The organism is Arthrobacter sp. PM3 (assembly GCF_003352915.1).
In the GTDB taxonomy this organism is placed as follows: Bacteria; Actinomycetota; Actinomycetes; order Actinomycetales; family Micrococcaceae; genus Arthrobacter.
Genome location: NZ_CP022314.1, coordinates 3,881,886 through 3,939,556 on the forward strand (window position 1 = coordinate 3,881,886; position 57,671 = coordinate 3,939,556).

Here is a 57,671-nt window from a genome sequence, read left to right on the forward strand (position 1 = left end):
CGGGACCCCGCGGAACCGCCCGGCGAGGAACTCAAGGACTATGAGGAATACGCCCACCTGTACTACCTGGCCTGGTCCGACCCCGCGAACAGGTGGCTGCTGTCCACCCTGCCCAGCGCCATGATTTTCGATGACCACGACATCCGCGACGACTGGAACACCTCGCTGAGCTGGAAGAAGAAGATGGAAGCCACCTCGTGGTGGCACGGGCGGATTGTCGCCGGGCTGGCCGCGTACTGGGTGTACCAGCATCTGGGCAACCTCTCGCCCGCGGAACGGGCAGATGATGCCCTCTGGCAGCAGATCGTCCGGCACACCGGCGACGACGAAATCGACGTCAGCCCGGCGCTGGACGCTTTCGTGGACCGGGCAGACCAGGAACCGGAAACGTACCGGTGGAGCTACTGCCGGGATTTCGGGGACACGCGGCTGATTGTGGTGGACTCCCGCGCAGCCCGGGAGCTGACGCCGGATAAGCGTGCCCTGGTGGATCAGGACGAAATGGCGTGGCTCAACGACCGCCTGCGGGGCGGATTCCGGCACGTGCTCATCGCGACGTCGCTGCCGTTCCTGCTGCCGATGGGCCTGCACTACGTCGAGTCCTGGGATGAGGCCATTTCCGAAGGTGCGTGGGGGAAGCTTGCCGCCGGGGCCGGCGAAAAGCTGCGCCAGGCGCTCGACCTTGAACACTGGGGCGCCTTTCAGAACAGCTTCCGGGACATGGCGGCCCTGGTGACCGAAGTCGCCGACGGCCGGCGCGGCCCCGCCCCGGACACCGTCACATTTCTCTCCGGGGACGTCCACTACTCCTTCGTCTCGGAAGTGGAGCGCTCCTCCGGCAGCAGGATCGTGCAGGCTGTCTCCTCCCCCATCCGCAACCCGCTTCCCCGGCTGATGCGGTCCTTCGCGGCGGTCATGTCCTATGGCCTGGCAGCGCCCGTCGGCGTCCTGGTGGCGCGCTCGGCCAAGGTGCCGGACCCGCCCTTTCGCTGGACCGGGATCAAGGGCCCCTGGTTCGACAACAACCTGGCGTTCCTGGAAGCGGCGCCGGAGGGGCTGAAACTGTGGTGGCAGACTGGCGTCGTGGACGGCGGCGACCACCTGCACCCCCGGCTGGAGCGGGTCGCCGACATCACGGTTGGTCCGCGGAGCACGGTCGCTCCGTAGTCCCCTGCGTCAGTCCCCCGCCTCCACACCGGGCTCGGCGAACCAGAGCCGGGTTTCCCCGTATTTCTTCTCGGCGAACCGTTCGATGCCGTCAGGCCAGTCCGGTTCCGGGGCACGGGATGAGCGTTCCACCACCACGACGGCGCCCTCGGCCAGGTGGGGCGTGAGCTTGGCCAGCACGGCGGCCAGCGACGGCTCGTCCAGGGGGTACGGCGGGTCCAGGAACGCCAGGTCCCACAGCACGGCCGCGGCGGTCCGGTCCAGAAACGATTCGACCTTGGAGCGGTGCACCGTGACCACCTTGCGGCCTGTCACCGTGTTAATAAGGTCCGCGTTGCGCTGGCAGACGGCGCTGGCCTTGGCGTCGGATTCGACAAGGTCCACGGAGCCGGCGCCGCGGCTGCCGCTCTCCACGCCCAGCGAGCCCGATCCCGCGTAGAGATCCAGTACCCGGGCCCCGGCGATGACGTCGAAGGCGTCCAGCCGGGAGAACAGGGCCTCCTTGACGCGGTCCGTGGTGGGCCGGGTCATGGTCCCGGGCACGCCGGCCAGCGGGGTGCCGCCGGCGGCACCGGCAATGATACGGCTCATGGGCGGTGCCCGTGCCGTGTGGTCCTAGCCGCGTTCAAGGAACGCCTCCTTCTCGGGGTTCAGGTAATCGTCAATGGCGGCGGCGAGCCCGGCATGGCAGCCCAGGTCCGGGTCCGCGCCGATGATCGCCTGGGCGTCCTGCCGGGCCCGGGCGATCACGTCCTCGTGCTCCAGCACGCGCAGCAGCCTCAGGGTGGACCGGCCGCCGGACTGCGAGGCGCCCAGGATGTCGCCCTCGCGCCGCAGCTTGAGGTCCTCCTGGGAGAGTTCGAACCCGTCGGTGGTGGCGGCGACGGCGTCGAGGCGCCGCCGGCTCGGATGCCCCGGTTCCAGGGTGGTGACCAGCAGGCAGGTCCCGGGGAGCCCGCCGCGGCCCACCCGGCCGCGGAGCTGGTGGAGCTGGGAAATGCCGAACCGGTCCGCGTCGAGGATCACCATGAGCGTGGCGTTGTGGACGTCGACGCCGACCTCGATCACCGTGGTGGAGACCAGCAGTTTCGTCTGGTTAGCCGTGAAGGACGCCATCGTCTCGGATTTCAGGACGGGGTCCTGCCGGCCGTGCAGGGGCGCCACCGGCACGCCGGACAGTGCGGGTTCGTCCCGGAGGTGGTCGACGACGCCGGTGACCGAAGCGAGTTCCCGCGCGCCGTTCTCGCCCTCCAGGTCCGCGGCGGATGGTTCGGCTTCGCCGGGGCTGAAGTCGCCGTCGTCGTCCGTGCCGATCTTGGGACAGACCACGTAAACCTGATGGCCGGCGTCGATCTCCTCCCGGGCGCGGGACCAGATCCGGCTGGCCCAGGCGGGGTGCTCGGCGAGCCCCACCACGTGGGTGGAGATCGGGGCGCGGCCGGCGGGGAGTTCGTCCAGCACAGAGGTTTCGAGGTCGCCGAACACGGTCATGGCCACGGTCCGGGGAATCGGGGTGGCGGTCATGACCAGCAGGTGCGGGGGCCGGCTGGCCTTGGCCCGGAGGGCATCGCGCTGTTCGACGCCGAAGCGGTGCTGTTCGTCCACCACGATCAGTCCGAGATCATAGAAGGTGACGTTTTCGCTCAGGAGCGCGTGGGTGCCGATCACGATACCGGCGGTCCCCGAGGCTGCGTCCAGCATGGCCTGCCTGCGGGCGGCGGTCGGCAGCGAACCGGTGAGGAGCGTGACCTGGACGGCGTCCGGGCCCAGCCCGCCGAGGAGCCCGTCCCGGGACAGCGGGCCCAGCGTGCGGCGGATCGATTCGTAGTGCTGGGCGGCGAGTACCTCGGTCGGGGCCAGCAGCGCAGCCTGTCCCCCGGCATCGACCACCTGAAGCATGGCGCGCAGGGCCACGATGGTCTTGCCGGAGCCCACCTCGCCCTGCAGGAGCCGGTTCATGGGCGAGTCCTGCGCGAGTTCCCCGGCGAGGGTCTTGCCGACGGCGGCCTGCCCGGCGGTCAGGGTGAACGGCAGCTGGCGGTCGAAGGCCGGCAGCAGCCCGTCGGCAACGGGGCGGCGCGCCGTGGCTTCCTCCGCGGCCAGCTGGGCGCGGCGCCGGGCCAGGGCCGACTGCAGCACCAGGGCCTCCTGGTAGCGAAAGCGGTCGCGGGCGCGCTGCCAGTCCGCCGGGGTCTGCGGGGCGTGGATGAGACGGTAGGCGTCCGCCACGGGCAGGAATTTCTCCCGCGCGGCGATCCCGGCCGGCAGGGGGTCGTCGATGTCCTCGAACTCCGCGGTGTCCAGCAGGGTGGAGACGACCTTCTGGATGGACCAGCTGGTGAGTTTGGCCGTGGCCGGGTAAATCGGGATGGGCATGGCGGCGAGCTGCTCCGGGTCCATGCCCGGGGTGTCCGGGTCCTCGTCGAGGAGCTGGAAGTCCGGGTTGGTCAGGCCCAGGGAGCCGGCGTAGCGGGTGACCTTGCCGGAGAACAGGGCGCGCCGGCCCGGCTGGAGCTCGGCCCTGGCCCGGTAGGCGTTGAAGAAGCTGATCTTCAGGGTCCCCGGCAGGGCCCCGCCGCGAGGCCCCGGGCCGGTGCCGGCGTCGTCGGAAATGACGACGTCGGTGATCGAACCGCGGCGGGCGCGCATTTGCCGGGTGGTGCTGGAGACCACCCGGGCGATCAGGGTCACGTCCTCGTCCAGCGGCACCTCGCTGATGGGCGTCAGCTCCCCGCGGTTGAGATAACGGCGCGGGAAGTAGTTCAGGAGCCCGCCGACAGTAGTGATGCCGAGGTGTTTTTCGATGACGGCAGCGGAGCGTTTTCCGATCCGCCGTTCCAGGCCCAGTTCAAGTTCAGCGTGCATGTCCGTCGGGGTTTCGGGGATCGGCGGCAGGGTCGCGCGGCACGGCGAGTTCGCTCACGGAGAGGTCGTCGGGCTCGCCGAGCGAACGGATGAGGACGACGGCGGCATCCGCGGCCGGGACGTGGACGTGGACACGCCACCGGTAGGCACCATTGGCGTCGGCGTCGCCGCCGACCTGGCTCATGATCACGGAGTCGCCCATTTCGTCGAGCCGCTGCCGCAGCATGGCGGCGTCCAGCGGGGACAGGGAGATGGTGCACATGACTTCCACGCCGTCGTCGCGCGGCATGTCGGCGTGGATGTGCGGGTCCTGGACGTCGTAGCCGTGCAGGCCGTCGAGGAGTTCGCTTTGGAGTTCCTCGCCGAGCACGGCCGAACGCAGGCAGTCCAGGATCAGGAGCATTCCCACGCCGCCGGCGTCCACCACGTGGGCGGTATGCAGGGCTGCGAGCTGGTCCTCGGTGCGGACGACGGCGGCCAAGGCGGCTTCGACGGCGGCGTCCAAGGCCAGGCCGAGGGTGTGGTTGCTGTCGTCGCCGCCGTGTTCGGCGTCCACGGCGGCTGCGGCCCGGGCGGCGGCTTCCATGACCGAGAGCATGGTGCCCGGTACGGGTTCGCTGAGCGCGGACCAGGCCCGGAGCTGGGCACGGTCCAGGGCGGTGGCCAGCAGCGGGGAGCTGAGCCGGGCATGGCCGGCCAGCGGCTCGGCGGCGGCGCAGAGGAACACGGCAAAGAGCGTGCCGGAGTTGCCGCGGGCCTGTTCCATAGCGGCCTGCCCGGCCCTCGAGAGGACGGCGCCGACGTCGTTGTGCGCGGGGTCGGGCGGCCCGACCACGTGCACCGCCGGGTCGGCGCTGAGGAGCTCGGCGGTGATCTGGGGCATGGCCGCCGTGTCCGGCACCGTTTCGCGCAGCGCGTGGGCCGCCGCACGGACAGTCAGGTAGAGGTTGGTGCCGGTATCGCCGTCGGCCACGGGAAAGATGTTGATGGCGTTCAGGCGGTCGCTGTGGTTCCCGAGCGTTGTTTCCGCCTTGCTCAACCACCGCTTCATCGCTTGCGCGTTCGCGGCAATTTTAGTCTGCAAAGTGATCCCATCCCACAGTGTCAGCGGGCCGGCCCGCGATCTTCACGCCCGTGCTGTCCGTTGGTGCAGGGGCCTCTACCGAGCCTATCGCAGTGAACCCGGGAGGCAGCTGAACGTCCTGCGGAAATGTGGCCAGCAGCCCGTGGTCCTCGCCGCCGCCGAGCACCCAAAGCATCGGGTCCGTTCCCAGCAGGTCCGACGCCGGCAGGAGCGGGCCGGTGAGTTCCCTCAGGGCGGCGGGGTTCAGGTTGAGGACGGCGTGGCTGGCCGCGGCGAGGCGGTTGCCGTCCCGGACCAGGCCGTCCGAGATATCCATCATGGCGGAGGCTCCGGCGTCCCGTGCGGCGGGGCCTGCCGCGAGCGGCGGCCGCGGCCGGCACTGGGTGTCCATGAGGTCCCGCTGCCCCGCGCTGAGGTCACGGAAGCCGGTGTCCGACTCCAGCAGCGCCAGCCCGGCGGCGGCGCGGCCCACCGTGCCGGCCAGGGCCACGGTGTCCCCCGGCCGGGCGCCGGAGCGGAGGACAGGCTCCTTGCCGTCCAGGGTGCCCAGGATCGCGACGCTGACCGCGAGCTCACGGCCGCGGCCGAGGTCGCCGCCGGCCACCGCGCAGCCCGTGGCGCCCAGGTCCCGGATGCCGGCCGTGATGCCGTCCGCGAAGTCCTCCACCCACGCCACCGGGGTCTCCGGCGGCATGGTCAGGCTGACCACCAGGGAGGTGGAACGGGCGCCCATGGCGTTGATGTCGCTGAGGTTCTGCGCGGCGGCCTTCCAGCCGACGTCGTACCCGGTGGTCCGGTAGCCGTTGTTCCACTGGTGCCGGAAGTCCTGGTCCGCCACCTGGGTATCGATGCTCAGCACGGTCCGCCCGTCCGGGGACGCGACGATGGCGGCGTCGTCGCCCGGCCCCAGGATCAGAGATTCCGCGGCGGCCGGGCCCGCGTCAAGCCGCGGGAAGATGCGCTCCAGCAGCTGGGACTCGGAGAGCCCTGCCACGGTCAGCTCAATGTCCGCCGGGAGGGCGTCGGAAACGGGGACTTCGGGCGCGGGAGTTTCAGGCACAGCCCTACGCTACCGCCAGACCCAACAGACTGACGGAACCAGGCCCGTCAACGCTCGTGCCTGAGAAGCCCAGCTACCGTGTCTCCAACGCCGTTAGTGACGGCCGCAGCGTCGTCAACGGTAATCGCGAAGTTGCCGGTTACGTAATGGCCGCCTGCAAAACGACGTCTTCACCAATGACAAGTCGGCAACTATCGCCTCGAAAGTCCCCGTGAGCCGAGGGGCCCATAGACTTCGGGGAAGCAACTGTTCTATTACAAATAAACTAGTCATAAGGACCAATTTCAGAAATTCCAGTCGTTAAGCCAGTCCACTTTCAGGCAAAGGAGAGCCAAAAGAAACCGCTACTCATTGCGAAGAACTGCAGAACGGAAATCTTATCTATTAAACTCCACCAAAAGTTCACGGAATACATTTGCATCGACCGAGAAATCCGAACCAATGTCCAGATCGGAACCGACGGCAGTTCCCTGCAGGGCCCAGTATTCGCCATTCTTGTGACAAACAAGGTCATAAAAGTAATCATGCAACATGAACTCAGTGGCTAACACGAAAACCTTCACGCAGGAAGGACTGAAAGCAAGGCTAGAAAACGCAGCACCCATATTGCCAATGACATGGCTTGCCGAAGCAAACAACGCAATCTGCTCCTCAAGTGACAACTCTTCAGGTGCGATTACTTCATAGCCCGCACGCAGAACGTCCGGTAAAATGTCTTCCTCGTTAACGAGATTTCTTCGAGGATATTTGTTTCGAGTCAGATAAATCCTGCGAGTTCCAGAGAACTTAGATCTAACCTCGGGCGAACATCTAGAAACCAGCCCTTCGAGTATAGAGATCGCGTGAGGAGACTTAGTAAACGGAGGTATCGTCATGGGCGTTGCATAAACGGCATGCTCCACGAAAATCGGACGCCAGTCTGCGAATTCGACCTGATCGGCATTAATTCCGAATAGCCCAAGGCCTTCTGTGTGCAGATCTCGAATGCGCGGCTGGGCGGCGCCATTTAGCACGAATTTTAGAGACGCCAACGGAAACCGTTCCCCCAAATTTGCTACACGCGGGAGGGTGTCAACTAGCCAGTGACCAAAGTTTGAGTCCCAGGTCTGCTTTACAATTGCATACGTATCGCCGACAAGCGTCTGCTGTGCCGATATCGAACGCTCAGACACGTATATTTCGCTAACACCCACGCGAAAAAGCGAACCCCGTCGAGACAAATGACGAGCGTTAATAAACGACTCCTCAATGACATGACCGTCGCTCGTTATGACTATCCCTCCGTCCAACACGGTAACGCCGCTGATTACGCCAACCTGGCCTTCCGGGGCGGGGCGGGCTCCAAGTGTTCGGATCAAATCCCGTGTACGCTGGTCCATGACTGTCGACCCGAAAATCCTTGGAGTCACCCGACTGTATGTACTCGGTTCATCAACCGTCCACGTTTCCTCGGCTAGCGCGCTCAAGGGCCTTGCCGTGAATTTATGTTGTTCGAATATTCGTTTGCGGATTACGACACCACACTCAATGTATTCGATTGCCGCAATATTTCGGGCACAGTAGCCCAGGAAGTCGTCTCGTTTTGCCAGCAATGATGAGCTGTCAAAATCAGAGTCCACGATTTTGTAAAGCAAGGCGTGCAATACATTTTCGTCATCCGCCGAACTCTTCCCACTACGGCCTCGGTGCTCGAAAACCAGGACACCCCCCGGCTCCGCAACCGGAAAAAGGTAGGTAAACAGCTCTAGCTGTTGGCAGTGGCTTAAGCGACCATCACTAATGATGAGGTGGGGTGATCGCTGAAGTGCCATGTCCGCCCAGAATTCCGCCCCAAATCGCTGGGACACATCTGTGTTTTCCGGAACATCGCAATGGATGGAGTCAGCGTTTTTCGAGTAGATTCCGTGTACGTCCGCATTCGGAAAGAACTCCTCCCAAACTCGTAACTCCTGGTGCGGCTCGGCACATATATCGAGTACTTCAATCCGCTCGCCGAAGTGCAGGGCCAAGGCGTGGTGTTCGATGGCTTCCATCAACCGAGCACTGCGTCGCACCCTCGCGGACCCCATTCTTTCGGCGACAGCAGTGAGCCGCTCCGTACATGCCGAGGGTACATCCCTCGGAGAAACGGAGCCTTCCGTCAGGCCTAATTTGAGATTTGGCAGTCTCATTGTCTATTCTCAGATCCTATAGCTTATTGCAGTTGGCAGCACTGCCCTAGGTTCAGTTATTTGATTTTGACACTCGTGCGCCGCCTTTGATTTTTTTATATGCGGGCACTTTAGGAGCTCTTCCGTATGCTCGCGATCGTCCGTTCAGCGAGCATCTCTGTTTTCTGCACTAGGGGGTCTGCATCGTCACCCGATGCATCGGCATCTGTCTATTCGACGAATCGAAGCCCAACGGGTATTGGCCCTATTTGACGCCTGTCAACGTCGCAGGCCATCATTGGTCCTTTCCGAGTTGAGTGCGGTCGCCGGCGATTGATTCATGGCGAATCGTCGAAATTACCTCGGAGGCAAGAACGAACCGTGGAATCGGAATATCCTGCGTTCACGCTAACTCTTGCCGGCTCCGGGCGTCCACCACCCCATCGAATTGGCATAGGGCGACCCGTCCGCCTAGCTGCCAGGTCAGACGCCAACGGCCGGTCCTCTCGACTCGGCAGGACAGCGCGTCGGTCGGTGTCCTAGGATGTCGTGCAGTACGCGTCGGGCGCCCTGCACGTCGCCACGGGCACTGGAGAGGTCAGCGGGGAACCGCGACAGCGGGCTGTCGGGCTCCGCGATTGCCCAAATCTTCGGTCGGGCCCCCCGATAGTCGCTCAGTTTTGAAGGCAGATATGGATTTCGTATGTGATGCTCCGCCGTAGCCGCATCGTTCACAATCAGGACGTCGAATGTGTCCAATGTGGCAAGGAAGTCCAGGAAGGAGACGCGGGGCCCTGTGCGCAGAACGTGGCTGAGGTCCCCTCCGCTCGATTCGTCGAGGTCCTTCGGTGCCTTGCTGGTGAAAACTGAAAGACACAAATTCTCCTGCTGAGCACGGTCCAGGGAGCGTAAGGCCTGCAACACCTCCTGGAGGCCCCGGGTGGAGTAGAAATCACCGAAATACCCGATATTGATTTTCCCTGCTGGGGGGGCGTCCGCGTTGCCCATAGCGTAGAACTCTCTAGGCAAAGTGGGATGAACCGCAATCACTGCCTTTGACCGCACGAGGTCATGGATCTCTGGCGGGGCATAGTCAGTCATAGTCTCAAGCTGGTGATCATTGGTGAATACCAGGCGATCCGCCATCAGATACGGCAGTAGCTCCGCCCACTTGAAAAGATCCGGGTCCTCGAGCAGAAGCTCAAAGCCTTCTCTGTCGGCGAGATCGCGAAACGATTCGAATAACTTTGTTCCAGCCAAATCGCCACTCCGAAAGGTACCCATGGTCGTCAGGCGGACTGGGTCAGAAAATTCGGCCGTCCAGACAATCGTAGGATCGGCTGCTTTGATCCTCGCAGCCAAGAAATGTGAGGCTGGCCACATACTCCGGCTGTACATGCGCTCATAGCTGCGACCGGCACGGCTCAAGTTCTCATACACTCGCATTCCGTGATCGACGAAGCTTTTCACACCCTTTGGGTGGCCGAATGTGGTCGGGGCTGAAAGCTGATGGTGCTGCGCGATGTAGGGTGCGGCCAGCAGCAAGTTTTCGTCTCGCGACTCTCTGGCCTTTCCCATTTGATTGCTGATGACGTCGACAGGGCGTCCCGCTTCACGAATTCGCTTAGACACAATCGTCGCTCCGGTATCCGTGTACGGAGCAAAATTGTACGCGATCACTAGATCGTGAGGGACGCCGACCGTAACCCTCCACGGGAACCGTCGGATCTTCCGGGCCGTAATCTCATCCATCACCGACCGGCGTTCTTCCGGGTGGGATTCGAGGAAGCGACGGATAAATGAAGCCTGCGAATTCATGAAACCCAGGACCACCGACTCGTTGGCAGCACTAACGGACGAGTCCAGGGCCCGCGACAGTAGCTCGATGACGTCACAGCGCTGGCGGACCATGAAATCGCGACTCGGTTCGCGGCGCGATACGGACCCGGGCACCTTCCTGCGGTAGTACACCGCGCCCGAGACACCCGGCCAGAGGGAGAGGCTGAAGTCATGCCTCAAGACGAGTGACCCATAAAAGGCAACGTCTTCTCCGCTTTCTAACGCCTCCGAGAGAGGAGACTCTGTCACCCATTCCAACGGGAGCACTTTACCGACCATGTAGGTTAGCAACCGCGGGACGTCTGCAGGTGTGCACCGGGGATCTTGCTGCGACAAAAAGTCCTGAGCGATTGGCCCGTCTGCGTGGACGGTACCGTCCGCGTCCAAGTCCACCAGGAGGGCCGCGGGTACCACACCCGGGGCGATCTCTCTGTAGAGAAGTTCCAAGTAGTCGGGTGAGAGCACATCGTCGACGTCCACCCACGTAATGTGAGTGGCTTCGATGCCAACAAGCCCGTGGTTCCTGGCAGCGGCGGCACCCTGCCTGTCGGAGTGAAGGATGCGAAAGTCCAGTCCAGGACTCTCCTCAAGTAGCGACACGAGCAGACCGCGCGCACCGTCATCCGCGCCATTGAAAACGAACGTCACGCGGAAATTGAATCGGTCAAGCGTCTGGGCATTCAAAGACTTGAAGCACGATGCGACCCACGCCCTGCCTTGGAAGACAGGAACGATAACTTCAAGGACCGGCACCACATTGTCTTTCATTCGTCGACGGCCGTTCCGCGAGCTTTCAGTACTTCAAACTCCATACGCCGTTGCGACCGCGCGACATTAAAGGCAGATCGTTCGAGGGCCTGAGCTTGTTGGTCAAGCCGCTGGCTCAGGTCCAGTGACTGGAGCGTGGCATCCAACTTTGTGACGTTTCGGCTAGTGGTCTTGAGGCTGCGTGTAAGTCGGCCATCTAGGTCGCTCAGGGCAGAGCTGTGATCTCGAACGGTTTTCTGCACATTTTCAACCGTTTCCATCGCCGCCGACGATACCCCCCGTAGGTCCTTGAGTTGTACGGAGAGATCCTTGACGGTCGCCGATAACTCGCGCCGGGATGCGTTGATTCCTAGTATGACGCAGCGCGCCGCGGCGGTCCCTGCCATCCCGAAAAGTAGAGCCGAAACGCTCATCGTACCGAGGCTCCACCGCCAAGAGCTCCCGAAAAGCAGGGCCGCCATCGAAGCCAAGGCCACCACCCCTCCAAGCAAGGCCAACACTCCAAATATCCTCGACAGCAGCCGCTGCTGAGACCACCACTTCGTCATCATGCTCCCCAAATTTATTGTGAATCACACCTGTGCACGCTGGCATGGGCGGTTGCGGTCAGCCTTTATTGTATAGCGATATCTCGATTCGACCTCGCGAACCTGAACTGCGCGCGTAAGCCCTTGCGAGTCTGAATTCTGAGCCACGGGCGCATTCACGAGCTCGTTACGCTCCCTGTCGCGCTAAGCGAAGATCGCGACCAAATTGTGTCCGGAAGAAGCGGACAGACTGCAGTGAATCGGGTGCGCCGGCGCCAGCAGTCCCCCATCGCGGTCCAACCATTCTCGTCGTCGTCGAGGCGCTTCGGAAGGGGCCCGGCCCCGAGCAGGCCGTCATGGCGGATGACTCCTGTAGACCTTACCTTCGCCTTCACCTATCCAGAACCCGCCTCCTCGGGCCACCGGCAACTTGCCGACGGCGTCCACTGAGAAAGTTGATTATCGCGACGCCCGAGCTCGGACTTCTGTCTGGGACGCGGTAGCGGCTTTTTAGGCCGGCCCCGTCGGCAGATGCCTTCGCCGCTCCCCGTTGAGAGGGGCGGATCTTCCCGACTCAACGGCGCCCTGGCCGCCGTCAGCGAGGCGCTGAAGCCCTACGAGGTCTATCTGCCTTCGCGGGTATTCCTCGCCCTAAACGGGACCATCGTGACGGCAGCGGCGCTCACCGCCCTCCTCACGCGGGTCCTCGCCGTCCCGGACGTCAACGAGTGGCTGCGCCGATACCAGATCCTTCGCTGGTTCACTCCGCTGGACGGAGACTAGGTGCGAAAAGCGCCCCACCCTTCACCGGGTGGGGCGCTCTTTGCATTGGAGCCGACGGTGTTCGGTGCGTGCTGCCGGCGATACTAGAGGGAGAGGGATGCCTCACGCGGGCTGGCGGGCTGCAAGTCACCGGAGGCGCATTCGTCGAGGATCTCGAGCAGGTATTCCTTCGGCGGCACAGTATGCCCGTCTGAGTCTTCACGCAGCCGAAAATGTGCGCCGGCTCTGCCCTCGGTCAATTCCCGGAAGGGCTCGTAGTGTCGGCGCATGTGGTGGGTGTCGCCGGTATTTTGCGCGTACAGGAACGTTGTATCCGGAGCAGCGTTGGCGTATCTAGCCAACAGCGACACCCTGCTCCCGTAGGTGGCCTCGACGTCTGCGTAGTCTCTGCACTCCGGGAAGACGTCTTCCGCGAACATGTCAGAGAACTGTTCGTAATAGCTACCGATGGAAGTCTGGGGAGAAAATGCAATGCCTATAGAGCCGGGCATGACGGCGGCCAGCGAGAGCGCAGCGAAACCGCCGCCAGAGAACCCGAAGAAGAGTACCCGGGTGGCGCCGCACTGCACGGCGGCTGTACGAATCAGCTGCGCGTACCGCTCCGGAATGTTGTCGGACGCATTGCCGACGTACCAAGCCAGTCGGAGTCGTTCCGACAGGGTAATCGTCGGGTCCGAGAGAAATAGAACGCTCTCTTTGCGTCCCGCCAGTGTCCCCATCCACTCAAAGCGTGGAGGCGTGTAAACGTCTCGATTCAGTGCCCCATGCAGGGCCACGATCAACGTGTCGGAGTCTCGTGGCTCCAGTAGAACGTCCAGGGTAAGCCGGTGTTCGTCTTCAGGTTTGACTATGTGGCGTTGCCGGCCGTCGACCCGGAGATCGGCCACTGAAGTCCAGACCACGATCGGTGCCTTGTGTCTGTCATCCCAGCCGCTCATGGGAAGTCACTCTACCAGCCTGGCATGGTGGCTCTCGCGCCCGGATACCATGACGGCATGCCACAGTTCGCCCTCGAAGGCGTCACCCACGAATATCTGATGCCAGATCCCGACCATTCGCCGGAGGTCTCCCGTTCGTGGGAGTACGGGAACTACCCGAAGGTCATGAAATCCCAGTACCCCGTACTGCCCTGAACGCCGTGAGAAACGAAGCGTGTGCCCCGACGCGAAAGGTTGGGGCACACGCAACCATGGCGACACTGCCTATGCGGATGCTCGAGTTTGCGAGAAGACGTCAACGGAGTGCAGAACAATCGTCGTTTCAGGGTTCATCCAATGCTGGAAGATGAAGCCTCGACAGAGGACGCCTTCCGGGAGAGCGAACTCGTAAGAGTTCGTGCTGCGCCCGGGGGACGTCTTGAGATAACGATAAAACCCGACATTACGGTTGCCTGATAAGCCGATCCCCGTTTCCAACAAAGCCTTGATCAGGACCTCATCGGTAATGTCGGCGCCTTTTGTATCCATCAGCAGGAGGCTAACCAGTGCGCTGTTTGTCACGGCGGCCTCGCCGAAGTAGGCATCCAGGCGCAAAGAGAACAGGCTGGACGGGCGGTCCAGGTAGAGAATCGGCACTTCTGAGAGGTTCGCCGCCGTATCCAGCAGTTGCTCGTTGACTGGGAGGATCATGCGGTCCGCGATGGCGGGAAAAATCGACCCAAGGTCAACGTCTTCCGAAACGGACGGGTAGCGCTGCAGGTTCTCGGCGAGCTTCGCCCGCCCCGTGCCGAGCCTGTCACGAATGGACGTGTCCTGGGTGAGGTGTCGAACCCAGAAGTATCCGGGCTTCCTTGCATCAACGATCACGGGGTTGGTGCGGTCTGAAAGGTTGTGCTGGGCATCGTCCGGGCCGATCAGGAACCCGTCATTGTCCCGCCGCCATATGCTGAGCAACCCCATCGAGTGCATGGGCCAGTACGAGGACCGGAAGTTACTGTAATTGCCGTCAAAGCCCAGGGCAGTGATACCGGTTGCGAGAGAAACTTGCATTCCGGCGTTTGCGCCGGTCACGTACTGGCTCATCTGCTCGAAGTAATCGAGGCTAACCACCCCATCATCATCTAGCTGGTAAACGCCGTACGCCGCATCGCTTCCGTCAAGAACCTGGGCGGCAATGTCGTGCGGGTCAACCGTAGGCTTTGAATATTGGCGATCAAGCACCAGGAACTGGTATCGCTCCGCGGCGTCCTCCAAAAGACGCTGAAATTTGGTCGGCAGCTCAGCCGAGTAGGAGACCACATGGAACAGATCGAAGCCTTTGGAGGCGAGAGCGAGCTGTGGCAGCGACTGGTTGATGAAGATGTCCGTGCGCAACCCGATCCGCTCATCTGAGTAGAGGTAGACCTCGTAATCTTCCGGCGTCAGGAATCCGCTGCCAGCCCCCACCGACGATGAGGACCGTGGGTGGAACAGGCTAAAGCGCGTCTGGCCTATGAACAGCAAATCTACTCCCAAAGATATCTGCACGGGCCATCAGCCGCGACTGCTCATGAATCTTAACACGGGTGCAGCCCCGTGCCCTGCGTCAAAATGATCGGTTCTGGGGCACCTAGGCGTCGCTCATTTGACGAATGATCCGGGCAGGAACGCCACCCACGATGGTGTTGTCAGGCACGTCCTTCGTCACGACGGCACCGGCTGCGATCACACAACCGGTGCCAATCGTGACGTCACCCAGGATTGTGACGCCAGAACCGATCCACGTTCCATCCCCCACGACAATGGGTGGCCAGATCGGCTTCATTGCACGTTTTGTGGGGCCGCCAAGCTCGTGCGTGTCCGACATGAATCTCGTGAAGGGCCCAACCAGAACACTGTCCCCTATGGTCACATTCGCGCGAACGAACCCTCCGATGTTGATAAGGCACCCCGCACCAATGGTGACTGGCCCGATCATCTCTGTCTGGCGGGCAATCCGCGTGCGCGCACCAATGGTGATCGGCTTATCTTCGGCCGCCATCAAGTTCACGGACGGGTCGAGCACTGCGGTGGGATCCACAAATACGAACGGCGGTATGTACGCAACCTTGCGCGGGCCAAGGCCAGCGACCTTCTGGCTTAGCGTTGCAATGGTTTCCCGGAGTTCCGCGTTGTCCCGCTCCAGCTCAGAGACGCGGGCGCGGACTGACTTCTCGCGGGAGGCGAAAAGGCGCACTAGACCGCCTTCTCGGAGGCGAGACTTTCCTGATTTTCATGTGATTGCATTCCGCCAAATTTACCCCACCCAGCAACCCGGTCCCGCCCACGTCCATTCTTCCGCGACCACGCCAAGGAGGCGCAATGAAAGCTCACCATAACTGGAGCCCGACCAGATGATCGAAGGGATCAGTGCCGCAGGAGCCAACAGCCTCGGCGCAACAGGCCCAAACCGCTTGACGAAATGCATAGGGACACCCCCTACGTTGACTCCGTAGCATCGTCTACCCTCGATCGGTAAACCTACGAGTACCTCCGCCCGGATCACGGGCACCCTTCGGAGGTCACCCGGTCGTGGGAGTACAGGGACTACCCGAAGGTTATCGCGAGTGTCCCGCTGGCCGGCGGCGCCACGGTGGACGTCTACGCTGTCGCGGAGCGCTGGAACCGCTCGAACGTCGCGGTCTCGTGGCATTTCGACGCCAGGCACGCTCACTGGGCGTTGATCCCCGCCGGGAACGCCCGCAGCAGCGTCACGGACTTGGAACGGGACGTCGAGGAGTACCGTCACTGTCCCGAGGAGCTCCGGCCCATCAGATGGGGGTCCGGCCGCCCGGGGTCGCAGACTCAGCCTCCAGGGGCAAATGCCTTCGCCACTCCCCTTTGAGAGCGTGCGGCAGTTTCAGCGGTAGGGACTGTGGGTGTTGCCGGATACGCGCGGGGTGGTAGACGAAACTATCAGCACTGCTTGGCCCCCGCCGTAGATACTGTTGTTCACAATTATTGGGGAGTTGGCCCATTTCACGTAGATGTGTGTGACGGCCTTATTGTTTTTCTGCCGCAGAACGTTATCGCGTATTTCGATACCGCGAAGCAGTGCTGTGGAAAATCCAGTCACAGCAACATCTACGCCGATCAGGTTGGGGTTGATTCTGTTGCCGATGACCTTGACGTATTGTGACCGGATTACGTTGATTGCCGGGCCGGGGTAAGCCGGTGGCGTTGTCAGGTCGAAGTTGAGCGTGTTGCGCTCGACGTTGACGTTCGATGCTTGAATCTTGATGAAGCGGCGGGAAACGTTTCTGATCACGTTGTCGCTGACGGTCACTTTGCCCGCGTTGAACGGGTTGGCCTTGCCGTCAAAGAAGATCACGTGGATTGCATCGCCCTCCTCGCCGGTGATGTTCTCGATGCGGTTTCCGCTGATGACCGAACTCGCGGTTGCTGCGGCCCCAGCGCTGAGTGCAATGCCACGGGAGGAACCGTTGCCGTTACCTAGCGTCTTGTCACCGACGCTGACGACGCTGCGGATGACGTTGTTGCGGACGATGATGCCGCCGGTGGTGGTCGCTTCGATTCCGCGAGCAAATTGGGTTGCTGACCGGAAGTTCTCATACAGACCATTTTCGATAACCGCCCCGGCGCCGGTAACTCTAAGGCCCAAAGCAGCCCTGCGATTACCGTCGATGTACGCACGGATGTTGGCGTTGTTCCCTGTCACGGTGAGCGCCGTGATGTTCGCGCCGTCGGCTAGGATTTTCGCGTGATCGGTGTAGAGCTCCCGGTTGTTGCCCGCCAACGTGAGGCCTCTCACGATGCGGTATGTGCCGTCGGTGAGCTGGGCGCCGCCTGCCGTGAGCCACGCCTGGAGGGCTGCTGTGTCGTCGGTTACGCCGTCGCCTTTGGCGTTATAGGGTGGCAGCTTCGGGTTCAGGGCGACGGCTCTCGGGGCGAGCGCAAGCTTTGTGGCCAAATTGTTGGCCGAGTCAGCGCTCAACACCGTCTGAGCCCAGTCAATTCGGGAGTCCGGCGTCGCAGCGTCTGAGCTGCCGGGCGGCTGATACCCGGCCAAGAGCAGGCCCAGGCACGCGGAAAGGACCGCAGCTGCCCTCCGCACCCTCCGTGTCGATGGTGTGACGGCCATGGCAACTCCAATCCGCAAGTGATTTCACGAATACGCGCCCAGCCCGTGCCATAAGTATCGTCAGAATGGCCCCTTAAGAAAACCCCAAGAATATTGTTTGATGTTGGTCCCCGTCTAAGCGGTAGCAAGCGCCTATCAGGGTCAATGTGAGAGGCCGAGTCGACCGGCCCCAGGCTCGCGTCCGTGGTGGCCACGTCGACAGGTCAGCGAAAACTCACGTTGACACTTGACGAGGCCGACGACGTTCTATGAGAACCGGAGGAACTAATCGATCGGCCCTGCCAGACTCTTGCGCTCGTAGGTCTGCGTGACGGGCGAGAAGGCAAGCCGACCTGTCTTCGCGCCGCTGCAGTTCTTGCGTCTCCGATGTGCACATGCGGCATAATGCACTGGACGGGGCCCGAGACTCCTCGAACCGAGAGCCGAAAGAATCGCGTCACGGGTTGGCAGCGCTTGCTCCATGTGGCCTTACACCGAGGATTCAACTCGGCGCTGCAGATACTCGCCGACGTTTGCTTCCCCGCTCAAACCCGCCCTAGGCTCTGCGGTTCGTTGCCGTCCCGCGATGAGGTGGTTCTCTTTCTGTGCCGGCGGCGCCAGTCGTTCTGCTAAGTACTTCCCAAACCGCGAGGCCAACAACACACGAAGTCTTTGCTCTGCCCATGTCGGACTCCTCCGCCGCGGCCAAGACTCTTCGAGCAGGGCAAAACCTCCTCTTGAACTTTTGGGTGTACGCAACCGATTTCAGCAGCCAGTCACGCTTGCTGCGGGCAGCGTCAGGCTTGCCCCTTAGGAAGTCATGCCCGGCCAAGACTGATGCGTGAAGTGTCGGATCAATCCAATCACAGGAAGGCAACGCCTCTTTTCGTCGGTAGACCTCTAGCAGCCGGCTTGCAGATACCTGCTTGTTGGCTTCATGGCAATAACTGCCCTTCTACTCCCCCGGCGTATCTACGTCACGTCAACTTCCGCTCGGTTCGGGTGGCCGGCCGCCTGTACCTACCCCATGAACGTCTCCTGGGTGTGCTTGGCCAGGACGTTGGTTACACGTTGAAAGGGTGAAGACCTCTTGGGTTGGTGGTTACCACACACACCGAACGACTAAGAGGTCTTCATGGTCCACCGTAACGCCTGTCTGACTTCTGCCGGTAGAAGCATCCTTGTCCAGCGTGTTCTGGACGGCCGTCCAGTGGCCCATGTGGCGAAGGAAACGGGGGTCTCCCGTACCTGCGCGCATCGGTGGTTCCGGCGCTACCTGGCGCGCGGCTGGGAGGAGATGGAGAATCGTTCGTCCCGTCCGCTGTCGTGCCCGCACGCCACCGCCGAAGCGAAGATCGACGAGGTGCTCGCGGCGCGGGTGAAGCATCGCGAGGGCCCGGTCGAGCTGGCCGAACGCTGCCAAGTCCCGGCCCGCACGGTATCCCGGATCATCGCCCGTGCCGGGCTGCCCCGGTTGTGGGAACTGGACCCGATCAGCGGCGAACGCATCCGCGCCGGCCGCGCCACCGGCCACCGCTATGAACGCGACACCCCGGGGAGCTGCTGCACATTGATGTGAAGAAGCTCGGGAAGATCCCGAAGGGAGGCGGCTGGCGGGTCCATGGCCGCAGCGAAGCCGTGAAAGGCCGCGGGCTGCGCTACGACTACGTCCACGTCGCCGCCGATGACCACTCCCGACTGGCCTATGTCGAGGTCTTGCCGGACGAGAAGGGCCCGACCTGCGCACGGTTCCTGGCCGCCGCGGCGGCGTTCATGGCCGCGAACGGGGCACCCGTGCAAAAAGTCATGACCGACAACGCCCTGGCCTACATCCGGTCCGCCGCCTTCGCCAAAGTGATGGCCGACCTGGGTGCCAACACCGCCGCACGAAACCGCGCAGCCCCTGGCAGGACAGCAAGGCCGAACGGTTCAACGGCACCCTCCAGGACGCCTGGGCCTACAAGGACGCCTACGACTCCAGCGACCACCGCGCACAGGCCCTCACCGGCTGGCTAGACCTCTACAACCACCGCCGCAACCACAGCGCCCTCGGAGGAGGAGCACCCTTCAGCAGATGTAACTAACCTGCTAGCCGAGTACAGCTAGGACGCTGCCGAAGCGGTGCCAATTCGGATGGCGCTCTCCGGGTTGGTTTGAACGTCGCCTCGCCAGATGCCGCGAGTGTCTATGACAGCCTTCTCCTCGAGCGAAGTCTGAGGTAGGGCCTTGAAGTCATCGTGGTCTACAAGAACGAGGACAATGTCCGCAAGGTCAACTGCCCTCTCCAGATCCATGAGCTGGATCTGCTCCCGGGCGACCAACGAGTGTGGCAGGGTACTGACGTGAGGTTCAGCGACGCAAATTTTAGCCTCGGGAAGCGTATCGGCCAACTGGGCGACGATGCTGACCGCTGGAGATTCTCGGAGGTCGTCAATGTTGGCCTTGAAAGCTAGGCCGAGCGCCGCAATAACGGGCTGCCTGCCAATCTTTGCAGCTGCCGCCTCAACTTTGCGGATGACCCACTCGGGCTTCGCGTCATTTGTAACCCGTGCCTGGCGGATGAGTCTGGCTTCCTCAGGAGCTGCCGCGACCACGAACCAGGGGTCTACAGCAATGCAGTGACCTCCGACTCCCGGACCAGGCTGGAGTATATTGACACGCGGGTGGTGGTTAGCCAAGGAGATCAATTCCCAGACATCAATTCCCAGCTTGTCGGATATAACAGAAAGCTCGTTGGCGAACGCAATGTTCACGTCGCGGTATGAATTTTCGACGAGCTTAGCCATCTCAGCGGTCTTTGCATCGGTCAGGAATATGTCTCCTTGGCAAAATACGCTATACAATTCCTTCGCCATCTCAGCTGCACGTCGAGAGACGCCGCCGACGATACGGTCGTTCGTGACCAGTTCAATCATGACTCTGCCGGGAAGAACGCGTTCGGGGCAGTGTGCAACGTGGAGTAGGTTCTCAGTCACGGCATTCTCGTTTTCGTCCGCACTGAGATCCGGGCGCAACCCAATTAGGTAGTCAGCAAGATGCTGTGTTGCACCGGGCGGCGAAGTTGATTCCAGAATCACAAGCTCTCCCCCGCGAAGCTTGGGGGCTATGGCGCGGGCCGCGGCCTCGACGTAGGAAAGGTCTGCTGACTTGTCTGCATTGAAAGGGGTCGGCACAGCGATAATAAAAGCTTCGGCTTCAGGCATTTCCAACTGCGCACGAAGGTGGCCCTGGCTCACTGCACCCGCGACGTGCACCGCCAAATCGGGCTCCACGAACGGCACCTCGCCGCGATTGATAGCTTCGATGTTGTTACGGTTGACGTCGACTCCAATGACTTCCAGCCCGTTGGTGGCAAGAATTGCGGCGGTCGGCAAGCCAATGTATCCCAAACCGACTACGGCAACGGTCTTCATACTGTTTAGCACTTTGCTCCTCTAAATCAACATTTCGGAGGCTGGATGGCCAGACATCCGACCTATCCAGTAACGAACATTCTTGTCTTCTCAATGCCTTGCTACGACTGTGCGAAAGACGACCCGGTGCAAAGCTGTGTCGACCGGCCGGTTATAACGACGAGCCTTTCGGAATTTTCCGAAGAAAATCATCGTACGTAGGTGAGCCCCAACTGCTTTGGATGGAAGCCCGGCGAACGCCTGCTCGCGAAACTGGATCCGGCGCCGAACCAAGGCCGCAAGGGCTGTACCTGCGCAGCCAGGATCACCACGACATCGTTGTTGTCGGAAGCTCGTACGCCCAGCCCATGCTATTTGGGCGTCAATGCCCTCAAAGGCTACCAAGTAACCGAGAACTCCACTGAATTGACCCGCCGCTGAGACCGAGCTCACGGCGAGGCTTGGCGAGACCAGATTGCCTAGTGCCATGTGAGCCAGGGCGTCTCCGCAATCCAGGGCATTAGCGAGAAGGTCATGACGCTTGTCACCGAGGAGGTTAGTAAGTGGCCTTGAGGCACCCGAGCTGGGTGTTGCCCGAGGACATCCCGGCCACGCCCAGGCCCCAGGCGCAGACGGTGTAGACACCGCGCTTCGAAACGGGCACCACAATCCGGTAGCCGTGGTTCCCCGAGATCTGGAAGACCCTGTTGACGTCGGCCCGGTACCGGTTGGCCACATAGGCGGTCCCCGCGGTCTTGCCGTCCGGAGACGTGACGTAGAGGTGGATCGGGACGTTGGCCCGTGTCATGCCCGGGTCAATGCTCCAGCCGCTGGCCACTAGAGCCGAGCCCGTGCCTCCGAGCTGGACCTTGAGGGACTCGATGTAACCGATCGGCGCCGGAGTGGCGGCAACGCGCGCCGTTGAGCAGCCCAGGAGGCTGTTGCCCAGCGGGAAGACACTGACCGCCAGGCCGTAGGCGCAGATCTTGTAGTCACCGGGGATCGTGACCGGGAGCGCCACGCGGTATCCGTGGTCCCCAGTGGTGCCCATAACACGGTTCACGTCCGCCCGGGACTGGTTGGCCGTGTACGCGAAACTCTTGGTCACGCCCTTGGGGTCGGTGACGTAAAGGTGGACGGGGATGGAGGCGGACGGCGTGCCGGGATCAAAGGTCCAGCCGGTGGCCGTGATGGTGGCGGTCGGGGCGTCGGTCTTGACCACAGTGCTTTCCAGGAAACCGGCGGGCGCCGGCGTGGCCCGCGGCGTCACGGTTTTGCAGCCCAGCAGGCTGTTGCCCTGGCTGAACGCGCTGACCGCCAGGCCGTATGCGCACACCTTGTACTGGCCACTCGTGGTGACGGGGATGTCCGCACTGAACCCGTGGTTGCCGGTCACGGCCATCACCTTGTTCACGTCCGCGCGGCTCTTGTTGGCTGTGATGGCCGTGGTGGTGGTCTTGCCGGCCGGATCCGTGACATAGAGGTGGACCGGGATCGACGCCGTGGGCGTGCCGGGATCGTAGCTCCAGCCGACTGCCCGCAGTACGGTAACCCCGCTGGCCCTGGTGAGCGTCAGCGAGTCGAGATACCCGGCCGTGGCCGCCGAGCCTGCCAGGGTCAGGGATTTGCAGCCCAGATCCGTCGGCTCGGAACTGCCCAGGGCGTAGACGCAGACCTTGTACGTTCCGGCAGCGGTCAGGTTGAAGGAGCGCGTGAACCCGTGGTTGCCGGTGACCTGCATGATCTTGTTGACATCGGCCCGGGGCTGGTTGGCAGTCACGGCGTAGCCGGTCGCCGTTCCGCCGGGCGGTGTCACGTAGATGTGGACCGTGGAGGACTGGGAGGGCTTGGCGGAGTCGTAAGCCCAGCCGGAGACGTCCAGGCTCGCCTTGGTGCCGGACCGGTTGATCGCCATCGATTCGACGTAGCCCACGGCCGGCGCTCCCGGCGGGCGGATGGTCACCGTGGCCGCGGTGTTGCTGACGGAATCAATGCTGACCTTCGTGCCCGCGTGCGTGGTAAAGGTCTGACCCGCCTGCCAGGCCTGGGTGTTGCTGTAGTAGCCGTTGAAGGCGGTCCCGCGGGTGTCCGGCGGGAGCAGGATCGAGGAGTTGCCGCCGCCCTGCTGGGTGATTTTCACGCCGCGGTTTCCGGCCTGCGCGATCACGGCGTCATAGCCCACCGGCGCCCGGAGTTCCAGGTAATAGACCTCGCCGGACTTCGGGTCCGTGAACTTCGCCGCCCGGTTGGCGCCGTCGCCCGCCCAGGGCGTCAGGGTCACCCGGCGGGGGCCGGACACGGTGCCCAGGTTGGTGATCTCGTTGCCGTTGCCGAACCGGCCCATCTCCCACAGGCTCGCGCTGATTTCCGGCATAACGTCCCAGTGCGAGATCCCCATCAGGTCCAGGTTGTCACCGTAGGGCTTGATGCTGCACGTCGGATCCGCGAATCCGGCGTACGGTCCGGATGCCACGTCCATGGCTCCGCTGCCGCACAGCAGGCTGTTTGCGTGGTCCATGCCCAGGGCGTGTCCGAACTCGTGCGTCAGCACCGGCGTCGTGAGCCGGCTGTTCTGGGGCATCAGGATGCGCCCGCCCGTGGTGCCGTTGCTGTAGGTCATGCCTGCCGTGCCGTTGCTCAGGTAGGAGCCCGGGATAAAGAGCACCAGCGCCGTGTAGGCCCGCTGCGTCCAGCCCAGTTCCGCGGAGACGATGTCCACGATCTGCGAGGGCGACTGGGTGGATTTCGCGGCGGACTTGTGCAGCAGGCGCGAGGAGCTCAGCGCAATGTCCACCCGGCCGGAGGTTGCGTGCGCCCAGTAGCGGTTGGCCGCGCTGAGCGAGGCCTTCGCCGCGGCCATCGGCACCGCCGCGTCCGTCGCCGCCGCCGATTTGTCGGCCAGCTGCACCGTCACCAGGGTGGTCTTCAAGGTGCCTGCCAGCGGCGCGCTCACATAGGTGTATTCACTTTTCGCCCTGTTGGCCGGCGGCTCCGGCCGGACAAAGTCATCCACCTGGCCCTGCGGGCTCGGATCCGTCACCGCCGGAACGGCAACGGCCCGTGCGGAACCGGCCGGCACGGCAGCGGAAGCGCCGCCGGCCTGCACAGCAATCGGGGCGGCGGCCGCAGCTGCCTGGGGCAAGGATGCTGCCAGCATCGCGGCGGCAATCACGGCGGCCGCTATGTTCAGTTTGCGCAAGATTGCTCGCTTAAGGGTGAGACCGCAGGTGAAGACCTGTTGGTGGGAGCGACGTAAGGTGCCTATAGCATAGACGCCAATTCCCGCCCGTCACCCCACTAACTTTGATCCCTTAAATCACAACTGCATCACGCATTTTTTCTTTGTAAGTTTTTGCGCAGCGCTACCCCACCATTTCGCCACCTGTAAACCGCGTGCCAGACTCATAGCCGTGCTTCCTTCCGTCGCCGCGGTGAATACCGCCACCCGCAGGGTGCTTGCCTTCGCCGCCGGAGGCTTCCTGGTGTGGCTGATCGTCGCCTGCCAGATGTTCGTCAACGTGGATCCGCTCAGTGTTCACCGGACGGACGCCGTCATCGTGCTCGGCGGCGCGGCGTCCGAGCGTCTGCCCGTCGCCCGCCGGTTCCAGGATGAATTCCACATTCCGGTCCTGGTGATTTCCCACACCGACACCGTCGGCAACCGGGCGGCCGATGATGCATGCAATGCAGCTGCCTTCCCGAATTCCGCCGTGGTCTGTTTCCGCCCCCCGGGCCTGGACACCCGCGGCGAGGCGCAGGCGGTCTCCCGGCTCATCGCCGCCAACGGCTGGAGGTCCGTGACTGTGGTGACCTCCAGCTATCACGTAACGCGCGCGGGGCGCCTGATCAGGCAGTGCACGACGGCGGACGTCCAGATGGTTGCCTCGCACCCGGACCTCGATTTCTTCCAGTGGATCCGGCGGTTTGTGGTGGAAACAGGAGGCCTGATGGACGCCTCCTTCCGGCCGGAATGCGCCAATTACCGGCCGGAAATGTAACAATTGAACCTCAGCCGGTTGAACTGGTCAGCCGGTTCGGGCATCTGACCGAGGCGAGGAGGACACGCTGGACCACGCTCCCAACGGTGCTCCCCCGCTGGTTGCCACGCCCCGGCACCTGCGCAGGAGGCGCATGCACACCGAGATTCCGGACGCTCTCCTGGTGCCTGGAGCGGCCCCGATTCCGATCAAGGATCCGCCGCCGGCTTATGCAGACCGAGACGCTCCTGATCAGGAGTCCGCCGACCTGACCGCAATCCAGACTAAAGAGTCCCAGCAGCTGGAACGCGAACTGCTTCACCGGCGCAAACGCCGGGTGGCTCTGTTGGCTATCCTATTTGTAGCCATTTGCCTGCCGGCCATAGTGCTGGCGCTCCTGCTCGGCTGAACCCGGGCCAGTAGAACCTAGTATCCACTCGCAAAATTTGGGGGAATCACCATGCACAGCATCATGCCGATCTTCGGAACCAGGCCGGAGGCCATCAAGATGGCGCCGATCGTCAGCGCCCTGCAGGAGTCTCCGCTCTTCCGCTGCATCGTGACCGTCACAGGACAGCACCGCGAGATGCTGGACCAGGTCAATGAACTGTTCGGCATCGTCCCGGATCATGACCTTAACATCCTGCAGCAGGGCCAGTCCCTCTCCGCCATCATGACCCGGACCATCGACGGGCTGGACAAGCTCTTCGCCGGCAGCCGGCCGGACGCCGTCGTCGTCCAGGGCGACACCACCACGTCCACAGCCGCCGCCATCGCGGCATTCTACCATGGGATCCCCGTGGTCCACGTCGAGGCCGGACTGCGCAGCGGTGACCTGCTCTCCCCGTTCCCGGAGGAGGCCAACCGCAAGATCACCAGCCAGATCACGCGGCTGCACCTGGCCCCCACCTCCACCAGCAGGGACAACCTGCTCAAGGAAGGCATCAGCCCCGAGGACATCATGGTCACCGGAAACACCGTGATCGATGCCCTGCTGGCCACGGTGGACAAGCAGGTCCCCTTCACCGACCCGCAGCTGGAGGACCTGGCCGCCGGCGGCCGCCGGATCCTGCTGGTCACCACCCACCGGCGCGAGAACCAGGGCGAGTCCATGCGTGGTGTGGGCCGGGCACTGGCCCGGATCGCCGACGCCGAGCCGGACCTGGCAATCGTGCTCCCCGCCCACAAGAACCCCGTGGTGCGCGAGGCCGTCCTGCCGTCGCTGGAGGGCAAGGCCAACGTCCTGGTGACGGAGCCGCTGGCCTACGGCGAATTCACCCGGCTGCTCTCCCGGGCGCACATCGTCCTCACGGACTCCGGCGGGGTTCAGGAGGAAGCCCCCAGCCTGGGCAAGCCGGTCCTGGTAATGCGGGACAACACCGAACGGCCCGAGGCGCTGGAGGCCGGCACGGTCAAGCTGATCGGCACTGACGAGGAACGGATTGTTTCCGAGGTCACCCGGCTCCTGCACGACTCCGCACACTTTGCCGCCATGGCCAACGCGGTCAATCCGTACGGCGACGGCAAGGCCGCCGCCCGGACGGTCGCCGCGATTGAAGAGCTCCTCGGCGTCGGCTACCGGACCGCGGAGTTCACCGGGGCATAACCGGCCCGGGGCCGGGAAAGCCCGGCCCCGGGTCAACCGGTGCCCGCATTCGTGGAAGAATGAAATCCAGCAGGCAAGGATGCGGGTGCCAGCATGGCGTTGTTCGACGGCGGTTCTGGTTTCCCCGGATTCTTCCTTGAACCGAGAACAACGCCAGGGAGTGCAGATGGACCGCAGGACCTTCCTGACGCTGCCCCTGGCCCTGGGCGCCGCCGCCCTCGCGGGCTGCACGCCGGACACCCCACCAGGGCCCCGGCCGACGTCGGGCACGCCGACACCCAGCATTTCCCCGTCCCCGCGGAAATCGCCGCTGCCGCGCCGGCCCATCCCCCCGTACGCGAGCAAGGGCATCGGCATGCCCCGGTTCGACGGGTTCGGCTTCAAGGAACTGGATACCCTGAATCTCGACTGGTTCTACGACTGGGGCCCGGACTATCCGCCCCTCCGGGTAGCCTCCACCCAGGCCGCTGAATTCGTGCCCATGGTCTGGGGGCGCGGCTCCCTGGAGCGGAAAGCCATTCAGCAGGTCAAGTCCGAGGTCCCGTGGACCGGCGCGCAGAATCTGCTGGGCTTCAACGAGCCCGATCACACCGGCCAGGCCGACATGTCCGTGGATACCGCCATCAGTCTTTGGCCCCAGCTGGAGCATTCGGGCCTCAGGCTGGGATCGCCCGCCCCGGTACAGGCGCTGGGCGACTGGCTCCAAAAATTCATGGACCAGGCCGACAAGAAAAACCGCCGCGTGGATTTCGTCGCCATGCACTGGTATGCACCGCCCCACACGGACTCGTTCCTCAACACGGTGCAAAAACTGCACGAACGCTACGGCAAACCCGTCTGGATCACCGAATACGCCGTCGCCGACTGGAAGGCCACTCCAAAGTCACCCAGCCGGTTCACGGAGAAGGAGATCCTGGCGTTCATGAAAGACACCGCCGCCGGACTCCGGAAAATGCCCTTCGTGGAGCGCTTCGCCTGGAAGACCCGCGTCCACGGCGATCCGATCATGGGCGCATCCGCCCTCTTCCGGAGCAACGGGTCCCTGACGCCCACGGGCGAGCTCTACAGCTCGCTGTAGCCCTTCACCTGCGGCCCGCCGTTGGCCGCTGCTCCGCCCGCGCTAGCAGGCTCCCCCGGTGGCGCTGAAACTGCGCAATTCCTGTGTGTAGCCGGGATTTGGCTGGGAGTTCTCCATGCTAATTTGACTCGAGTCACATCCGCACCAGAGTTCACACACGCCCCGAAAGGAACTCATGGAACGCCGCAAGTTTCTTAGCCTCCCCCTGGCCGCCATGGCGGCTCCGGCCGCCATGGCCGCCACCGCGGGATCCGCCCAGGCGGCCAGCATCCCCACGGTCCCGGCCGTCACGCTGCCCGCGGATACGCAAAAGGGATTCGGCTGGGGCGGCAAGGACGCCCTGGCGCTCACGCAGATCAAGAGCCTCAAACTGGACTGGCACTACACCTGGGGCTCGCACTACAACGTCACCACGAATCCGCCCTTCGTTCCCATGGTCAAGAGCGAGCGGACCCTGCTGGAACAGGACGCCCTCGGCTGGGTGACCCGTCAGCTGGCCGAAACGAAGACCAAGCACCTCCTGGGCTTCAACGAGCCCGACAACACAGCGCAGGCGAACATGTCCGTGGACCGGGCCATCCAGCTCTGGCCCAAGCTGATGGCAACCGGGCTGCGGCTCGGGTCGCCGGCATGCACGAGCCCCCGCAGTGCGTGGCTGGCCGACTTCATGACCAAGGCGAAGAACAAGGGTCTTCGCGTCGACTTCATCACCACTCACGTCTACGCCTGGCCCAGGGCCGACGACTTCCTGAACAAGATCACCGTGCTCCACGAGAAATACGGCAAGCCCATCTGGGTGACCGAGTACGCCGTGGCCGACTGGGACGCGACGGCGACACGGCCCTCCATCTACACCCGGGCCCAGACCGAGGACTTTATGCGGGCCACCGTGGCCGGCCTGCGCGCCATGCCGTTCGTCGAGCGCTTTGCGTGGAAGACCCGGCCGGCGGGCGACATCAGGATGGGCTGCTCGGCCCTCTTCCACACCAACGGGACGCTGACGACCACCGGCAAGCTCTACGCGTCGCTGTAACACGGCCGCAGGCGCCTCCCGCCGTCCGGGTCCGCTGGACGGCGGACAGGGGCCGAGGCGGCGGCACAGCGCCGGGAAACCGGAAAGGGATCCCGCTTGAGCGAAGGCTCAGGCGGGATCCCTTTCCGGTTTGACGGCCGGGGCCGCGCAACGTGGCTAGTTGGCTGCGGCCAGCTCCAGGAGCTCGCTCTTGTGGCCCAGGGACACAATGTCCCAGCCTGCCGCGGTCCACTGGTCGTGGTCCAGGACGTTGCGGCCGTCGAACATACGCTTGTGCGCCACGGAGGCCGCCAGCGCGGAGGGATCGGCGTCCCGGAATTCGGTCCATTCGGTCAGGAGCATGACGAGGTCAGCGTCCGCCACCGCCGTGGCCATGGAGCCGACGTAGTTCAGGCGCGGGTACCGCTTGGCGGCATTCGCGTTCGCCGCGGGGTCGTAGACGCTGACGTCCGCTCCGCTGTTGAACAGCCGGGCGGCAACGTCCAGGGCGGGTGAATCGCGGACGTCATCGCTGTTGGGCTTGAACGCGACGCCGAGCACGGCCACGCGCTTGCCCTCGAGGCTTCCCAGCAGGGTTTCGGCGACGTGGACGGCACGGTCGCGGCGGCGCAGGTTGACCTCGTCCACTTCGTTCAGGAAACGCATCGTGGTGTCCAGGCCGAGCTCGGAGACCCGGGCCTGCAGTGCGCGGATGTCCTTCGGCAGGCAGCCGCCGCCGAAGCCGATCCCGGCGTTCAGGAACCGGCGTCCGATCCGGGCGTCCAGCCCGATCGCGTCGGCCAGCGTGCGGATGTTGCCGCCGACGGTCTCGGTGACCTCGGAGAAAGCGTTAATGAACGAGATCTTGGTCGCCAGGAAAGCGTTAGCGGCAACCTTGACCAGTTCCGCGGTCTCGAAGTCCGTGGAGATGAACGGAGTCTGGCGGCTGATTGCGTCCGCGTAGACCTCGCGCAGTACGGCCTCGGCGGCGGCCGAGTCGGTGCCGATCACCAGGCGGTCCGGACGGAGGGTGTCCTCCACAGCGAAGCCTTCACGCAGGAACTCGGGATTCCAGGCGAAGTTGACCTTGACGCCGTCGCGCGCCTCTTCGGCCACGAGCCCCTTGAGCCGGCGGGCGGAGCCGACCGGAACGGTCGACTTGCCCACGATCAGGGAGTCCTTCGTGGCGGCCCGGGCAATCGCGGCCACCGAAGCGTCCACGTAGGTCATGTCCGCGGCGTGCTCGCCGGCCCGCTGCGGGGTTCCGACGGCGATGAAGTGGACGTCGCCGAAAGCGCCGGCTTCTTCGAACGAGGTGGTGAAGCGCAGGCGGCCGGACTCGGTGTGTTTGCGCAGGAGCTCGGGCAGGCCCGGCTCGTGGATGGGCAGTTCGCCCCGGCTCAGGCTGTCGATCTTTTCTTTGTCGACGTCGACTCCCAGGACCTCGAACCCGAGTTCCGCCATGCAGGCCGCATGGGTCGCGCCGAGGTATCCCGTACCGATAACGGTTAGTCGTAGTGTCACTAGTCCCCCAGTAGCAGCAGTTGATTGTCAGTGGGTTGGGCGCAGTCGGCGCAACCAAACGGGTCCACTATATATCGTCCGGCTCTAATCCCCAGACCGTGAAGCTCGGACGTGAGCCAGCGCACTCGTGCAGGGCTAGTGTCTGGCTGCTTGAGATCGTCAATGGGCCAATGCCCGGTACCGATGCTCCCCCATCCCATGTCGCACTGATTAGCAGCAACAACGGCGCCCCACAGGTAAACGTACTTGCGACCGTTCCGAAGACTCCCTAGGTCAGATGCCGCTTTGCCCGGAGTCACCATGAAAATGGGGCTACTGAGCATTGCTGGGCCGCGAGAGCCGGCAACTGCCGCCACAGGATGGGCGCAGGGTCGTTGTCGAAACCGACCAGCCGCCAGGCTGGCCCACGTGTGCGGTGTTTACGCGGCTCTTCGTGGTTGGTGGGGAATTGATTCCGTGTCGTAGCTAAAAAAGGGGCCCGTGGCCCTGCTGGGATAAGTGTGTCTAAGCATTCAACCAGGAACAGGCCCTGAGCCTTGAATGAGCCTACCGGGCAGCCGACGCTGCCACCAGCATCTTCAACCTGCCCGACTACACCGTCATCTCCGCCACCGTCCTGGACGATGGCCGGCGCCAGGCCATCGTTGAAACCGACAAGCCACTGGGGTGCCCCAGCTGCGGTGTTGTCGCGACGCGGCGGACGGAACGGCGCTTCCATCGGATCCGCGGCATCCCTGTCGCCGGCGCCGTGGAGGTGCTCTGGTCCAAGTACCGCTGGTACTGCGAGGAACCGACCTGCCCGCGGCTCTCGCTCTCTGAATCCACCGCCCAAGTCCCGCGCCGTGCCCGTTCCACCGGACGACTCCGGGACCACGTCGTTGATGCCATCATCAGTTCCAGCCGCGCCGTCTCCGAGACCGCCGCTGCATTCGCGGTGTCCTGGTGGATGGTCCGTGCCGCGCTGACCGAAGCTTGCCTTCTCACCCTGCCGGACGTGGATAAGCTCAGGCCGCGGATGCTGGGACCTGGACACCGGGCAGGTCCTGGGCGTGGTCGACGGCCGGGACCACAGGGGCGTCGGGGACTGGCTCTTCGCCGGGCCGCTTCAGTGGCGCCTGGGCGTGCAGGTCGTCGCAATCGACCCGTCAGCGGCGTTCCGGAAGGCCTTGAGGATGTGGCTTCCCCGCACCGCTGTCGCAGTCGATCATTTCCACCTGGTTTCCCTGTACAACCAGGCCATGACAGAGACCAGGCAGAACTTGTCCCAGCAGGTCAAAGGACGCCGCGGCCGTGGCGTCGACAAGGCTTGGGCGCACCGGATGCCGCTGTTGCGGGCCGGCGACAAGCTCTCCTGTACTGCAGCCCACCGGCTGGCGGAGGTCTTCGCCGACGACGACGCCACCGGCAAGCTGCAGGCCGTGTGGAAGGTCAAGGAGCATCTCAGGGCGCTGGTGCGCAGCGACTCCCTGGCCGATGCAGCCGCCACGAAAAAGGAACTCAAGATCCTGGTTCAGGACGCCGGACGGCCGGAGACGAACAAGCTCTACCGCACGGCCTGCAGATGGTGGAACAGATCGAAGTCCTCATCGTCACCGGTGTCACGACCGGCAAGGTCGAGGCAAACAACACCGGCATCAAGTACATCAAACGCACCGCCCGCGGCTACCGGAACCCGGCAATTACAAATCGATTATTCACATGAGAAGTGCCACCCGGATGGCGGCATGACACTCATCAGGGAATCCCGATCCCCATGAACCTCGAAGAGCCCGTTTGTATTGCGTGTATTGCGTGGAGCCGGCGCGCGAGAGGCTTTCGTTCGTTGAATGTACGACCCAGGTGCCGTGGCGTGCCATGTCCACTGGCCGCCAAATGCAAGATCTCACAACTCAGCCCTAATCGTAATTCGCGGCGACTACGAACGGCGCATCTCTCCTGTGCGGCGAGCATCAAAACTTGACTTCCACGGATCAACGCTCCGCTGGTCTTGCAAGCGAATGGCGTTGGGAAAATTGACCTCGCTGCTGGAAAGATGCACCTGGCGCGCCTCTTTAGGCTTACAGGAATCGTAAAAGTCATCAGTCCCAACCAGCGCAGAACCGCAAGCTGCCCATCTACTCCTAATCTGCCTAGCAGCAGCCTCCGTGAACCCCGGTGGCGGCTGCAAGCCGACCCACTGATCGGTCTTGCCTCGGAGGAAGTATTCTGAGGTCGCATTCCATGTATGCCCGCTGTCACGTTTGTTGAAAAGAAAATTCAGGGGGTTACCCTGATAAACCGAGCCTCCGGCTGCCGCGATTGCATTGGTCAACGCAGTGTCAATTCCCCTACTAACCGTTGCCCAATTGCCAACCGACCGAAGATCGTCCCGGGCAAGGAGTATCGTGGGCCCGCCCGGATGACCGCCGTATCTATACGACTGTGTCAAAGCACGCCGGACAGTAATATCTGCCCCCGAGAGGTAGATGAACCGGACGCCGCTACCAACCAAGATCGCCCGCGAATACTCGTGTGCGTGAAGCAAGTCTTCCAAGTGGTGCTCGCCGTACCAATCGTCATCGTCCATCTTTGCAATGAGCGAACCGTCGGCCATCTCTGTCATGGTGTTCATAAGGTCTCCAAAAACAGAATCCGCGGCAGTTTCATGGACCAGTGCCGACATAGAAGAGAGTTCATTTCGGTCCTGCACCGAAATGTCCCGCAAAGTGAATCCATGGAAGCCAAAAATCGGCTGAATAGACTTCCAGCTCTGTCGGCGGAGTTGCTCAATGGCGTTAGAAATGAATTCAGGACGCTTGGACGGAATCAGGACACTGATCGTTGGCCGCGCATTGTGCCTCGTTCCATGCCCCGCAGCATTCAATAACAGGCTCAGGACGTTCCTATTGCCATGTCCCCGGTACGCCGCCCTATGAGCTGAAGCGACGAACGCCTCCCTCGAAAGCCGGTCTTCAAAGAGACTTTCAGTTGCCTCGCTGTAAACCTCACGAAGTGAGTTCGACAAGTAACGCGCGGTAAGAGGATCCAGATTATGAGGAACTACTGGAACTCCAGCTGCTGCAGCATCAATCAGGAATGACGCGCGTTGCGCCGGACCCACGTGGGAGTCAGGATAGTCATTGACGAAGGCAAAGGTGCGGAGTGCGCCAACCAACCTCTCGCTGAGCCGCCCGTCGTCCAAATGGCCTAGGATAACTGAATTTGTGTCCGCAACAAGCCTTTGGCCCGTGTGACCTGATCGCCTGGTACTGCAACTACCCGATGAAGGAAAAGAGTCAAACCCGACAGGGTTTATCAATTCGGTATCCACCGGAGGAATGGACAATCTGCTATCAGAATCAGCTGCAAATCCACTGCACTCACCCATTGGTGCAGCGGTAGCGATTCTTTTCCAGGTATCCCCGGCGGTCTCCCTAATTCGGATGACCGGCGGATGGTCCAGCGGCAGAGGCTCGACGACTTCCGCAGTAATAAGGAGGTCAACTTCCGGCTTAGGACCGGGATTGTTACCAACCTCTTTTGGATACAACGTCGAAGCCTGAAGATACTTCGCCATTGAGTCCCCGAAGCTCCAGCCGGAATCCAAATTTGGCGCCAAACCAATACGGAGCGACGGGGTAACTCGTCGATGCGTCGTTAGCCCACCGCCGAGGCACGCTGCAATGACTCTCTTGAGCGGCACCTGCCGATCCAGTTTCACATAGATCTCAGTATGCCCAATGGGAGTACGCCCAAATTTGCGCCTGGACTCCAGCGCGTAGCGACCGTTCACGATCCCAGGTGGAGTCGACAAGAGATTGCCAGGAACCCGTCCCGCGATGAAAATCCTCAGGGCCTTGGTACTTCCAAATGAATCCGCAGTCAATTGTAGTTTCTTAAGATCCGCAACTGACGAAGCTACAATAACGATCTCGTTCATCACAGCACAAGACCAATATTCATCCACGGTCAAGGGCACTGACGCGCCATGTGTATGGATGGAAAACGCAGAGTCCGGCAGAACTGAGGTCAACTCCGAGTCTCGCCCCGCTTTACGGCAGTCAATCCGTAAGTTGTTGGTCATTCCTTGGCTCCCCGCAAGCCTCTCACGAGGCGACCACTTCCTCGAGAGGCCGGCTTATGCCGACCTCTTCACCAGATTTCCAAGATTCACCGAACATCTCACGCACAAACTGACGGCTTTCATCTCCGGAGGAAACAGCGGAGGAGAAGCCGGCACGACTCAAGGCCCTTGTGCGCCAGAATTCCAGGGACACCCCATCACTGTTCGCTACATAAGCAACGACGCCCTTCGGGTCGCGAAGTGCATTCCTAAGAATTTTGTCGACGCTGTCTACGGCCAGCTTGACTCCGGCAGCAACCCTCAATGTAAACGGAGAGGGAAATCCGGCGCCCGGGCTTCCCGCGAGGACAGCAACTCGGGAATTTGCCGAATAGTACTCGACAAGTTCCAATGATGTCGTGGAGTCCTGAGAGAATATCTCAATACCGAGATCCGTAAACGACGACGCCAGCAAGTCGTCCGCGGTTGCTTGTATGGTTTCGAAGCTATCGTCAGGGAGGGAAATAATCTGCGCGCGAACCTTTGGAACCTGCCAGACCGCGTTGGCGAGGCGGGGCCGTGTGCGATCATGAGCGATGTAATTGGCCAGAAGACCTCGACGGTCTCGCTTAATCTTCTCCCCGCTAACGCTCATCGCCCGTAGACCCAAATGGTAGCCGTGGCAAGCCCGATCGGGGATTATTACACCGCCACCCTGGAACACGCGGAATCCAAATTCCGTATCCTCAATCCCGTGCACACGGAAATCCCGGAAGCCTCCGATGTAGTCGTAGAACCTGCGGCTCAGAGCCAAACCTGCACCGACTACAACATTCCAGAGGTCTTCTCGGTTCGCCTGGTTGTCGTTGGATCGCTTCAGAAAGTTGTCAATCCAGTCCTGCCCTTCCTGACCGAGGCGAGGAAAGAGCAACTCTTCGAGAGTCCCTGCCTGCGCGTGGGACTTCACATCATCCGCTGAGAGACCGACCGGATCGATGAAATCACGGAACCCCAGAACAAGGGACTCTTCAAGCGCTGCTGGCCACTTCACGTAGTTGGCCACCATTGAGCGGCTGGCAATGATGTCCGAATCCATGAACATCAATATTTCGCCCTGCGCTCGATCGGCTCCTGCCGCACGAGCAGCCCCAGGTCCCTTCCCCTCCTCATGCCGGACGATGCGGTAGCTCTGGGGTACCCATTCCGGAAGGCGAAGCGCTGGGATTGACCCGTGGTCTACCACGATCACTTCCATTAGATCTGCAGGGTAATCTTGTCCCGCCAAGGCAGCCAGACAGATATCGAGCTGCTCTTGGCCAGTCTTTGCCGGGATGATTACGCTGACCTTGCTTCGTGGAACATCTATGCCCGATGGAAGTTCAAAGTCCTGCCACTGATTCCATCTAACCGTTTTCACGCCGAATCTCGCTCTTTTCTCCAACTCAACACCATTTATCCAGCGCTATGAACCAAACTCATGGGGCTGTTTGCAACAACCGTTCCGCCAAAATGTTGAGCTCTTCCCGCTGAATGGCGAGGGCCGAGAGAATTATATTCCTCATGTCTTCAATTTCGGTTTCGCGCCGCGCATCGAGACTTAGGCCTTGTGCCTCAAATGCCACCTCGAGCCATTTGGTGAGGCGGCTAGAATCGGTGTTGAAATATTTCTTCAGCGTCTCTTCGGTTATAGCCTCTGGAATGGAGGCCACCGCAGCCAGCAAATCATTCAAGGCAGCATGCTGTTGGCGATTTTCGGTGTTTGCCTTCGCCAACGATTGCGAAAGCCTATCGTAACGGAATTTAGCCCTGCTTTCAACGCGGACCGCATAATCATGGGATCCAATTGCTTTTCGCTTAACCTCGCGCACTTCACGGCTTAGAGCAGAAGCGCTGGCACTCGTTCGGATTCTGACGTCCAATCCGACGATGAGTACCAAGGCTCCTGCGCCAGCTGCCGCAACTGCAGCGGCGATCGGGGAGCCAATGGCTAACGAGATGATGGCTCCTGCGGCGAGGAAAAAATAGACGGCTAATACTGTAGAGCTGAAGCGATTCCTAAACATCGAAATTATCGAACCTCTGCGCTTCTTTTGTTCCCCTGTATTTGTCACACTTTCAGCCCTCTCGCTTGATCTGTCCAGTTATCGAATTCTTTTTCACGTGGTTTCGAAAATATCAGCGTGGCAAACCGGTCATACAGCCTGCGGTCCCAGATCTCGCCTCTTGAGACCTCCGACGGCGCGAACCACATCCGGCGCCTATGCACCCTCGGCAGTCGCTTCAACAGTTCTTTCACCGAAAACCGTTCTGAAAGCACTCAGACAGTGGCCCTACTTCAAGTGAGCCAGTATCTCGTCAAAGGTCTCTTGGTTTTCGGCCCCGGCATGACCGGATTCATCTGAGAATTCGCAGATCGTGAGCTTATCCGCGTGGACCGAGGACTCAATGTATTTTCTAAAGGGCATGTAGTGGTTCTCGAAGTGGTCAGTGTCCTGCAGGTTCTGAGCCAGGAAGATACTGCGGGCTCCCGCTGTCACATCGGGATCAAGGGCCGTGAACTTATATGCCTGGTCCTGCGGGACGCTCCCCAGATTATCCGCGCCATAGCAGACCTTGGACATGCGGTTGGTCCACTTGACGGGATACTTCCACAAGTCCGTCTGCGGGTTGATCGCGATCACCTGGAGACCCTGGTAGTAGCGGGCGAAGCGGAGAGCTGCGAATCCGCCGCCGCTGGATCCATAGGAGAAGACCTGATCTTCACCAGCGCCCACAGTCTTCGCTACCGAGGCCACGATCTCGGCTATGTGCGCCAGGTAGTCGCCCCGGCTGTTGCCGGCGTACCAGGCGAGTCCGAGATTGTTGTGGTGGTAGAGCGCCGGGTCTGAGAAGTAAAGGCAACTGGCCTGGAACTTGGAGGCCCAGCTCCAGCGCTGGAAGACGGGCGGTTCGAACGTGGTACGTCGGGCGTCTCCCGAGAAGAACACGATGAGGCGTCCCGTCTCAGGTTTGGGGTCGAAGATGAAGTCGAACTGCTCACCCTCGAAGTGCTCTGTGTAGAGGCCCCGCTCCTGGACGTCGAGATCTGCCGGGCCCGCCCAGTTATGGCGCGGGACGCTGTCCAGATGCTTGATTGATGTCTTCTTAGCTTTCATTCTTCTCGACTTCCACGCCTAGACCGGACAAGCGCCTCAGATAGGCCTCCGGAGTACATTCCTGCTCGATAAAACGGACCGCGCGCTGCTGCTGTTGCGCATAGCGCTGCGAATCCCACAACTCGTTGATGACATCCTTGACCTGGTCCGGTTCAGCGTAAACCGCTGCATCTTTGAACACCGGTTCAAAGTGGCGTGGCAGAACACAGACCACCCCGTAGCTCATGGCTTCGAGGATGGCCATGCCGAAGGCTTCAAGCCACCCGTCACTGTGGAAGTAGACAAAGAAGTCGATCTTCTCCGACAGGTACTCTTCAACACTGATCTCATTGAAGACGAAGATCTCCCACGAGGGCGGATTCCGCGGGAGGAAGCCCTTCCGCACAGGCACCTTGGCCCCGCCGAGTATGCAGACATCCGCAGAGCCGTCGGCCGGATAGACCTGCTTGAAGACCTGTCGGTCGGAAGGCCATTTTGCAGCGTCATCACGCGCATGCCGGCCAATGGTCGGCCGGCCGGCCCGGTACCGGTTGTGGCTCGCCTGCTCTTTGAGCTCGATGATGCCCTTCCAAGAGAAGCTTGTAAGGTCCGACACCGGCATGAGTGGCGCGATCATGGCGCCGATCTGCTCACTCTGCGGAGCCCAGAGCGGCCGCACGCCGAAAAGCACCTCGACGTTGCGGGTGACAACGCCGATGTCATAGCTGCGCCGTTCGCCGCTGGGTTCGAACGGCGGGTGATTAGAGACGATGACCGCCCTCTTGGGCTTCACCTTGGACGGGACGTCCGGAGCAACCTGCAGCGCGGTGGGCCACCGCACAACGAGAAGGTCAGTCTCTGCTGCGCTGTCCAGGGACAGCCGGTCCACCTGGCCAGTCAGCACGAGGTCATCGATCTTGCGGCTGAACTGCCGCTTGGAGGCCGATGGGATCAGGCCGTTCTGGATCGGGATCACGCCGACCCGGAGGCCTGCGTTCAGACAGACCGAGATCTCGTTGAACAGTGATGTGGAGTTGCCGGCGAGGAAGCCGAACTCCGAGGCGAAGACCACGTCATACTGGGCGGGCCCTTCCGGGCGAGCTCCCGGCAGGTAAGCGGCCGGGGCGACAAAGCGCCGCTCTTCCATCGACTTCGGCATATAGGGTGATTCACCGGAATCCCGAATCTCACGATGCCAGCTCTTGTAGCCACGAAGGTAGGCCCGGCGTTCCGGAGCGAGGTAGCCCACACCCATGTCATCACGAGTTAGGTTTGCACCGTCCATGAGGGCGAAGGCCAGCGGCGCCGCGGTTATCGGTTCCACGGTGATGCCGTAGTAGTTCTCGATGCGGCTCTTGAACTCCGAGTCCCCGGATTTACGGACCGTGTCCCAGTAGCCGAGGTCTTTCAGCACTGGATCGCGGCGGAACATCAATGACGCCATGGACGGGTACACCACCCGCCCCGTGGCGGAGCGCAGCACGAAAGTTAGTTGCTCGTCCACGCGGACCCAGTTGGTCATGTTCGCCACGCGGTCGGGGGCTGCCAGGAAGTCGCGAACCTGCAGCTCGATCTGCTGCGGGTGGTGCCAATCGTCCTTGTCCGCCACAGTGATCAGGTCGCCGTTGGCCAGGTCGAGTGCGTCGTTGCGCACGGAGTAGGAGCCACGGTTCGCCTCATTGAGCACCAGACGAATGCGGGGGTCACGGGCGGCCAGGTCCTGCAGCTGTTGCCGGTACGGAGTGGGGCGGCCGTCGGCGTCCTGCTCGGGTGAGCAGTCGTCGATCATGATGATCTCGAGCTTGCGCCAGGTCTGCCGCAGGAGCGAGTCCACCGCGGTGTTGGTTGCGGCGCTGGGCTCGTAAATTGGCATGATGACGGTCACCAGGGGGGCGTCCGGGTCCTCAGCCGCTGGGGGCAGGTCCGTGGTGACGTTGTAGAAGCTGACGCGGTCCTCCTGCAGCGCGATCGGGGCCGCCCCGCCTTCTTTGAGCAGCTCGTTCAAGCCGGCCAGCCAGGCGTCGGCGTTACCGGGCTCCCCGGTCACGTGGGGATTCACCGCGTTGAGCGCCAACAGATTTTGCGAGTAGTCGTGCTGGATGTCGGGATCTTCTTCTGTGAGCACCCTGGCGGATCCCGCGAATTCACGGCGCCACCTGAGGAGGTCCCCATAAAAAGCGCGGTCGACGCCGGTGATGGCCTCCAGGCCCCGCCATTCTTGGAGCATGGAGTACAGGGTCAGCGCATCCAGCTGGTCCGTCTCATCCCGGGGAGCCGCATAGAGGAATCGGGCCATGGAGAGCACGCCGGATTTCCAATGCTCCTCCCGCAACATCCCGGCAGCCGACTCCCGGAAGAGCTGCGCGCGATAGGACTCGAGAACCCCATGGAGCTGGCCAAAGTCATAACGGCCTTTGGAGGCAGCGTAGGCGAGGACATCGCGGGCTCCGCCATTGCGATTACGGATTGCGTTAGCCGTGAACCACTGGAGCCGGCCCGGATTGACGCGAAGCTCTTCAACCCAGTACCAGATCGCCCCTCGCGCAGGCTCCAGCACAGCCCCGGCACTCTGCTTCCGGGAGAAGATGGCCGCTTCGAGCTCTTCCAGGCTGATGTCCGCCTGGGCAATTTGGTACGTACCAAGGAAAGACTCAACAAAGTCCCGGCGGCCAGCCCGCCTTGCATTGCCCAGAAGCGCAGTTGCGTAGGCCGAGGATGACGCCTGCAGCGCCTGAGCCAACAAGAAACTGTCGGTTGCCAGGAAGGCGCGGTCCTCCCAGAGGACCCGCTCCCCCTGCGGGTGGACGGCAACGAGACGCAGATGGGCAGTACGGGACTCAAGAACTGAGGACGGCAGCGCCAGCGCGTATCCGGCTCGGCGGATGCCATACTGCAGTCTGGCGTCCTTGTTCTTCAAGACAGCCGAGGACCGGTTGAGGTCCGTCTCTTCCGTCTCCGTTACTTCACGCAGGACGAGCTCCACAGGGAGATCGAGATCGGCCGTGTGGAATGCCCACCCGGTGAACATCCCGCCGTCGAGAACAGTCTCTGAGAGCAGGAATTCCCCGCCGACGTCCGGCACGACGGCTTCGGGAAGCCCCGCGGGCCTGCGGCCCGTAGCATCCCCCAGACGGAGGTCATAGGAACTGCCGACGTCGGCACCCGGGGTGAAGAGCGGGATGGAGTCAGTGAACCGGCCCTCAAGTGGGATTTCGCCGCCATACCGCTGGAGTCCCTCGGCCTCGGGATTGTTCTCGGAAGGCTCAGTCAGTGCCGTGAGGGTCACTTCAGCCTCACCCAGTCGCAGCACCAGCCGCCGGTACTGCGGCTCCCCCGTCAAAACGATCGAGGCATAACATTCCGTCAGTGCCATGCGGGCAACGCGGATCTCGGGGCGAACCCGGGCGGCCCTGATCCATGAGGAGGAACCACCGGGTGTTTCATGCTGCAGCCGCTGCGCTTCGCTTGTTGCGGCGTCGGTGTGCTCGGCCGCAAGCTTCAGCGTCTGGTCCAACACCAGCACCGGTGCGTGCGGCTCACCACCGGCGAATATCTGGACCCGATGGGCCTGCCCGTCGAAGAATTCGGCAGGAATCTGGATGCCGTGCATGTAGCCGAAGGGGGCGTCGAACTTCACCGTGTCGCGCTTCCATGGAAGGACGCGCCGGTCGGTTCTCCCCTGGTCGATGACTGTGCCGTCCACGGTCACTCGGGCGTACGCCGGCCGGTTTTCAGTGCTTGCCCACCCGGCCACTTGACCCTGCGGGGTAACCATGAAGTCGGCGCTGAGCTCCGTGCCCGCGATCCGGAAATCAGATGTACTGATCCCTCTCTGCGTCAGGACATTGCCGGTCCCGCGGTGGATGAGGGCGACGTCGTGCTCATCACCGGTCCAGAACTGCGGAGGCAAGCTGCCAAGGAAGCCCACATTTCGGGTGCTGAACTCCTCAGCCGAGAGCTCGTCCCGGAAGATGTTGCATGTGAGCGCGGAAACGGTCTCCCCGTTGACCACGAGGTCCAACACCGTCGTTCCCTGATCGGCGTCAGGTTCGTACACCCAACCGCTGATCCGGTGGGCCTGGTAATTGACAATCTTGAACTTCATGAACCTGCGATCTCGTAAGGAGCCATAAGGGCGGGGGAGCCAGAGGTTATGCTACCAATGCTCCGTCGACTATTTCGGGTCATACGCCTGAGCTGCCCAAGTCAGCGCCGAAGAACCGGGCGTGCGCCGCCAGGATGTGGTCTCGGAAACGCCCGCGGGATGGCGGCTGGTGGCCTTCCTGGAGGCTCTGGGGAACCAGTTCGATTCGTCCCGATGAATCGAATCCGCCCAGCAGCGGATCAATTCCGCGGGCTTTGGCGAAGGGAGCGTAATGCTTGTTGTAGTGGTTCGTGTCCCGTGTGTTCTGCACGTAGCGAACGAAGTTGGTGTCGGGGGTGCTTGAGTAGAGGTGCCGCAGGTTGAACCGTGAACGGTACGTTTTCTCGGCTTCCTTGTAGCTTGGCATGTCGGGGAATGCGGTGTTGTAGAACGTTTTTACAACTGACTTGGCGTAGTCCCCGACACGCGTTTGGGGAGAGAAACAGACGGCCGCCGAGCCAGCGATCTGGCGGGAGATCGCCAAGGATGCAAACCCGCCGCCGCTCGATCCGGTCAGCAGAATCCTCTCGTAGCCCGCGGCGGCGGCGATGTCCTTGATGAGGTCGGCCACGTCCGAGCTGAAATCCTGCTCGGAATTCCCGATATACCAGGCCAACGCCATGGAGTTGTTAAGGTGCAGGCTCGAGTCCGCAACAAACAGCTGCGCGGCATCCAGCGGGGCGAGGGATTTACGCCATTCAAAACGAGGCAGCGTGAACTTGGAACGTTGCAGAGAGCCGTGAAAGCTGACAATCAGCGTCTTGGACGCCTTGGGAATGTACAGTGCCGTAATATCCAGAGGTCCGCCGGAGCGGGCCGGCACCACGAATTCGTAAGCCTCGGTTGCGGCGTGGTCGATGTCGCTGGCAGATTCATACCGCCGGATGCTGACTGCGTTGCGCTCATCCCATGCGTTGTCGGGCGTCGTGGATGGCAAGGTCATCTATGCTCTCCTATCTTGAGGGGGCCGGGGTTGAGCTTGCCAGTTCGGGCCGAAAATCGTCATGGTGGTGGTCCGCAGCTCCTGCCAGCGCGGGGTCCGGGTTCTCGTCGCTGTTGGACGGCCAGCTGTTCCGGGTTCGCATCAGGACTTGTTCAGTCTCCGGGTCCGAGGGTGCCCAGTGAACCGGACCGCCGAACACAGCCATCACGTTGCGCTCAACAGCGCCGACGTCGTACTTGTGTTCATCGGACTGGTCGTTGAATGGCGGTTCGCCCGCCCAGATTTTCACCTGGCCGGCCTCGTGCCCGCTGCGGAGCTCGCGGCTGTATTGAAATGCCGTCGGATCGTAGATGTTGACGGCCTTAGACACCACCCGGTCAGTGACCTCGACGCGATGGAACCGACCCTCGGCAAATGCCTCCAGCAGTTCGATCGAGAAAGACCTGTCAATGGCCTCTGCGTGGAGCAGGCTCGGATAATGCATGAGCCCAATCCGTAGGCCACGCTCGTCAGCCGAACCCAGGTGGTCGAACATGAGGTCGGATGCTCCCGTTTCGTCGCCAAAATCGCCGACGAACAGAATATCAAGGTCCAGGCTTTGTTGCGCATCCGGCAGGAAACGTAGCGGTGCGGGGAACGCGCGCTGCTCTTGAGGGAAGGGCAGCTGTCCATCATGCCCCCCGGACTCGATCTTCCTGTGCCAGTGTTCGTAGGAGTCCCGGTAAGCCATCCTGTCCGGGGAACGGTAGCCGAGCCGGAAATCGTCCATTGAGAGGTTCGAACTGCTGACCAGGGAAAGGGTCAGGGGCGCTTCGCAAACGTCCAGGGGTTCCTTGCTTTGCACGAGCGTCCGGTAGCGAAGGATGAACTCGGTATCGGCACCCTTCCGGACGGAATCCCAGTGGCCCAGCGTCTTCCGGATGGTGGGGACGTGGAACATGGTGGAGACGTGCGCTGGCGTGATGAAGGCGCCACGCCAGCCACGGTAGTGGAAGAAGAGGTCCTCGTCAGCGCGGGTCCAGGGTGCGGAAACCAGCCGCTTGTCCGTCTGCTTCAGCGCACCCTTGACCAAGAGCTCGATCTTTTGGGGGTGCTGCCAGTCGTCGCCGTCGAAAATCGCCAGGTACTCCCCGTGAGCCATGGCGTAGCCGATGTTCCGCGATGTGTAGGCGCCGGCGTTGGGCTCGTTGAGCACCACCTTGATACGTCCGTCCACGGCCACCCACTTGTTCATGCGTTCGGCGGCGTCACCGCCTGAGCCGTCGTCAACGATAATGATCTCGAGGTTGCGGTAGCTCTGGTTGATGGCCGACTGGATCGCGAGGTCCGTGTATTCATCGGGCCGATAGACCGGCATGACGATGCTGACGAGGGGTCCCTCAGTTACCGGTTCCGGCGCTTCGGCGCCCAGCCGCAGGAAGGCGGGGGCTGTCCCTTCCCGCAGTGTGAGCCGGGACAGCCCGGCGCGTTCGTAGATGTCATTGATTTCGCGAAGCCAGGTCCCGGCGTCGGCCGAAGCATCCTTGAACGGGTTGGCCGCGTTGGCCCGGTACAGGTGGAGGTCGTTGGCATTCATGTCCGCTGAATCGTAAAGTCCCTGGAGCCGCACGACGTCTGCACCCTGACCGGTCCGGGCGAGAGCGTCGAGGAAGAACTCGCCGCGGCGCTTGTTCTGGAATGGTTTGGCGCCAAGGCGTTGAAAGGCGAATGCGTAAAGTGTCGCGGCATTCAAGATGTCGTCTTTGAGAATGTTCTGCCGGTAACACAGATCAGCCAGATGGAGCAGACCAGACCGGTGCGCCGAGTTCAGAACCTGCTGGACCCGTTCGCGGGACTTCCCGCCGATCCTGTACATCTCCAAGCCGGCGGCCATGTCTCTCCAGCTCCATCTTCCGGCGGTTACCGAACCGACCAGGACATCGCGGCCGTCAACCGAGCGGAGCTTCGTGAGCCGCTGCACCAGTTTGGCATTAGGGATCCTGGCCTCCCCACCCCATGACGCCAGAGCGCCCGGCCTCTTCTGCGCCGCCATATGGCCGGGATCGATTCGATCGGCCCGGACAGCCCGTCTGGACGCCCTCAGGAGCCGGTCCATTTTCATCGCACCCACTGCCAGCGCGGCCGCGACCACCAGCACCAGCGGTCCCAGGAGCCAGAGGTTACGTGCATAGGCAACAACCACTATCAAGGCAAAGAGAACGGCGAAGCACGCCGCGGCCGCCTTCTTCTTCGGGGAAAGACGCGCAATTCGCCGGAGAGCTTGTTGGAGTTTCATTCCTTGGGCCTTTTAGCTGTGGGGGTGGATGATGTGGCCGGAGGGCTGCGGCAGCTGGGCCGGCTGCTCACGCGAATGGCTGTCAGTTGCGAAATGGCTGCGCATGACATCGAGCCGGGGGCCGCCCTGCGGGTTTGCCGGGGCGCCGATCTGCGGCGGCGGGCGGAACCCGTCCCACTGCTCGGCCACGCTCTGCAGGAACGTGCTGTCCTCTGGATTCCAGGTGTGCCCGCCATGGGAATCGGCTCCGGAGTGCCGGTGCATCATGTAATTCTGCCCGTGAGAGCGGTAGATGAGTCCGCCTGCTGCCTGGACCGCCTGCAGGAGGCAGCGGTCCACGGCGCGGTGCACCGGCCGCCAGCCCCCGAGTTCGCGCAGCTCGCCCCGGCCGATCATCATGGTTCCGCCGGCCACGTGGTCCGAGTACTGCTCGCCGAGCGGAGGCCGGCGGGTGGTGATGTCCAGGCTCTCCAGATAGACGAACTCAACCTGCGCCCCCACCAGGGTGGCGCCGCTGAAGCCCTTCGCCTGGACAAGGTCCCGGAGGTGGTGCACGCCGTACCAGTCGTCGTCGTCCATTTTGCAGATGAGATCGCCGCTGGCGGCGCCGACTCCGGCGTTGAGCACGTCGCCAAAGACCATGTCCGCCGGGACGGGGACAATCCGAAGCTCCCGGGAATAGCTGTCGACGGCGCGCCGGACCTCGGGCAGGTCCGCGTCGTACCCGTGCAGGACCACCACGACTTCCACGGCCTCCCAGCTCTGGCGTTCCAGCTGGTCCAGGGCCGATGCAAGTTTCTCGGGACGCCGGGTAGCCAGGACGACGCTGACGGACGGGGCGGGAAGGAGCGGCTTGCCGAGCTGGCCCAGCGCGCTGTTCCAGACGGCGCGGGGACTGCAGAGGTCCAGTGCGGTCCGTCGAAGGTCGATCGACTTGGATTCGCGCAGCACCGGCGTGTCCCCGGCGTCGAACGCCCCGATCCGGTCCAGCAGCGGCTCGCCGAGCAGCTCACGGACCGCTGCGGACAGGGAACGGGCCAGCACGGGCACACCGCCGACGGCGAGCTCGGCCAGGCGCCGTGCCAACTGCCGGTCCAATCCGTCAAAGCGGGTACCGTCGATTTCGAGGTAACTGTGCGGCCGGAGCGCCGCGAGCCCGGATTCGCCCAGTGCTCCCCCGCTGCCGAGCTCATGCGGTTCCAGCGGCCGGACCGGCTTTTCCGGGTACGGCAGGAACCCGAGGGGCGATACGACGGCGGTATCAACCGGGGGCAGGGCATTCACCGGCGGGGTCCAGACCGTCGGCGTCACACGGACCGGCTGGTCTGCGGTCTGCCGCACGAACTGCTCCTCCAGCTGCGGTGCGCTCCCGGCGCTGCCGAGCACCAGGTCCACGGCATAGATATCGTCCGGCTCGGGATTCAAAAGCTCTTCGGTCATGAAGCTGCCCAGCGCGTCGCCGGCAAGCCAGGCGGTGTCGGCGGGGTCCGTGATGCCGACGCGGAGTCCGTTCAGCACCGGCCCCGGCGCGGCGGGCGAGCAACATGCGAGTGCAGCCAACGCCGCCGTGTGGACGTTCACCCACTTGCCGCCTTCAACCACCACGGCGAAGCCGAGCCCGGGAATGGTGAGGGCCGACGTCGTAGCCTTCAGCTGCAGGCTGCGGGGAGTCCAGACGGGGAAGTCTGCGGCCGGGAAAAAGCCCTTGACCACCAGGACGAGCCGGTGGGCCCTGCCCTCGCTGCGGAACATGGGCAGGAGCTGCCGGGCCTCCGCCAGCGACCCGGCCAGTACCACGTAGCTGTCCCACCAGCGCTGGTCCGCGGGAACGGCGTGTTCCCAGTCTGACCTGCGCTGGGGGTCGCGGTGCTGCCAGTCTGTGCGCGCGTAGTCCAGCCCCAGTTCCAGTGCCAACTGCGCGATGAAGTGCTGTGGTGGTCCGACCACCACACTTTGAATCTGCATGTTGCTAGTACCCCGGCCGGCCGGTGCGGGCTTTGAGGCGGCCGAGGATGTACGCCGGGCCTTTGCGGGCAATCGCCCGGGCACGCGAGATCCCCCGGTTCGGGGCGAGGCCCTGTTCCAGCCGCCGGCGCTCGATTTCGGATTTCTTCAGTCGCGATTCGAGGTGGCGGATCTGCTGTTCGTAATCCACACGGGTGGCGTGGTCCGCGAGGTCCCGGACCACGATGTTCAGGTCCAGGGTGGCCGCGGCGCCCTTGCGCAGGTGGAGCTTGGGCTTGGGCCGGCGGAAGTCGTGCAGGCCCAGGGCGTTGCCGGAAACCCACCGCTCGCCGCCCGCGGTGCGTGCCGATTTCTCGGGGTCACCGGATGCCCGCAACTCGCGAAGGGTGTCGGTCCGCCACAGTTCGAGGGCACCGGTCTGCCCGTCCACGAGGGCGCGGAGGACCAGGGCCTGCGACTGCCGCAGCGAGTCAATCATGGCCTCCAGCGAGTGCAGCCCGACGGCCGTGCCGGCGCTGATGACCAGGGTGTACACGGAATCGGCAATGTCGTGCCCGTCGGTGGCGGCGAACGAAAAGCGCGGGTCGGTGCCCAGCCACTCCTGCAGCCGGTGCCGGCTGCCGTTCGGCTCGACAAGGATGTCCACGGCGAAGTCCTGGCACGCGGACCCGAGGAGCGAAGCGACGGTGCCGGCGATCTCGAGATCCGTCGCCTTGGCGGCCCGGATCAGGATACGGACCAGAGGAGTCTCCTGCCGCGGCATGTGCAGGGTCTTGAGGACATAGCCGGCGTTGCGCAGCTCTTCCTCAATAGACGCTGACATCCCTTGGTCTCCCCTATCCACTTACGCTGGCCCCTACGGGGAGGTGAGACCGGGAAGACTCCGGTTCCTGCTGGCTCCAGATGCCCTTGGTGTCGATCACGTTCTTTCCTTCCAGGGCTTGCAGGTCCAGGGTCAGGAATTCGTCGTGGTCCACCAGGAGCATGACGAGGTCGGCGGCGGCGACGGCCTCCTCCATGTCATGGAGGCCGGCCAGGCCGGCGGCGGCCAGGCCGGCAGGCAGTTCCTCCACGTTGGGGTCCACTACCATGATGGTGCTCTCCGGCAGTTGCCGCACCAGTTCCTGGACGATCGTCACCGACGGCGACTCGCGGACGTCGTCGATGTTGGCCTTGAACGCCAGCCCGAGAACGGCGACGGTGGCGCCCGGCTGGTCGGCGAGGGTTTCGACGGCCTGCCGGACCACGTGATGCGGCTTGGAGTCGTTGACTTCCCGGGCCGTGCGGATCAGGCCGGAGTGCTCGGGAACGGCGTCGACAATGAACCACGGATCGACGGCGATGCAGTGGCCGCCCACGCCGGGGCCCGGGCGCAGAACGTTGACGCGAGGGTGGTGGTTGGCCAGTTCGATGAGTTTCCAGACATCAATGCCCAGGTTGTCGCAGATCACGGACAGCTCGTTGGCGAAGGCGATGTTGACGTCGCGGAACGTGTTCTCCACCAACTTGGTCATCTCGGCCGTGGTGGCGTCCGTCAGCAGGATCTCGCCTTGGCAGATGACCTCGTACAGCCGCTTGGCCAGCTGGGCGCCTTCTTCGGTAAGGCCACCGATCACGCGGTCGTTGGTCACCATTTCGATCATGATCCGGCCCGGCAGCACGCGTTCCGGCGAGTGCACAACATGCACCTGGTTAGGCCCGGGCGTATCCAGGGTCAGATCGGGCCGCAGCTCCATGAGGTATGCCCCCAGGCGCTCCGTGGTGCCCGGAGGCGACGTCGATTCCAGCACCACGAGCTCGCCGCCGCGCAGCTTGGGCGCCAGGGCGTCGACGGCGCTGCGAAGGTAGGAGAGGTCCGCGCCGTTGCCCTCGGCGAGCGGCGTCGGCACGGCAATAATGAACGCATCTGCGGCCGGCACCGCGGTCATGGCGACAAGGTTTCCGAGGCTGACCGCGCCCGAGACCACCACGCCCATGTCCGGTTCCACGAAGGGGACCTCGCCTCGGTTGACGGCTTCAACCGTCGACAGTTTTACATCGACGCCCGCCACTCGTTTGCCTTTGGCGGCAAAGCTGGCCGCGGTGGGCAGGCCGATGTAGCCGAGTCCGATGACCGCAACATCAAAAATCGTTTCGCTCATGTCTCCCTAAACTAAAATATGGTCTTCGGGCGAGCCGAAGAACTGGATCTTTGAAGTAGCCAGGAGCTCTTCATTGGTAATGGGCCAGGTGTGCGAGGCCACGTCGGCACCGCGCATCTGGCAGTAGTTGAAACGGTCCGCCGAGTAGATCCTGGCGCCCGACTCGATGACGTCACTCAGGAAGCGCGAGTCCTCACCGCGCTGGAGCTGTCCAAACGGAAAGCGGCGGAACGTCTCAGTGGCGGCGAAAATGGTCGGCCCGGAGACGGCTTCGACGTAGCGGTGCTCCAGTTGCGGGTTCCGCAGGATCGTGGCCCCGGCACCGGCGAGGTGCATGTAGTGCGCGCGCTTTCCCACGACCTCGGCTTCGGAGTACATCATCGCGTGGACCTGGTCGCCCAGGTACAACGGACTGTACAGGTCGTCGTCGTCCCATTTGGTCGCGAATTCGCCGTCGGCGTGCGCAACCAGGGCATTGAGGCACTCCCCCAACGTGGTCTGCTGCGGTTCGTGCAGCAGGACGCCGTCCGTGATACCGGCCAGCCGGCACTGCTCGCGAAACGCGGCCTGGTCAATCTCGAAGCCGTGCGTCAGGTACACCAGCTGGACGTCCACGCCTTGCTGGGCTCCGACGCCCGCAATGACGTGCTGGAGCTGTTGCGGGCGGAAGCTCGACACGAGCACGGACACTTGGGCCGGGGTTTCCGGGACGGAGAGTTCCGGGCGCGCCACCGAGGCGATCGAGCGTGCCCGGTGGCTGAAGGTGTGTCCGTTCCAGATCCGGCGCTGCGCCTTGTGGACCAGACGCTGGGCGTAGTCCGGGTTGGCAGTCAGCGCGCGGAGCAGATGCGTGGCGTCTTCCCGGTTGGCCGCCGTCGGGATTTCCTTGTCCGGGAAGAACTCGGCGATCGCCGCGCTGGGCGTCGACACAACGCACGACCCTGCGGCGGTGATCTCGAAAATCCGGCGGGCGCACATGGACGGCGAGTCGGTGACGGAGTTGACGTTGAGGAAGACCTTGTACGCCTTGTAGGCGGTCAGCATCTGCTTGTAGGACAGCGACCCCACGACGTGCTTCTTCAGGACGCCGGGGAACTGATACTGCGGTTCGCCACCGAGCTGACGGGAGAAGATCTCGAAGCCGGGCCGTTTCCCGGGTGTCGCGTCAACGGCCGCCCCGAGCAGGTAGTCCATCTGGCGGCGCCGGTCCTCGTACTTGTGCGCAAAGTACATGCCGGCGAACGCTATCTCTCGGGCGTGCCAGCCATGCCGCGGCCTGGCCGGGTTGTGGATCCGGGGCTGCGCGGCAAACGGCAGAACGGAAACCCGGTCATGGCCAAGGTCCGCCCGGTAGCGGGGCAGCATGTTGGCATCGGTGGTGAAGACGTGGTCGAAGAGCTTCGCAGCGGGCAGGAAGTCCTCGTAGTGCGGCGGGTCTTCCTTGTTCCAGAACACGGCCGGGAGCCCGGCCGCCCGGCACCCCTCCACCAGCTGGACGAACACCGGAGACGGCCCTGCCGGGCCGGTGATCTTGCCCCGCCACAGTCCGGCGTTGCCGGCCCAGGCGGATTCGATGACGACAAAGTCCAGGGCCTCGTCGCGCAGCTGCTCTTCCCAGCTGTCCGGCCTCAGCGCCACCACGGACCACTCGGCGGAAAACGCTGCCGCGGAGAAGTCATCCATGATGATGCCGACGCGGAGCTGCGGATTCCGCGGCCCGGCGACCCCAACGGCCGCTTCCCGGAAAACCAGGCGGCGGCCGCGGCCCAGGCCGCGCCATGCGCCCTCCGCGCCGCGGACACCGGACAGGCTGGCCTCGTCACGCTCCGCACCGCTGCGGTGCAGGTAGCTCTTGACCTGCGTCATGCCGCCTTGGCGGGCGTGCCACAGCGCGCGGCGCCAGTACGCCGTCTTGTCTCGAAAACCCATTGACTACCTGGCCCGCTTCCAGCCGTTGGGAAGCAGGGTGGTGCGCATTTCGGGCAGGCTCGCCATCAGCTCAGCGCGGATCTGGCGGCCGTAGTCTGCGTTGCCCTCGTTCATGCGCCAAATGAAGTTCCGGTATTCCTTGGCTACCTCGTCCGGGGTGCCGTCCATGATGAAGTCGCCCTTGTCGATCCAGATGGCGCGGTTGCACATGCCCGTGATGGTGCCCAGGCTGTGGCTGACCACAAATACCGTACCGGCCTGCGCCGTGACCTTGTCCATCCTGGCTTTGGAGCGGTCCTTGAACTGGGCGTCACCGGTGTTGAGGGCCTCGTCGATCAGGAGGATCTCCGGATCCACGGCGGCGGCGATGGCAAAACGCAGGCGCGCACCCATACCCGAGGAATAAGAGTTCATCGGGTGGTAGACCTCGTGCTCGAGCCCGGACATTTCGACAATGTCATCGAACTTGGCGTCAATCTCGGCGTGGCTCATGCCCATGGCCAGGCAGCCGAGCCGGATGTTCTGGGCACCGGAGATGGAAGTGATGAGGGCTGCATTCACGCCCAGCAGGATGGGGTTGCTGGAGGCATAGACGCTGCCGCTATCGGGGATGATCAGCCCGGCGAGAACCTTCATCAGGGTGCTCTTGCCGGAGCCGTTGCGGCCGATGATACCGATGGAGTCGCCCTGGTTGGCCACGAAAGAGATCTTGCGCAATGCCGTGGTGCGCACGGTGCTTTCGCTCCGGAGCCCGCGCAGGCTCTTCAGAACGGAGGTCCGGGCGTTGGTTCGTCCCTCGGTTTTGTTTTTGGTGCGGTAGACCACCGAGATGTCATCCACGACGACTGTTGGCTCCGAAAGCAAGCCGCTTGAAACTTCAGACACGTCCGTAGCTTTCCTCTCCGCGCCAGAAAATAAATAGCCCCACGGCGCATGATCCCAGCGCCCATAAGCCCAGGACGGCCCACGCCCGCCAGCCCGGCGTTGTGTCGTACAGCACCGAGTCACGGATGACCTTGATGACCTGGTAAATCGGGTTGAAATCCATGATGGTGCGGACCACGGGATACTTGCCGAAACGGTCCTCGGCAAAAAAGACCGCAGAGACGTACATCAGGAATCTGATGACGAATGAGAGCAGATGGCTGAGGTCGGGGACCTTGAGCATCACCGGGGCCAGCAGCATGCCGATCCCCAGGTTGAAGAAAAACTGAAGCACGATCGCCGGCACGATAAGCAGCCACCGCCACGAGATTTCCTCCGCCGGTGCCGTGAAGATGATGAACAGCAGCATGACGATTGTCACGGGGATATTGGACAGGAACTCGCGCACGTTGAGCGAGATGGGCAGTGAGGCGCGGGGAAACTGAAAGGCCCTGATCATCGACGTGTTGCTCGTCAGAGACTTCGCCCCGCCCAAGATGGACCGGGTGCTCATCTGGAAGGTGAATACTCCGATGATCAGGTAACCGATAAAATTCTCTATGCCTTTGCTCGTGCCCAGGAATACGCCGAAGATCAGATAGAAGCTCAGGCCGTTCAGGACTGGCGTCAGCACGAGCCAGGCGGCACCCAAATGATGCCTATCGTTGCCGCTCTGCACTCGCGCGCGGGCGTCGAACAGGATGAAGCTGCGGCGGTCCCACAGCTGGACGAGGTAGTCCAGGAAATCGGGCCGCTGGCCCACCTTGCTCAGCCGGGCAAGGTTAACGGGCACCGAGACGGTGGCGGGCGCTTCCGGCTGGGCGGCATCAATCTGGGCGGCTTCTGCTTTTTCTTGGATGCTCATCTTGCTACTCCCAGCATTTCCAACTCTCGTGCCAGGGCAACCGCGTTGGCGGCCCACGTTCTTTCCTGCAACACCCGTTCCCGGCCGGCAGCCCCGAACTTCGCCGCGCGCTCCGGGTCCGCAAATACTTCACGGATTGCAGCCGCGAACGACGCCGGGTCCCCGGCTGTGGCGAGGCGGCCCGTCACGCGGTCTTCCACGATTTCGGTCAACGCCGGCAGGTCACTGGCCACCACCGGACGGGCACACGCCATGGCCTCCACAGGCTTGAGGGGCGTCACGGAACGTGTCACCTCCAAGTCCTTGCGCGGCACCACGAAGACATCCAGCGCCTGATGGTACAGAGGCGTCCGGTTTCGCGGTACGCGGCCGGTGAAGACAATGCGGTCCGCGTGTCCGCTACGTTGCGCCTGAATCTGCAGTGCCGGCAGGGAGGAGCCGTCGCCGACTATGAGCAGCCGGAGCTCAGGCATTTCGGGTGCGAGCAGCACAAACGCCGCCAGCAGGTCCTCGATGCCTTCATAGGGTACCAAGCTGCTGACAGTGCCGATAAATTGTCCGGCTTCCGCGAGACCGAGCTCACGGCGGGCACTGGCTTGGTCCTGGGGGTCGGCGAGGAAGGCGCCGCCCACGGCGTTCGGGGCGATGATGACCTTGCTGTCCGGGATACCGGCGGCAACAATATTGGCCTTCATGGCGCTGCCCAGCGTCAGGACAAGGTCGGCGTCGCGCATGACTTCCGTCTCCCGATTTTGGAACAGCCGGTATTTTTCGCTCTGCCGGGCCTCCGGCCCGCGGGTGGAGGCCCAGGTGTCGGCAAGTTGGCCGCGGACCTCATAGACCCAGGGAATCCCGAGTGCCTCGGCCACAGCCCGCACGACCAGCCCGTTGACGTAGTGCGTGGTGGTGTGCAGGACGCTTGGCCGGAACTCCAGGGCCACCGCGAGCAGGTCATCCGCCTGCTGCTGCAGCCGGGCGTCAATGGTCTGGGCCATCGTGGCAGGGAGGAGGCGCTGGTAGCGGATCCCGTCGACGGTGTCTGTGGTCTTCGCGAGGAGCTTGCCGACCTGCACGGGGTAGCCCATCCTGGTAACCGCCAGGACGTCCCAGCCTGCTTCCTTCTGCGCGAGCAGCGTGGAGTGAGACCGCTGGGCGTAACCGCTGGCCGTGTGCGGCAGTGAATTCGTCAGCAGGTGGAGGATCCGGCCGGGGACGGGGGTGAAGGAGCGCCGTTCCAGCGCCGGGGCCGCATCGGCCAGGATGGCAGCCTCGGCGGCCATCCGGGCCTGTTGCCGCTTTCCCGCCGTTCCGGCGTCATCGAGCGCCGCCACGGCGTCGCTGACGGCACCGTCGTACCAGAGCCGCCGGGCCCTGGCCTGCTTGACGTGCCGCGCCGTGCCGGCCTTGGCAAGGAGGACATCCGCCACGTCGGGAAGGTTTGCTGCAAGGGCGACGTCGGCCAGCCGCCGTGCGCGCTCTCCCCGGACGGGACCGCCGGCGGCGATACGGAGCCGCCGTTCGACGTCGGCAGTGTCTCCCGCGGCCAGCGCCGCGAACAGGACGGCCGAGGACGTCGCGTCCTTCGGCGCCCAACGGCCCACACGCTTCGCCAGGGGCAGCGCGGCGGCCGGCATCCGGCGGGAAAGCTGCAGGAACAGGATGACGGGATCATCAGTCAGGTGCTGACGGACCACGCTCTGGGCCAGCCGGACGTTGTTGACGAGCTGCATCATCGGCTGCGGCCGGTTTCGGCGAGGAGTTCGCTGATGATTTCCATGTAGCGGCCCGCGAGCTGCTCGTACTCTGCGTTGGCCTTGACCCACTGGCGGCTGTCGCCGTTGCGAACCAGGCGGCCGCGGTCCGCAGCCAGATCGCGCCACAGGGCGGCGAGTTCTTCCGGGTCGCTGGCGACGATGTCGCCGGCCTCGGCATCGGAGACAATTCTTGCGGCTTCTCCGCGCACCACAGCCGTGATGTGGCGGCCGATTGCCAGAACCTCATAGGTTTTGGACGGCACGGTGGTTTCAAACGACTTCCAGTCGTCCCGCAGGGACACGATGCAGGTGTCCGCGGACGAGTAGCGTTCCAGCATGGCGTCGCCGGTCAGGGGCGGGTGGAAGGTCACCGGGGCCTTCAATTCGCGTGCAAGCTTCTCCAGCGCCGGACGCTGAGTACCGTGGCCCACCATGTGCAGGTGCATGGAGTCCCCCACGAGGGCACTCGCGCGGATGGCGACGTCCAGCTTTTGACTCTCTCCGTGGTTGCCGAGATAGAGAGCTTCGAAGACGTCACGCTCGGGTTCGGGCGGCCCGACGACGGGGATCGCATCCAAGTGCACGCCGTTGCTGACGGTTGCCACGTTCCGGACTCCGCGCGCACGCAGCGTTGCCGCGAAGCCCTCCGTCACGGTGACCACGAGGTCCGCGCGGTGCTGGACGAAATCCACCACATGTTCCACGACGCTTTTCACGCTGCCCTGGACGAGACGGGCGTCGCGGGCCAGGTCCGGCCAGGCGTCGCGCATTTCCACGATTAGCGGTACCCGGCGCAATCTGGCCAGGACATAGCCGGCGGCAAGGGACGGCAGGCCGGGCGCGGTGACAATGACGACGTCGGGCTTGCGGACCATCATCCCGGCAGGGATGGACAAAAAGGCCGAGTAACACTGGTCCATGAGCCGCGCAGCGCGGGAGTTCCCGTGGCGCAGGTACGGGACGTGGAGAATCTTTTCAGTGAACTGGCCGTTGCGGAGCCGGAACGGCCTGCCGGCCATCCAGCGCGGCAGGGCCCGCCGACCGAAAGGATAGTGCGCCACGGGAGTCACGACGTCGACGTCCCAGCCCGAGTGGGAGAACTCCTTGATCATGGCGGTCCAGCGCCGTTGCGGCGGGCTCTGTTCCGGCCAGTAGGAGTGCGTGATCAGGGTGATCTGCAGGCCGTCGGCCGGGGATTTGGGCGCAGTCGACTCCATTAGGACTTCATCCTGCATGGGAATTAGGACTTACCGGTGCGCGGGACGCCCGTGGCTTTCTTGGATCCGATGAAGCGGAAGTAGGCGAAGCCCAGTCCCAGCAGGACCAGCACGGTGATGGCCTGGACGGCCAGCGGGCTGCCAGTGGCAACGGCAACTGCGGCCTGGACCTCTGACTTGACCATGACGGGGGGATCGGTGGGTGTGGCGATGACGGCGGGGGCCGTGGACGGCGCGGCCGTCGGGGTAGGTGTGGGAGTCGGCGTCTCCGTCGGGGTCTCTTCAACCACCGGAGCCGGTGCAACCGGAGCGACGACGGGCGGCGGCGCGACTACTGCCGGCGCTTGCGTTTCGGCGGGCACGACCGGCGGCGCTACGGGCACGACCGGCGGCACTACCGGGGCCGGCGCGGGGTCCACCGGAACGGGCGTCTCGACCGGCGGGGCCGGCGCGGGGTCCACCGGTGTCGGCACGATCACCGGTTCTGTGGGTGCAGGCGGTGCCGGATCCGTCGCCGGGGCCGTCGGCCCGGGATCGACCGGCGTCGCTGAGGGCGAAACTGCCGGAGCCAGGGGGCTGGGGACCACCAGGTCGTCGGCGTTTGCGGCTGTTGCCGTGCCCATGATTGAAGCGGCCAGGAGCAATGCTCCGAGGCCTGCGCGTATTGATTTATTGCGGCTGCACGACGTCATCGACAGTCCCTCCCCCACAGTGCGAGATTGAATCAGGTGTGCGTTATGCGGCCAACACTAACGTCTTTGTCGGCAGAGCCCCAGAGGTGCACGAGGTCCCAGTCTACTCGAAGGCTAGAGTCAGGCTGTTCAAAGAGATGCTACCTGCGCGGGCGAAAGTGTGGCAGGAGCGCCACGCGGACGGGGTTAAGCTGGATAAATGCTCCCGTTCAGCCGCCCTGTTTCCGCGCGTCTTCCCCTGCTTGCGGCGGCTGCCGCAGCCGGTTTGGCCTTGACGTCCTGCTCCCCGGTAGTCGACGTAACGCCTGCAAAAGACGCCGCGAACGCGGCCTGCGCGCCGATGATGCTGGCCCTACCCGACTCGATCGGCGACGCCAAGCTCCGCAAGACCAATGCCCAGGCCACGGCGGCCTGGGGCGACCCGTCCCTGCTGATTCTCCGCTGCGGAGTCAACGTTCCCGGGCCCACCACGGACCGCTGCGTGAGCGTCAACGGCGTCGATTGGGTCATCAAGGAAGGCAACCCGGTGTGGACGCTGACCACCTACGGGCGCGAACCGGCCACGGAGATCCTCATGGACCCGAACAAAATCAGTTCGGCAACCGTGCTGGCGGACCTCGCCGCCGCGGCGCAGAAGGTCAAGGCCACCCGGAACTGCGTGGGCCTGGCGGACGCACAGAACCTGCCGACCAGCAAGTAGGCAGGTCCTGGGCCCACGCCCCTACCCCTTAGCGGAGCCCGGTTTTCCGGTTCAGTGCCAGGTAAATCAGTTCGTCGATCAATTCCGCGTAGTCCAGCCCCGTGGCCTTCCACATCTGCGGGTACATGCTCTTGGGCGTGAACCCGGGCATGGTGTTGATCTCGTTGATGATCAGCTCGCCTTCGGGCGTGTAGAAGAAGTCCACACGGCTCAGCCCTTCAGCCCCGACGGCGTCAAAAGCGACGGCGGCAAGCTCGCGGACCCGGGCGATGGCCTCCCCGGGGAGGTCGGCCGGGCAGCTGAGGGCGGCGGCGTCGTCAACGTATTTGGCGTTGAAGTCGTAGAACTCATGGCCGCCGCCCGCAACGGAGATCTCCCCCGGCATGGACGTGCGGGGCGCATCGGTCCCCCGGCCCTCCAGCACGGCGCATTCAATCTCCCGGCCGGTGATGCCGGCCTCGATAACGAGCTTCGGATCGTGCTCTCGGGCGGCCTCGATTGCCGCGTCCAGCCCCTCCAGGGAGTCCACCTTGGAGATGCCCATGGAGGACCCGGCCCGCGCGGGCTTGACGAACACCGGGAAGCCGAGCTTGTCCACGCGCTTGCGGACGGTCTCGGGGTCATTGATCCACTGCCGGTCCGTCACCGCGATGTACGGGCCCACGCGCAGCCCGGCCGATTCAAAGACGACTTTCATGAAGTGCTTGTCCATGCCGACCGCGGAGGCCAGCACGCCGGCGCCCACGTACCGGGTGTCGGAGAGTTCCAGGAGGCCCTGGACTGTCCCGTCCTCGCCGAACGGACCGTGCAGCAGCGGGAAAACGACATCCACGGCCCCAAGCTCCTGGGGAACCTCGTTCGGGGAGGCGACGATCAGCTGGTGCTCGCCGCCGATCTCGGCCAGGGTGACCGTCTGGCCCGATGGCGCCACTTCCGGCAGCGACGTCGCGGACAGCGACCATGCGTTGGTGTCATCGGAGGCCAGGACCCACTGCCCGGTCTTGGCGATACCGATCGGAATGACGTCGTACTTGTCCTTGTCGATGGCGCCCAGGACGCCGGCGGCTGTCACGCAGC

At 63.3% G+C, this 57,671-nt stretch carries 40 protein-coding genes and 2 pseudogenes (2 of these 42 cut by a window edge); 11 read left to right on the plus strand and 31 right to left on the minus strand.

Annotation, left to right across the window (positions count from 1 at the left end):
• Positions 1–1,167 carry the 3' portion of an alkaline phosphatase D family protein gene (locus CFN17_RS17695; RefSeq protein WP_208749013.1) on the plus strand. The gene continues 504 nt to the left of window position 1, outside the view, so 1,167 of the gene's 1,671 nt are visible here — the last part of the coding sequence; its start codon lies off the left edge, out of view; the stop codon is at positions 1,165–1,167.
• A gap of 9 nt (positions 1,168–1,176) precedes the next feature.
• On the opposite strand, the gene rsmD is transcribed toward CFN17_RS17695, so the two are convergent.
• The 7 genes from rsmD to CFN17_RS17730 form a co-directional block, all read right to left on the minus strand.
• On the minus strand, positions 1,177–1,758 hold the full coding sequence (rsmD, locus tag CFN17_RS17700) for a 16S rRNA (guanine(966)-N(2))-methyltransferase RsmD (protein ID WP_208749014.1): 582 nt from the start codon (positions 1,756–1,758) through the stop codon (positions 1,177–1,179).
• Between the two features lie 24 nt (positions 1,759–1,782).
• The gene (locus tag CFN17_RS17705) at positions 1,783–4,032 is read right to left on the minus strand and encodes an ATP-dependent DNA helicase RecG (RefSeq protein ID WP_208749015.1); all 2,250 of its coding nucleotides are present in this window, start codon (positions 4,030–4,032) and stop codon (positions 1,783–1,785) included.
• Positions 4,022–5,083: a DAK2 domain-containing protein gene (locus CFN17_RS17710; RefSeq protein WP_208751569.1), complete on the minus strand. Its 1,062-nt coding sequence runs from the start codon at positions 5,081–5,083 to the stop codon at positions 4,022–4,024. The genes CFN17_RS17705 and CFN17_RS17710 overlap by 11 nt, the downstream gene beginning before the upstream one ends.
• Positions 5,084–5,105: 22 nt before the next feature.
• Positions 5,106–6,116 (minus strand): thiamine-phosphate kinase, encoded by a 1,011-nt coding sequence (gene thiL, locus CFN17_RS17715; RefSeq protein ID WP_208751568.1) that lies wholly within the window; start codon positions 6,114–6,116, stop codon positions 5,106–5,108.
• 437 nt (positions 6,117–6,553) lie between these two features.
• Positions 6,554–8,209: a DUF563 domain-containing protein gene (locus CFN17_RS17720; RefSeq protein ID WP_208749016.1), complete on the minus strand. Its 1,656-nt coding sequence runs from the start codon at positions 8,207–8,209 to the stop codon at positions 6,554–6,556.
• Between the two features lie 600 nt (positions 8,210–8,809).
• Positions 8,810–10,933 carry a glycosyltransferase gene (locus CFN17_RS17725; protein ID WP_261792257.1) on the minus strand — a complete coding sequence of 708 codons (2,124 nt, stop codon included), beginning with the start codon at positions 10,931–10,933 and terminating at the stop codon, positions 8,810–8,812.
• Positions 10,930–11,484, minus strand: a complete 555-nt coding sequence (locus tag CFN17_RS17730) for a hypothetical protein (protein ID WP_208749018.1) — start codon at positions 11,482–11,484, stop codon at positions 10,930–10,932. Before CFN17_RS17730 ends, CFN17_RS17725 begins: the two co-directional genes overlap by 4 nt.
• A gap of 507 nt (positions 11,485–11,991) precedes the next feature.
• Here CFN17_RS17730 and CFN17_RS17735 point away from each other — a divergent pair.
• Entirely contained in the window at positions 11,992–12,243 is a 252-nt protein-coding gene (locus CFN17_RS17735) for a hypothetical protein (RefSeq protein ID WP_208749019.1), read from the plus strand.
• An 83-nt stretch (positions 12,244–12,326) separates the two neighbouring features.
• Here CFN17_RS17735 and CFN17_RS17740 read toward each other — a convergent pair whose 3' ends face one another.
• Complete coding sequence (locus tag CFN17_RS17740; protein ID WP_208749020.1) at positions 12,327–13,181, minus strand: hypothetical protein; 855 nt, start codon at positions 13,179–13,181, stop codon at positions 12,327–12,329.
• Positions 13,182–13,238: 57 nt separating this feature from the next.
• Between CFN17_RS17740 and CFN17_RS17745 the strand changes: the two genes are divergently transcribed.
• The gene (locus tag CFN17_RS17745; RefSeq protein WP_208749021.1) at positions 13,239–13,376 is read left to right on the plus strand and encodes a hypothetical protein; all 138 of its coding nucleotides are present in this window, start codon (positions 13,239–13,241) and stop codon (positions 13,374–13,376) included.
• Positions 13,377–13,445: 69 nt separating this feature from the next.
• Here CFN17_RS17745 and CFN17_RS17750 read toward each other — a convergent pair whose 3' ends face one another.
• The 3 genes from CFN17_RS17750 to CFN17_RS17760 form a co-directional block, all read right to left on the minus strand.
• Positions 13,446–14,684 carry a glycosyltransferase gene (locus CFN17_RS17750; protein ID WP_208749022.1) on the minus strand — a complete coding sequence of 413 codons (1,239 nt, stop codon included), beginning with the start codon at positions 14,682–14,684 and terminating at the stop codon, positions 13,446–13,448.
• Positions 14,685–14,790: 106 nt separating this feature from the next.
• Complete coding sequence (locus tag CFN17_RS20015) at positions 14,791–15,396, minus strand: acyltransferase (RefSeq protein WP_261792258.1); 606 nt, start codon at positions 15,394–15,396, stop codon at positions 14,791–14,793.
• Positions 15,397–16,059: 663 nt separating this feature from the next.
• Positions 16,060–17,157 carry a hypothetical protein gene (locus tag CFN17_RS17760; RefSeq protein ID WP_208749023.1) on the minus strand — a complete coding sequence of 366 codons (1,098 nt, stop codon included), beginning with the start codon at positions 17,155–17,157 and terminating at the stop codon, positions 16,060–16,062.
• 1,258 nt (positions 17,158–18,415) lie between these two features.
• Here CFN17_RS17760 and CFN17_RS17765 point away from each other — a divergent pair.
• Positions 18,416–19,364, plus strand: a pseudogene (locus tag CFN17_RS17765) (IS481 family transposase).
• A gap of 18 nt (positions 19,365–19,382) precedes the next feature.
• Here the strand turns inward: CFN17_RS17765 and wecC (CFN17_RS17770) are convergent.
• Positions 19,383–20,693, minus strand: a complete 1,311-nt coding sequence (gene wecC, locus CFN17_RS17770) for a UDP-N-acetyl-D-mannosamine dehydrogenase (RefSeq protein ID WP_208749024.1) — start codon at positions 20,691–20,693, stop codon at positions 19,383–19,385.
• Positions 20,694–21,228: 535 nt separating this feature from the next.
• Positions 21,229–23,871 (minus strand): hypothetical protein, encoded by a 2,643-nt coding sequence (locus CFN17_RS17775; RefSeq protein ID WP_208749025.1) that lies wholly within the window; start codon positions 23,869–23,871, stop codon positions 21,229–21,231.
• Positions 23,872–24,082: 211 nt separating this feature from the next.
• Between CFN17_RS17775 and CFN17_RS17780 the strand changes: the two genes are divergently transcribed.
• The 5 genes from CFN17_RS17780 (at position 24,083) to CFN17_RS17800 (ending at position 28,366) form a co-directional block, all read left to right on the plus strand.
• Complete coding sequence (locus CFN17_RS17780; RefSeq protein ID WP_261792259.1) at positions 24,083–24,670, plus strand: YdcF family protein; 588 nt, start codon at positions 24,083–24,085, stop codon at positions 24,668–24,670.
• A 133-nt stretch (positions 24,671–24,803) separates the two neighbouring features.
• Complete coding sequence (locus tag CFN17_RS17785; RefSeq protein WP_208749026.1) at positions 24,804–25,058, plus strand: hypothetical protein; 255 nt, start codon at positions 24,804–24,806, stop codon at positions 25,056–25,058.
• A 51-nt stretch (positions 25,059–25,109) separates the two neighbouring features.
• Positions 25,110–26,255, plus strand: coding sequence for a non-hydrolyzing UDP-N-acetylglucosamine 2-epimerase (gene wecB / locus CFN17_RS17790; RefSeq protein WP_208749027.1), 1,146 nt, complete (start codon positions 25,110–25,112; stop codon positions 26,253–26,255).
• A gap of 166 nt (positions 26,256–26,421) precedes the next feature.
• Positions 26,422–27,333 (plus strand): glycoside hydrolase family protein, encoded by a 912-nt coding sequence (locus tag CFN17_RS17795; RefSeq protein WP_261792260.1) that lies wholly within the window; start codon positions 26,422–26,424, stop codon positions 27,331–27,333.
• Positions 27,334–27,508: 175 nt separating this feature from the next.
• Entirely contained in the window at positions 27,509–28,366 is an 858-nt protein-coding gene (locus tag CFN17_RS17800) for a glycosyl hydrolase (RefSeq protein ID WP_208749028.1), read from the plus strand.
• 156 nt (positions 28,367–28,522) lie between these two features.
• On the opposite strand, the gene CFN17_RS17805 is transcribed toward CFN17_RS17800, so the two are convergent.
• Positions 28,523–29,869 (minus strand): UDP-glucose/GDP-mannose dehydrogenase family protein, encoded by a 1,347-nt coding sequence (locus CFN17_RS17805; protein ID WP_208749029.1) that lies wholly within the window; start codon positions 29,867–29,869, stop codon positions 28,523–28,525.
• Between the two features lie 1,049 nt (positions 29,870–30,918).
• Between CFN17_RS17805 and CFN17_RS20020 the strand changes: the two are divergent.
• Positions 30,919–31,571: pseudogene (locus CFN17_RS20020) on the plus strand (transposase).
• 213 nt (positions 31,572–31,784) lie between these two features.
• Here the strand turns inward: CFN17_RS20020 and CFN17_RS17815 are convergent.
• The 16 genes from CFN17_RS17815 to CFN17_RS17890 all read right to left on the minus strand — a co-directional run bounded on the left by CFN17_RS17815 (position 31,785) and on the right by CFN17_RS17890 (position 55,825).
• Positions 31,785–33,932 carry a hypothetical protein gene (locus CFN17_RS17815; RefSeq protein WP_208749030.1) on the minus strand — a complete coding sequence of 716 codons (2,148 nt, stop codon included), beginning with the start codon at positions 33,930–33,932 and terminating at the stop codon, positions 31,785–31,787.
• Positions 33,933–33,954: 22 nt separating this feature from the next.
• Positions 33,955–35,328, minus strand: coding sequence for a glycosyltransferase family 2 protein (locus CFN17_RS17820; RefSeq protein WP_261792487.1), 1,374 nt, complete (start codon positions 35,326–35,328; stop codon positions 33,955–33,957).
• Between the two features lie 58 nt (positions 35,329–35,386).
• Positions 35,387–36,022, minus strand: a complete 636-nt coding sequence (locus CFN17_RS17825; RefSeq protein ID WP_208749032.1) for a hypothetical protein — start codon at positions 36,020–36,022, stop codon at positions 35,387–35,389.
• 219 nt (positions 36,023–36,241) lie between these two features.
• Complete coding sequence (locus CFN17_RS17830) at positions 36,242–37,066, minus strand: hypothetical protein (protein WP_208749033.1); 825 nt, start codon at positions 37,064–37,066, stop codon at positions 36,242–36,244.
• The gene (locus CFN17_RS17835; protein ID WP_208749034.1) at positions 37,056–41,150 is read right to left on the minus strand and encodes a glycosyltransferase family 2 protein; all 4,095 of its coding nucleotides are present in this window, start codon (positions 41,148–41,150) and stop codon (positions 37,056–37,058) included. The genes CFN17_RS17830 and CFN17_RS17835 overlap by 11 nt, the downstream gene beginning before the upstream one ends.
• A 79-nt stretch (positions 41,151–41,229) precedes the next feature.
• The gene (locus tag CFN17_RS17840; protein ID WP_208749035.1) at positions 41,230–42,132 is read right to left on the minus strand and encodes a hypothetical protein; all 903 of its coding nucleotides are present in this window, start codon (positions 42,130–42,132) and stop codon (positions 41,230–41,232) included.
• A 10-nt stretch (positions 42,133–42,142) separates the two neighbouring features.
• Complete coding sequence (locus CFN17_RS17845; protein ID WP_208749036.1) at positions 42,143–44,407, minus strand: glycosyltransferase family A protein; 2,265 nt, start codon at positions 44,405–44,407, stop codon at positions 42,143–42,145.
• A 12-nt stretch (positions 44,408–44,419) separates the two neighbouring features.
• Positions 44,420–46,372, minus strand: a complete 1,953-nt coding sequence (locus tag CFN17_RS17850) for a glycosyltransferase family 2 protein (protein WP_208749037.1) — start codon at positions 46,370–46,372, stop codon at positions 44,420–44,422.
• A gap of 4 nt (positions 46,373–46,376) precedes the next feature.
• Complete coding sequence (locus CFN17_RS17855) at positions 46,377–47,195, minus strand: hypothetical protein (RefSeq protein WP_208749038.1); 819 nt, start codon at positions 47,193–47,195, stop codon at positions 46,377–46,379.
• A gap of 13 nt (positions 47,196–47,208) precedes the next feature.
• On the minus strand, positions 47,209–48,513 hold the full coding sequence (gene wecC / locus CFN17_RS17860; RefSeq protein ID WP_208749039.1) for a UDP-N-acetyl-D-mannosamine dehydrogenase: 1,305 nt from the start codon (positions 48,511–48,513) through the stop codon (positions 47,209–47,211).
• A gap of 6 nt (positions 48,514–48,519) precedes the next feature.
• Complete coding sequence (locus CFN17_RS17865) at positions 48,520–50,442, minus strand: glycosyltransferase (RefSeq protein WP_261792261.1); 1,923 nt, start codon at positions 50,440–50,442, stop codon at positions 48,520–48,522.
• A 3-nt stretch (positions 50,443–50,445) separates the two neighbouring features.
• Positions 50,446–51,327, minus strand: coding sequence for an ABC transporter ATP-binding protein (locus tag CFN17_RS17870; protein ID WP_208749040.1), 882 nt, complete (start codon positions 51,325–51,327; stop codon positions 50,446–50,448).
• Positions 51,320–52,231: an ABC transporter permease gene (locus CFN17_RS17875; RefSeq protein WP_208749041.1), complete on the minus strand. Its 912-nt coding sequence runs from the start codon at positions 52,229–52,231 to the stop codon at positions 51,320–51,322. The genes CFN17_RS17870 and CFN17_RS17875 overlap by 8 nt, the downstream gene beginning before the upstream one ends.
• Positions 52,228–53,964: a glycosyltransferase family 4 protein gene (locus CFN17_RS17880; protein WP_208749042.1), complete on the minus strand. Its 1,737-nt coding sequence runs from the start codon at positions 53,962–53,964 to the stop codon at positions 52,228–52,230. The genes CFN17_RS17875 and CFN17_RS17880 overlap by 4 nt, the downstream gene beginning before the upstream one ends.
• Positions 53,961–55,202, minus strand: a complete 1,242-nt coding sequence (locus tag CFN17_RS17885; protein WP_261792262.1) for a glycosyltransferase family 4 protein — start codon at positions 55,200–55,202, stop codon at positions 53,961–53,963. Before CFN17_RS17885 ends, CFN17_RS17880 begins: the two co-directional genes overlap by 4 nt.
• Positions 55,203–55,225: 23 nt before the next feature.
• Positions 55,226–55,825, minus strand: coding sequence for a hypothetical protein (locus CFN17_RS17890; protein WP_208749044.1), 600 nt, complete (start codon positions 55,823–55,825; stop codon positions 55,226–55,228).
• Between the two features lie 268 nt (positions 55,826–56,093).
• Between CFN17_RS17890 and CFN17_RS17895 the strand changes: the two genes are divergently transcribed.
• Positions 56,094–56,594: a DUF3515 family protein gene (locus CFN17_RS17895; protein ID WP_208749045.1), complete on the plus strand. Its 501-nt coding sequence runs from the start codon at positions 56,094–56,096 to the stop codon at positions 56,592–56,594.
• 28 nt (positions 56,595–56,622) lie between these two features.
• Here the strand turns inward: CFN17_RS17895 and CFN17_RS17900 are convergent, their stop codons facing one another.
• Positions 56,623–57,671, minus strand: the 3' portion of a protein-coding gene (locus CFN17_RS17900) for a D-alanine--D-alanine ligase family protein (protein ID WP_395926928.1). Its footprint extends 82 nt past the window's final position; 1,049 of the gene's 1,131 nt are visible here — the last part of the coding sequence; the start codon falls outside the window, past its right edge; the stop codon is at positions 56,623–56,625.

Coding starts and splice junctions, on each gene's coding strand:
- rsmD (WP_208749014.1), bottom strand. CDS start 1,758: ATGAGCCGTATCATTGCCGGTGCCGCCGGCGGCACCCCGCTGGCCGGC.
- CFN17_RS17705 (WP_208749015.1), bottom strand. CDS start 4,032: ATGCACGCTGAACTTGAACTGGGCCTGGAACGGCGGATCGGAAAACGC.
- CFN17_RS17710 (WP_208751569.1), bottom strand. CDS start 5,083: ATGAAGCGGTGGTTGAGCAAGGCGGAAACAACGCTCGGGAACCACAGC.
- CFN17_RS17720 (WP_208749016.1), bottom strand. CDS start 8,209: ATGGAAGCCATCGAACACCACGCCTTGGCCCTGCACTTCGGCGAGCGG.
- CFN17_RS17725 (WP_261792257.1), bottom strand. CDS start 10,933: ATGAAAGACAATGTGGTGCCGGTCCTTGAAGTTATCGTTCCTGTCTTC.
- CFN17_RS17730 (WP_208749018.1), bottom strand. CDS start 11,484: ATGATGACGAAGTGGTGGTCTCAGCAGCGGCTGCTGTCGAGGATATTT.
- CFN17_RS17735 (WP_208749019.1), top strand. CDS start 11,992: ATGCCTTCGCCGCTCCCCGTTGAGAGGGGCGGATCTTCCCGACTCAAC.
- CFN17_RS17740 (WP_208749020.1), bottom strand. CDS start 13,181: ATGAGCGGCTGGGATGACAGACACAAGGCACCGATCGTGGTCTGGACT.
- CFN17_RS17745 (WP_208749021.1), top strand. CDS start 13,239: ATGCCACAGTTCGCCCTCGAAGGCGTCACCCACGAATATCTGATGCCA.
- wecC (WP_208749024.1), bottom strand. CDS start 20,693: ATGAAGACCGTTGCCGTAGTCGGTTTGGGATACATTGGCTTGCCGACC.
- CFN17_RS17785 (WP_208749026.1), top strand. CDS start 24,804: ATGCACACCGAGATTCCGGACGCTCTCCTGGTGCCTGGAGCGGCCCCG.
- wecB (WP_208749027.1), top strand. CDS start 25,110: ATGCACAGCATCATGCCGATCTTCGGAACCAGGCCGGAGGCCATCAAG.
- CFN17_RS17795 (WP_261792260.1), top strand. CDS start 26,422: ATGGACCGCAGGACCTTCCTGACGCTGCCCCTGGCCCTGGGCGCCGCC.
- CFN17_RS17800 (WP_208749028.1), top strand. CDS start 27,509: ATGGAACGCCGCAAGTTTCTTAGCCTCCCCCTGGCCGCCATGGCGGCT.
- CFN17_RS17815 (WP_208749030.1), bottom strand. CDS start 33,932: ATGACCAACAACTTACGGATTGACTGCCGTAAAGCGGGGCGAGACTCG.
- CFN17_RS17830 (WP_208749033.1), bottom strand. CDS start 37,066: ATGAAAGCTAAGAAGACATCAATCAAGCATCTGGACAGCGTCCCGCGC.
- CFN17_RS17835 (WP_208749034.1), bottom strand. CDS start 41,150: ATGAAGTTCAAGATTGTCAATTACCAGGCCCACCGGATCAGCGGTTGG.
- CFN17_RS17840 (WP_208749035.1), bottom strand. CDS start 42,132: ATGACCTTGCCATCCACGACGCCCGACAACGCATGGGATGAGCGCAAC.
- CFN17_RS17845 (WP_208749036.1), bottom strand. CDS start 44,407: ATGAAACTCCAACAAGCTCTCCGGCGAATTGCGCGTCTTTCCCCGAAG.
- CFN17_RS17850 (WP_208749037.1), bottom strand. CDS start 46,372: ATGCAGATTCAAAGTGTGGTGGTCGGACCACCACAGCACTTCATCGCG.
- CFN17_RS17855 (WP_208749038.1), bottom strand. CDS start 47,195: ATGTCAGCGTCTATTGAGGAAGAGCTGCGCAACGCCGGCTATGTCCTC.
- wecC (WP_208749039.1), bottom strand. CDS start 48,513: ATGAGCGAAACGATTTTTGATGTTGCGGTCATCGGACTCGGCTACATC.
- CFN17_RS17865 (WP_261792261.1), bottom strand. CDS start 50,442: ATGGGTTTTCGAGACAAGACGGCGTACTGGCGCCGCGCGCTGTGGCAC.
- CFN17_RS17875 (WP_208749041.1), bottom strand. CDS start 52,231: ATGAGCATCCAAGAAAAAGCAGAAGCCGCCCAGATTGATGCCGCCCAG.
- CFN17_RS17880 (WP_208749042.1), bottom strand. CDS start 53,964: ATGATGCAGCTCGTCAACAACGTCCGGCTGGCCCAGAGCGTGGTCCGT.
- CFN17_RS17885 (WP_261792262.1), bottom strand. CDS start 55,202: ATGGAGTCGACTGCGCCCAAATCCCCGGCCGACGGCCTGCAGATCACC.
- CFN17_RS17890 (WP_208749044.1), bottom strand. CDS start 55,825: ATGGGCACGGCAACAGCCGCAAACGCCGACGACCTGGTGGTCCCCAGC.
- CFN17_RS17895 (WP_208749045.1), top strand. CDS start 56,094: ATGCTCCCGTTCAGCCGCCCTGTTTCCGCGCGTCTTCCCCTGCTTGCG.